General features: G+C 42.1%; 48 protein-coding genes, 1 tRNA gene and 5 pseudogenes (1 of these 54 running past the window's edge). 29 read left to right on the top strand and 25 right to left on the bottom strand.

What is annotated here, in order from left to right:
* The first annotated feature begins 135 nt into the window (after nt 1-135).
* The 4 genes and pseudogenes from HEQ19_31275 to HEQ19_22840 all read left to right on the top strand — a co-directional run bounded on the left by HEQ19_31275 (nt 136) and on the right by HEQ19_22840 (nt 2302).
* A pseudogene (locus HEQ19_31275) lies at nt 136-219 on the top strand (Uma2 family endonuclease).
* Nucleotides 220-809: 590 nt separating this feature from the next.
* The gene (locus HEQ19_22850) at nt 810-1169 is read left to right on the top strand and encodes a Mo-dependent nitrogenase C-terminal domain-containing protein (GenBank protein ID WYM01923.1); all 360 of its coding nucleotides are present in this window, start codon (nt 810-812) and stop codon (nt 1167-1169) included.
* A 22-nt stretch (nt 1170-1191) separates the two neighbouring features.
* Nucleotides 1192-1464 (top strand): cupin domain-containing protein, encoded by a 273-nt coding sequence (locus HEQ19_22845; GenBank protein ID WYM01922.1) that lies wholly within the window; start codon nt 1192-1194, stop codon nt 1462-1464.
* A gap of 91 nt (nt 1465-1555) precedes the next feature.
* Nucleotides 1556-2302: a creatininase family protein gene (locus HEQ19_22840; protein ID WYM01921.1), complete on the top strand. Its 747-nt coding sequence runs from the start codon at nt 1556-1558 to the stop codon at nt 2300-2302.
* A 275-nt stretch (nt 2303-2577) separates the two neighbouring features.
* Here HEQ19_22840 and HEQ19_22835 read toward each other — a convergent pair whose 3' ends face one another.
* The 5 genes from HEQ19_22835 to HEQ19_22815 form a co-directional block, all read right to left on the bottom strand.
* Nucleotides 2578-2934: a chromosome segregation ATPase gene (locus HEQ19_22835; GenBank protein ID WYM03554.2), complete on the bottom strand. Its 357-nt coding sequence runs from the start codon at nt 2932-2934 to the stop codon at nt 2578-2580.
* A 616-nt stretch (nt 2935-3550) separates the two neighbouring features.
* A tRNA-Gly gene (locus tag HEQ19_22830) sits at nt 3551-3621 on the bottom strand.
* A gap of 57 nt (nt 3622-3678) precedes the next feature.
* On the bottom strand, nt 3679-4740 hold the full coding sequence (locus HEQ19_22825) for a cell envelope integrity protein TolA (GenBank protein ID WYM01920.1): 1062 nt from the start codon (nt 4738-4740) through the stop codon (nt 3679-3681).
* Nucleotides 4741-4834: 94 nt separating this feature from the next.
* Nucleotides 4835-8485, bottom strand: coding sequence for a response regulator (locus HEQ19_22820; GenBank protein WYM01919.1), 3651 nt, complete (start codon nt 8483-8485; stop codon nt 4835-4837).
* A 154-nt stretch (nt 8486-8639) separates the two neighbouring features.
* Nucleotides 8640-8879: a hypothetical protein gene (locus HEQ19_22815; GenBank protein WYM01918.1), complete on the bottom strand. Its 240-nt coding sequence runs from the start codon at nt 8877-8879 to the stop codon at nt 8640-8642.
* A 136-nt stretch (nt 8880-9015) separates the two neighbouring features.
* Here HEQ19_22815 and HEQ19_31270 point away from each other — a divergent pair, with 136 nt between their 5' ends.
* The 5 genes and pseudogenes from HEQ19_31270 (at nt 9016) to HEQ19_22790 (ending at nt 12265) form a co-directional block, all read left to right on the top strand.
* Nucleotides 9016-9150: a hypothetical protein gene (locus HEQ19_31270; protein WZI66989.1), complete on the top strand. Its 135-nt coding sequence runs from the start codon at nt 9016-9018 to the stop codon at nt 9148-9150.
* Nucleotides 9151-9384: 234 nt separating this feature from the next.
* Nucleotides 9385-9600, top strand: a pseudogene (locus tag HEQ19_22805) (zinc ribbon domain-containing protein).
* A 168-nt stretch (nt 9601-9768) separates the two neighbouring features.
* The gene (locus tag HEQ19_22800; GenBank protein WYM01916.2) at nt 9769-10404 is read left to right on the top strand and encodes an N-acetyltransferase; all 636 of its coding nucleotides are present in this window, start codon (nt 9769-9771) and stop codon (nt 10402-10404) included.
* Between the two features lie 1014 nt (nt 10405-11418).
* Nucleotides 11419-11949 carry a hypothetical protein gene (locus tag HEQ19_22795; protein ID WYM01915.1) on the top strand — a complete coding sequence of 177 codons (531 nt, stop codon included), beginning with the start codon at nt 11419-11421 and terminating at the stop codon, nt 11947-11949.
* A 4-nt stretch (nt 11950-11953) separates the two neighbouring features.
* On the top strand, nt 11954-12265 hold the full coding sequence (locus HEQ19_22790; GenBank protein ID WZI66988.1) for a transposase: 312 nt from the start codon (nt 11954-11956) through the stop codon (nt 12263-12265).
* 150 nt (nt 12266-12415) lie between these two features.
* Here the strand turns inward: HEQ19_22790 and HEQ19_22785 are convergent, their stop codons facing one another.
* The 5 genes and pseudogenes from HEQ19_22785 to gor all read right to left on the bottom strand — a co-directional run bounded on the left by HEQ19_22785 (nt 12416) and on the right by gor (nt 15990).
* Nucleotides 12416-13564: a histidinol-phosphate transaminase gene (locus tag HEQ19_22785; GenBank protein ID WYM01914.2), complete on the bottom strand. Its 1149-nt coding sequence runs from the start codon at nt 13562-13564 to the stop codon at nt 12416-12418.
* Nucleotides 13565-13699: 135 nt separating this feature from the next.
* On the bottom strand, nt 13700-14011 hold the full coding sequence (locus HEQ19_22780; protein WZI66987.1) for a transposase: 312 nt from the start codon (nt 14009-14011) through the stop codon (nt 13700-13702).
* An 11-nt stretch (nt 14012-14022) separates the two neighbouring features.
* Nucleotides 14023-14151 (bottom strand): annotated as a pseudogene (locus tag HEQ19_22775) (YqiA/YcfP family alpha/beta fold hydrolase).
* 173 nt (nt 14152-14324) lie between these two features.
* A pseudogene (locus tag HEQ19_22770) lies at nt 14325-14549 on the bottom strand (YqiA/YcfP family alpha/beta fold hydrolase).
* Nucleotides 14550-14613: 64 nt separating this feature from the next.
* A complete protein-coding gene (gene gor / locus HEQ19_22765; protein ID WYM01913.1) occupies nt 14614-15990 on the bottom strand; it encodes a glutathione-disulfide reductase in 1377 nt (458 codons plus the stop codon).
* Nucleotides 15991-16341: 351 nt separating this feature from the next.
* On the opposite strand from gor, the gene HEQ19_31265 reads away from it, so the two are divergent.
* Nucleotides 16342-17664, top strand: a complete 1323-nt coding sequence (locus HEQ19_31265) for a hypothetical protein (protein WZI67245.1) — start codon at nt 16342-16344, stop codon at nt 17662-17664.
* 368 nt (nt 17665-18032) lie between these two features.
* Here the strand turns inward: HEQ19_31265 and HEQ19_31260 are convergent.
* A pseudogene (locus HEQ19_31260) lies at nt 18033-18272 on the bottom strand (FecR domain-containing protein).
* Between the two features lie 1152 nt (nt 18273-19424).
* Between HEQ19_31260 and HEQ19_22750 the strand changes: the two are divergent.
* Entirely contained in the window at nt 19425-20768 is a 1344-nt protein-coding gene (locus HEQ19_22750; protein WYM03553.2) for a hypothetical protein, read from the top strand.
* Here the strand turns inward: HEQ19_22750 and HEQ19_22745 are convergent.
* Both HEQ19_22745 and HEQ19_22740 read right to left on the bottom strand, forming a co-directional pair.
* Nucleotides 20754-20948 carry a hypothetical protein gene (locus HEQ19_22745; GenBank protein ID WYM01912.2) on the bottom strand — a complete coding sequence of 65 codons (195 nt, stop codon included), beginning with the start codon at nt 20946-20948 and terminating at the stop codon, nt 20754-20756. The two genes, HEQ19_22750 and HEQ19_22745, sit on opposite strands and share 15 nt — an antisense overlap.
* A gap of 10 nt (nt 20949-20958) precedes the next feature.
* The gene (locus HEQ19_22740; protein ID WYM01911.1) at nt 20959-21777 is read right to left on the bottom strand and encodes a sulfurtransferase; all 819 of its coding nucleotides are present in this window, start codon (nt 21775-21777) and stop codon (nt 20959-20961) included.
* A gap of 47 nt (nt 21778-21824) precedes the next feature.
* On the opposite strand from HEQ19_22740, the gene HEQ19_22735 reads away from it, so the two are divergent.
* The 4 genes from HEQ19_22735 to HEQ19_22720 all read left to right on the top strand — a co-directional run bounded on the left by HEQ19_22735 (nt 21825) and on the right by HEQ19_22720 (nt 26782).
* Nucleotides 21825-22727 (top strand): MnmC family methyltransferase, encoded by a 903-nt coding sequence (locus tag HEQ19_22735; GenBank protein ID WYM03552.1) that lies wholly within the window; start codon nt 21825-21827, stop codon nt 22725-22727.
* Nucleotides 22728-23370: 643 nt separating this feature from the next.
* On the top strand, nt 23371-24612 hold the full coding sequence (locus HEQ19_22730) for a two-component system response regulator (GenBank protein WYM01910.1): 1242 nt from the start codon (nt 23371-23373) through the stop codon (nt 24610-24612).
* Between the two features lie 136 nt (nt 24613-24748).
* A complete protein-coding gene (gene glmU, locus HEQ19_22725; GenBank protein WYM01909.1) occupies nt 24749-26098 on the top strand; it encodes a bifunctional UDP-N-acetylglucosamine diphosphorylase/glucosamine-1-phosphate N-acetyltransferase GlmU in 1350 nt (449 codons plus the stop codon).
* Between the two features lie 261 nt (nt 26099-26359).
* The gene (locus HEQ19_22720) at nt 26360-26782 is read left to right on the top strand and encodes a DUF29 family protein (protein ID WYM01908.1); all 423 of its coding nucleotides are present in this window, start codon (nt 26360-26362) and stop codon (nt 26780-26782) included.
* Here the strand turns inward: HEQ19_22720 and HEQ19_22715 are convergent.
* From HEQ19_22715 to HEQ19_22700, 4 genes are all read right to left on the bottom strand, one after another.
* Nucleotides 26773-27726 (bottom strand): isoaspartyl peptidase/L-asparaginase, encoded by a 954-nt coding sequence (locus tag HEQ19_22715; GenBank protein ID WYM01907.1) that lies wholly within the window; start codon nt 27724-27726, stop codon nt 26773-26775. The two genes, HEQ19_22720 and HEQ19_22715, sit on opposite strands and share 10 nt — an antisense overlap.
* Nucleotides 27727-27758: 32 nt before the next feature.
* A complete protein-coding gene (locus HEQ19_22710; protein ID WYM01906.1) occupies nt 27759-27929 on the bottom strand; it encodes a DUF2256 domain-containing protein in 171 nt (56 codons plus the stop codon).
* A gap of 374 nt (nt 27930-28303) precedes the next feature.
* Complete coding sequence (locus HEQ19_22705) at nt 28304-31156, bottom strand: GAF domain-containing protein (protein WYM01905.1); 2853 nt, start codon at nt 31154-31156, stop codon at nt 28304-28306.
* A 460-nt stretch (nt 31157-31616) separates the two neighbouring features.
* On the bottom strand, nt 31617-32987 hold the full coding sequence (locus HEQ19_22700; protein WYM01904.1) for an AAA family ATPase: 1371 nt from the start codon (nt 32985-32987) through the stop codon (nt 31617-31619).
* Nucleotides 32988-33171: 184 nt separating this feature from the next.
* On the opposite strand from HEQ19_22700, the gene HEQ19_22695 reads away from it, so the two are divergent.
* The 4 genes from HEQ19_22695 to HEQ19_22680 all read left to right on the top strand — a co-directional run bounded on the left by HEQ19_22695 (nt 33172) and on the right by HEQ19_22680 (nt 36614).
* Nucleotides 33172-34041 (top strand): AAA family ATPase, encoded by an 870-nt coding sequence (locus HEQ19_22695; protein WYM01903.1) that lies wholly within the window; start codon nt 33172-33174, stop codon nt 34039-34041.
* A 37-nt stretch (nt 34042-34078) separates the two neighbouring features.
* On the top strand, nt 34079-34426 hold the full coding sequence (locus tag HEQ19_22690; protein ID WYM01902.1) for a hypothetical protein: 348 nt from the start codon (nt 34079-34081) through the stop codon (nt 34424-34426).
* Nucleotides 34427-34439: 13 nt separating this feature from the next.
* Nucleotides 34440-34853, top strand: coding sequence for a hypothetical protein (locus tag HEQ19_22685; protein WYM01901.1), 414 nt, complete (start codon nt 34440-34442; stop codon nt 34851-34853).
* Between the two features lie 609 nt (nt 34854-35462).
* On the top strand, nt 35463-36614 hold the full coding sequence (locus HEQ19_22680; GenBank protein ID WYM01900.1) for a quinone-dependent dihydroorotate dehydrogenase: 1152 nt from the start codon (nt 35463-35465) through the stop codon (nt 36612-36614).
* Nucleotides 36615-36619: 5 nt separating this feature from the next.
* On the opposite strand, the gene HEQ19_22675 is transcribed toward HEQ19_22680, so the two are convergent.
* Nucleotides 36620-37354: a hypothetical protein gene (locus tag HEQ19_22675; protein ID WYM01899.1), complete on the bottom strand. Its 735-nt coding sequence runs from the start codon at nt 37352-37354 to the stop codon at nt 36620-36622.
* Between the two features lie 532 nt (nt 37355-37886).
* Here HEQ19_22675 and eno point away from each other — a divergent pair.
* Both eno and HEQ19_22665 read left to right on the top strand, forming a co-directional pair.
* Nucleotides 37887-39176, top strand: coding sequence for a phosphopyruvate hydratase (gene eno, locus HEQ19_22670; protein ID WYM01898.1), 1290 nt, complete (start codon nt 37887-37889; stop codon nt 39174-39176).
* 33 nt (nt 39177-39209) lie between these two features.
* Nucleotides 39210-39422 (top strand): hypothetical protein, encoded by a 213-nt coding sequence (locus tag HEQ19_22665; protein ID WYM01897.1) that lies wholly within the window; start codon nt 39210-39212, stop codon nt 39420-39422.
* Nucleotides 39423-39516: 94 nt separating this feature from the next.
* On the opposite strand, the gene argC is transcribed toward HEQ19_22665, so the two are convergent.
* Both argC and HEQ19_22655 read right to left on the bottom strand, forming a co-directional pair.
* Complete coding sequence (gene argC / locus HEQ19_22660; protein ID WYM01896.1) at nt 39517-40575, bottom strand: N-acetyl-gamma-glutamyl-phosphate reductase; 1059 nt, start codon at nt 40573-40575, stop codon at nt 39517-39519.
* A gap of 206 nt (nt 40576-40781) precedes the next feature.
* Entirely contained in the window at nt 40782-41549 is a 768-nt protein-coding gene (locus tag HEQ19_22655; GenBank protein WYM01895.2) for a site-specific DNA-methyltransferase, read from the bottom strand.
* A gap of 513 nt (nt 41550-42062) precedes the next feature.
* Here HEQ19_22655 and ribBA point away from each other — a divergent pair.
* Nucleotides 42063-43772, top strand: coding sequence for a bifunctional 3,4-dihydroxy-2-butanone-4-phosphate synthase/GTP cyclohydrolase II (gene ribBA / locus HEQ19_22650; GenBank protein ID WYM03551.1), 1710 nt, complete (start codon nt 42063-42065; stop codon nt 43770-43772).
* Entirely contained in the window at nt 43705-44010 is a 306-nt protein-coding gene (locus tag HEQ19_22645) for a hypothetical protein (GenBank protein ID WYM01894.1), read from the top strand. The genes ribBA and HEQ19_22645 overlap by 68 nt, the downstream gene beginning before the upstream one ends.
* Nucleotides 44011-44615: 605 nt before the next feature.
* Here HEQ19_22645 and HEQ19_22640 read toward each other — a convergent pair.
* From HEQ19_22640 to HEQ19_22620, 5 genes are all read right to left on the bottom strand, one after another.
* Nucleotides 44616-45419, bottom strand: coding sequence for a PEP-CTERM sorting domain-containing protein (locus tag HEQ19_22640; GenBank protein ID WYM03550.2), 804 nt, complete (start codon nt 45417-45419; stop codon nt 44616-44618).
* 612 nt (nt 45420-46031) lie between these two features.
* Complete coding sequence (locus HEQ19_22635) at nt 46032-46244, bottom strand: hypothetical protein (protein ID WYL98126.1); 213 nt, start codon at nt 46242-46244, stop codon at nt 46032-46034.
* Nucleotides 46245-46455: 211 nt separating this feature from the next.
* A complete protein-coding gene (locus tag HEQ19_22630) occupies nt 46456-47328 on the bottom strand; it encodes a peptidoglycan recognition family protein (GenBank protein WYM01893.1) in 873 nt (290 codons plus the stop codon).
* Between the two features lie 438 nt (nt 47329-47766).
* Nucleotides 47767-49122, bottom strand: a complete 1356-nt coding sequence (locus tag HEQ19_22625; GenBank protein WYM01892.1) for a (Fe-S)-binding protein — start codon at nt 49120-49122, stop codon at nt 47767-47769.
* Between the two features lie 59 nt (nt 49123-49181).
* Nucleotides 49182-50468: an FAD-binding oxidoreductase gene (locus tag HEQ19_22620; GenBank protein ID WYM01891.1), complete on the bottom strand. Its 1287-nt coding sequence runs from the start codon at nt 50466-50468 to the stop codon at nt 49182-49184.
* 517 nt (nt 50469-50985) lie between these two features.
* Here HEQ19_22620 and HEQ19_22615 point away from each other — a divergent pair.
* The 6 genes from HEQ19_22615 to HEQ19_22590 form a co-directional block, all read left to right on the top strand.
* A complete protein-coding gene (locus HEQ19_22615) occupies nt 50986-51165 on the top strand; it encodes a hypothetical protein (GenBank protein ID WYM01890.1) in 180 nt (59 codons plus the stop codon).
* A gap of 305 nt (nt 51166-51470) precedes the next feature.
* Complete coding sequence (locus HEQ19_22610; protein ID WYM01889.1) at nt 51471-53825, top strand: histidine kinase dimerization/phosphoacceptor domain -containing protein; 2355 nt, start codon at nt 51471-51473, stop codon at nt 53823-53825.
* A gap of 14 nt (nt 53826-53839) precedes the next feature.
* Nucleotides 53840-54994, top strand: a complete 1155-nt coding sequence (locus HEQ19_22605; GenBank protein ID WYM01888.1) for an ATP-binding protein — start codon at nt 53840-53842, stop codon at nt 54992-54994.
* A gap of 292 nt (nt 54995-55286) precedes the next feature.
* Nucleotides 55287-56504: an acetate kinase gene (locus tag HEQ19_22600; protein WYM01887.1), complete on the top strand. Its 1218-nt coding sequence runs from the start codon at nt 55287-55289 to the stop codon at nt 56502-56504.
* Between the two features lie 104 nt (nt 56505-56608).
* On the top strand, nt 56609-57397 hold the full coding sequence (locus tag HEQ19_22595) for a hypothetical protein (GenBank protein WYM01886.1): 789 nt from the start codon (nt 56609-56611) through the stop codon (nt 57395-57397).
* A 57-nt stretch (nt 57398-57454) separates the two neighbouring features.
* Nucleotides 57455-57671, top strand: partial view of an aminotransferase class IV gene (locus HEQ19_22590; protein WYM01885.1) — the beginning only. Its footprint extends 575 nt past the window's final position; the window shows 217 of its 792 coding nt (coding positions 1-217); it begins with the start codon at nt 57455-57457; its stop codon lies beyond the right edge, outside the window.

Genomic DNA, 57671 nt, shown 5'->3' with positions numbered 1-57671 from the left:
ACATTGTATTTTTTTTATAGCTTGACAGAAACTTCATATGTATAAACACTGTAACTTTACTCCTGGGCTGCCGACAAATCCCTCAGCAGTGGACTGTATTCCCAAAAACTCCAATCACAGGGATGAAATGATATTCAACTAGGTGTACAAGAATACTGGCTATTTGATCCCCAAGGCGAATGGGTGGAACAACAGTTACGCGGTTATCCCTTGCGGGGACATCCATAGCAAGCCTCAATTGCTGATGAATTGGGGTAGTGTAGCTTTTGCGACAGTTCGATAAGTAGCATATACTGGTAGATTAGTTTCTACTTATCAAACGGGGTTTGGCGATTTCTTATATATATATATGTAAGCCTATGTAACCTATAGGACTTTACATTGACTACTCCGTGCCCTAAGATAGAACCTGGTTATCAAATCAACCTAGTGAAATCTGCCTGGTGCAAAGAGAAAACCCTGTTATGTCCGAAAAAACGTCATCTCAACATACTAGATAGTTTTATAACTATAGTTTGATGTTACAGATATGGGATCGCTATTTGAGATATCAGCAATCAATAAGTTAAAGCAATACCATTTTCAGATTTTCTTTGTTATTTTGTATTTAACGGGACAGTTATTCGCCATGTGGCAGGTTTAAATATCAATTAGTTAAACCATTTCTCAGCCAATATCCTGTAAACTAATCTCTTGTGTTTGTATAACTTATATTGTCAAGCACAATACAAAATGCAGATATAGACTGCATAGTAATACTGCAAATCCACAAATAGTTAATCTACCCAGGAAAAATTTTACTTACAATTATGCTTAAAACAACTAATCGGCGTATTGTTCTGCCTGCTTTTGTTACCCTTGTAGGCGCAGAAAATCAAGCAGGTAGTGCCAACCAATTTGCTCGACGTAAATTTGATTTGTTGCAACCATTACGTCAATGGCTTGATGATATCAAGATTCAAAATCGTCAATTAGCCCAATTTATTGCCAAATTGATTCCCGCACAATGTCCATTTGAGCGTGATATCATAGTATTTGGTCGAAAAATAGCCCACATTCCGCCTATGTGCAAACTAAATCCGCTTTACGATGAATTTGTCAGCTTGCGTTTTCGCGCTCTTTGTTATTTAGTAGATGAATGTGGAGAAGATATTCAGTCTTACTGTTGAAGAAAATTACGCAAATCGCAGCATGGAAATTAAAATTGAGCATCAACCAAGTCAAGAACACCTCAATCACTTAGGTATTTCCAAATGGGCAATTTGGCAGAAGGAAGTATCAAAATTTCCTTGGACTTATGATACTCAAGAAACTTGCTACTTTTTGACAGGTGATGTAATTGTGACGCCTGATGGTGGACAGCCAGTACAAATGGGTAAAGGAGATTTAGTAACTTTTCCGGCTGGGATGTCTTGCACATGGGAAATTACAAGCGACGTAAAAAAACATTATTCCTTTGATTAATCAAGCGTCAAAAGTTATTCACCTTGGGTAATGCTGGTTAGCATAAAAATGTTTCTTCCCACAACTATTTTGATAAGGGCATTAATCAAAAATGTTACTACATTTGAGTACCTGGCAGGAAGTCGAAGCTTATCTACACCAGTCTAAGGGGATTATATTTCCCATTGGGTCTACTGAGCAACATGGTCCAACGGGATTAATTGGCACTGATGCAATTTGTGCAGAAGCGATCGCCCGTGGTGTGGGTGAAGCTACCCAGGCGATTGTTGGTCCGACAATCAATGTGGGTATGGCACTCCATCATACCGCCTTTCCCGGTTCTATTAGTCTGCGTCCCAGCACTTTAATTCAGGTGGTGCGAGACTATGTAACTTCTTTAGCCAAAGTAGGTTTTACCAAATTTTATTTTATCAATGGACATGGCGGCAATATCGCCACCCTCAAAGCCGCTTTCTCCGAGACTTACGCCCACTTAGAAGATTTGCAAATTGCTAACGCACAACAGGTACAATGTCAAGTAGCTAACTGGTTTATGTGCAGTTCAGTATACAAACTAGCTAAGGAATTATATGGTGATCAAGAAGGTTCCCATGCAACCCCTAGTGAAGTAGCAGTCACCCAGTATGTTTATCCAGAGGCGATCAAGCAAGCACCCCTCTCACCAGAAGTTGGAACTGGACACAGTATTTATAGTGCGGCTGATTTTCGCCGGCGTTACCCAGATGGACGGATGGGTTCCAATCCTGCTTTAGCTACCCCAGAACATGGTAAGCAATTTTACGATTTGTCCGTGAAAGAACTCACCAATGGGTATTTGGAATTTGTGAACGCAGAGTAAACCTCACGCAAAGGCGTTATATCAAATCCGGTAGCATCTGAATGTTTAAAAAACCGCAGAGGCGCTGAGGGTGCAGAGTTAGAAAGAGGAATAGTTCCGATACAACCGCATTTGATATTACAGCAGTTTTCAGTTGATTGAACCACAGATTTTAGGGGGTTACAAGTTGGAGCTAATAAGTGTAATAATTTGGTATTTGGTCAAAGTAATCGGTACTGCCGGATTTACAGGATGCCGATGATTCCTTAACAATAAGATGATTTTGTCAAAGCACATTATTGTTTTCCTATCATTCGGCTAACTTGTTCCAAGGGTAATGGTTTTCTTTGAAGACCTTGAAAATGCTCAATTTTTTGCAGTTGAGAATTTGCCGTGTTAAAGTTGCTTAAATTCAGCAAAACAATATCTTCGTAAACTGCATCCTGCGGAATTTTTACCTCTAAAATTATTTGTTGTAAATTATTTTGATTAATGGCAAGATTTAGATATTTCAGAAACGAGTCTCTTTTTTTAGAACGAACGCTGAGTAAATACCAATTACCACTAATAGGTTCTGGAAATGATGGTTCAATAGGTTGTACTGGTGACATATTTTGCTGTGATGATGGTTGTGAAGTATCTGGTAATCTCAAAATTTCTCAGAGATTTTTCAGTTTAGCAAGTAAAGAATCTTTATTCAACCATTCTGGAAAATAAAATTTATTATTTTCCAGTGAGGAAGTTTTTGTTTTTAGCTGTTGATCATTAAAATCTAAAAAATCTAAAAAATCTAAAATTTAGTTTGTTAACAGCATCTACCAATGATTCTTTTGTCTCTTTTTTCAAACCCCGACTTGGCTATATTTGTAATATCATTATTCACGGTTGGCAACTTACAGCAATTTTCATTCATTTGAACCACAGATCTTCGTAGGGGCGCAAGGCCTTGCGCCCCTACCCTGTGGTCTATTTACCTGAAAATGGCTGTAATAACAATCAAGAAAAGCAACTTGCGTTACGTTTAATATGATTAATGTGAATCCCAACATTACTGGAACCATTACCATCGCCATACTACCTCAAGACAATGGACAGTATATTTGCCAGTTATCACCGTCTCTGAGCGATTCTCCTAGAGAGGATACAAAATGCTACGGTTTTATCCCAATTCAAAAAATCTTTGCAACACATCGATAATCTGTAGGGGCGCAAGGCCTTGCGCCCCTACCCTATCTGTCCCATTCTTTTTTCAAATTGGTTTTATTTCTAAGCGGGCGGCGGGAATCGAACCCGCATTAATAGCTTGGAAGGCTATAGTTTTACCACTAAACTACGCCCGCAAATTTCCAACTTTCACAGTATAACACAGTGCTATCTGAAAGTCAAGCATCCAATAATTAAGGTTGCGGCTGTATTTTGATACGTACGGTGAGGTTGCTAGGCTTAGGATCTTGAGGATCGATATCGTATGCGGGTTCAAATTCCCAGCCATTAAAGACTTGATTGGTGAGGAAGTCTTCATATTGGCTTTTTTGTTCTGGCGACATGACTGGATCGGCGATCGCCACCTTCTCAAGTTTGCCTTTCTCAGAAATCGTTAATATAACCTTTAATTCTACAGGCTCTCCAGGCTTCTGTTCAATAAATTTTGTATACTCCAGACCCTTGGTAAATGGCTGGTTGCTGGGTTTGATTTTAGCTTGGTTAGTGTGTCTATCCCTTTGTCCCTGTTCCGGTTCTCCAACAATAGTCGCCATGAGGCTTCCACCTGTTGCGTTAGGGTGTCGTGAAAATGGCTCTGATTTATTAGTATTAACTGTGTTGTCAGGTTGCTGTTGTTCAGCTAGTTGACGTTGCTGTTGTTCAGCTAATTGACGTTGCTGTTGTTCAGCTAATTGATGTTGACGCTGTTCAGCTAGTTGACGTTGACGTTGTTCAGCTAATTGACGTTGCTGTTGTTCAGCTAATTGACGTTGACGCTGTTCAGCTAATTGACGTTGACGCTGTTCGGCTAATTGACGTTGACGCTGTTGAGCGATCGCTTTTATATTCTTAGCGATAGAGATTTTATTCTCATCTGGAGTAATACCTACAGGTTTTGCTGTTAACTTATCCCTGGGAACAACTTGCGTTGATAAATTAGCTGTTTGTAACTTTTGAGTTATGGCTAGTGGCTTTGGCGTGACTGGTTTTGGTTGATCCGGAACTGATTTTACCTTAGCTATTGGTTTTGCAGGCGATTTTTTCTTTTGAGAAACCTCGATAACTTCAATTGGAATATTGGCTTGGCTTTCCTGGCGCCACAATAAGCTCAATTTATATGAATTTATCAGCCAGAAAGCCAGTAAGTGTAAGGAAACTGAACCTATGACTACAACTAACCACAAACTAGGTGGGTCTGTATGTCGCCGACAGACCTTAGCGGGAATTGAAGTTTTGTCTGCAAGCGATGATGTCATACGAAATGTAAATATACCTGAAATCGTTACCAATAACCAATAACCAATGACGACCAAAGCCTGTAAGATTTATTTGCTATTTGCGCCCACCTACTTAATTTGAGCGCTTCGCCATTAGCTCTGGTTTCACAGCAAAAGTTAGAACTGTTTCGTCTATTCCTTTAAGTTCTAGAGGGCTACCTTTAGTAATTTCTTCGTCCTGCAAATAATCTGCCACAGCAGCAGAGACTAGGATAGTACCGGGAATAGCAGCAGATTGCAACCTCGCCGCAATATTCACACTAGGACCGATCGCAGTATAATCAGCACGTTCGGCGCTACCAAACATTCCCACAACTGCTGTACCTTGGTGAATACCACAACGAAATTTGACACCTCCATGTCCGCTAGCATCTAAGATACGTTGATCTTGCCAGCGTTGATTCAACTTTTCCAATGAGCGGTGCATTGCTCTGGCTGTATTGATGGCTCGACGTACCTGTTCATTTGGGGTTAGTTCTTCTGGCGCTCCATATAAAGCTAAGATAGCATCTCCCATAAATTTATCCACAGTGCCGCCATTATCAAATACAGTTTTAGTCATAACTTCTAAATACTCATTCAGCAACTCTGCCACTCGTCGAGATCTGAGAGTATTTGCTAGCTGGGTAAAACCAACAATGTCACTGAACAAAACGGTGATTAAGCGCGGTTCTGGTCGCAAATCGAGGGTTAAATCTCCCATAGCGGCTTTTTGCACCAATACAGGCGGTAAAAAGCGCTTTAGCACCGATTCTGTCAGATAAGTATTTAGCTCCACGACCTTGCGTTCATTTTCCTTTAAGGCTAAGAGATTCCTAACTTCTGCAAGAAGTTCCCGGTCATTAAATGGTTTAGCTAAATAAGCATCTGCGCCATGTTCTGTGCTTTCGATGCGAGTCTCCTCATCAACTTTCGCCGTGAGTAAAATGATTGGTGTTCCCTTTAATTTATCAGTGTTGCGGATCAATTGAATCATTTTGAGTCCTGTCACCACAGGCATCATTAAATCAGTGATAATCAAGCTGGGTGAAAAGTCCTGAGCTATTTGGAATCCTTCGGCACCATTACGAGCCGTGTGTACTTGATAGCCGTTTTTGCGGATAATATCAGATACATAGTTTCGCAAATCTGGGTTATCATCGACAACCAAAATTGAGTGACCATTGTTGCCATTATTGGAATAGCCGCTTCCCTGGGAGTCTGGAATAGGAGAACTCAGTGATAAATCCGTGGGAATACTTTCGAGGTTGCTTGATGTTGGCTCTATTAGTTCTAAATCAGCTAATTCCACGCTAGCGCGGCTTGTGTTCAGTTCACAAGGCATTTCGATCACTTGCTCATGAGGTAGGTGACTATTGCCAGTTAGTAGACCTAGGGTAAAAGTAGTACCTTCACCGTAAACGGAATCTACAGTTACTTTACCACCGTGCAGTTCCACTAATTCTTTAACCAAAGCCAAACCCAAACCACTACCTTCATAGGAACGGTTTTCTGAGCCTTCAGCTTGGCGGAAGCGTTCAAATAGTTGGGGAATTTGTTCTTTAACAATGCCAATTCCCGTATCTTGTACTTGTAATATGCAGCGATCGCCTAGATATTCGAGTTTTACCCCAATCGTGCCACCTTCAGGAGTAAATTTCATAGCATTCGACAAAAGATTATAAACTACCTTGTCAAATTTTTCCATATCCAAGTATACTGGCGGGCATTCACCCAACTGCGTCAGCAGATGCAATCCCTTTTTTTCACAGTAAGGGCGAAACGACTCGACAATTTGACTGATAAATTCGATTAAATCACAGGGGCGGAAACTTGGCTGCATCCTCCCAGCGTCCAGACGTTGGAGATCGAGCAGTTGATTTACCAATCGTAGCAAACGGCGGGAGTTACGTAGAGCAATTGTACTTTGAGCGTAAGATAACCCCTCACCCAGCCCCACCGCTGACTCTAAAGGCCCTTGAATCAAGGTAATAGGTGTGCGGAACTCATGGGAGATATTTTGGAAAAATTCGGTTTTTTGTTTGTCTAATTGTAATAAGCGTTCAGCTTGTTCACGAGTTTTTTGGTATAAGCGTGATTGTTGCACAGCGATCGCCGCTTGGGCTGCTACTGCTTTCGCCAAATCGATCTCCGAAGCTAACCACTTACGTGGTTTACCACCTTCCCTCAGCATGATACTACCGATACATTTGCCATCAGCCAGCAAGGGAACAATGATCAGCGATCGTGCTGGCATTTTCAAAGGCAAATCAAACCCCTTGATTTCTATGGGACAATGACTCATATCCGCAATTACTATCGGCTCCTGTGTCCGCAAAATTTCTTGCAGAATCGGATTGTCCTTAATCGGGGCTTGAAAGCGCGGTAATTGCTGATTATGTGAGTGATTATTATTACTAAATAATTTCCCTGCTTCTGGCTTGAGGGCATCCGCTAGCTTTTGAGAACTGTCATACAAGCCCACACACTCGACAAATTCATCTTCCTCTGTCCATAAAGATAGAACGCAGCCATCAACTTGTAAAGCTTGTCCCAGTTGTGCGGTAATAGCCGCAAAAATATCTTGAGGGTCGAGGCTAGAGCGAATCGCAGTCGTAATCGTATTCACCAGCTGCTGGCGCTTGGCTAAGGCACGTACTTGCTCATAAGTATATGCCTGAGATAAAGCCAAAGCAGCCTGATCTGCGACCATTGAGACTAGCTTCACCTCATCTTCCCCCCAGACCCGGGGCTGATAACATTGGTGTAGCGCCAGTACTGCCATTAGTTCCTGTTGGCAAATCAGGGGCACAACTAAGCTGGAGCGAATACTAGCTGCATCAAAAGCTATCTGGCGTTGGCTCAGTTCTGGAGTATCGCCCTGGATGCGCTCATCATCCACGACATTGTGAATTACCTGTACTTCGCGAGTTTCCCAAATCGTCTGCGCCAGTAGGGTGGAGGGGGACAGGGGGAGATTGGGGGCTAGGGTTTCCCCCGTTCCTCGAAGATGTTCCGGTTCGCGAAGTGTACCGTTGACAGAGTGTCCCGGAGGAAAGGGAAGGGTAGTGGGGTTTGGGGGTGAGGGAGAGAAAGAATGATTTTTTCCCCCACTTTCTGACTCTGGGACTTTCCCAGTTTGAGTCTTCTGGTAAATGAATCCTTCATCAACCAACTGTCCATCTTGGAAGGGGCGTAACAGACATACATCCACTGCCAACATCTGACCCACGGTATCAACAATTGCTTGTAAAATTTGTCGATAGTCTAAAGCGCTGCGAATCGTATTGGTGATACTATTCAGCAGTGATTCTTGACGCAGGGTGCGCGTCAGTTCGCGGGTTCTGGCTCTGAGAACATTGTGGGTGTCCAACGCTTGGCGGACTACAGCTTTGAGTTCCTCTGCTTCCCACGGTTTGGTAACATATTTGAATACCTTACCAGCGTTGATGGCTTCCACTAGGTCTTCGACATCAGTGTAGCCAGTTAAGATAATCCGAATAATATCTGGATATTGAGTCGCTGTCAGGCTCAAAAATTCTGTCCCGCTCATGATCGGCATCCGCTGATCAGATATGATCACTGAAATCTCTGCTTCTCGGGCAAGCAGCTCCAGTCCAGCAGGACCAGAAGTTGCTCTGAGCACCTTATAGTCACGATAGAAGGTGCGGTAAAGCAAGTCAAGGTTGTCTGGTTCATCATCGACAACCAAAATTTTCGGCTTACTGTTTACTTGGGATTTCATGCACCGCTTTTCTGCTGCAACGGCAGTTGGATAAAGAATAATCTGATCAGGTAGGGATTTTTCTGAGTCAGGTAAGAACAGAGCATTTCGACCAATAAGGCTATTTGGCTACATGACTGCTGTGTGTAAAAATATGTACTCACAGTAATTTGCCTCAAGGGCTTGTACCAATTGCCATTTGCTCTGGTGCAGGGTAATTCCTTTCATCGTCAGTTTGACTGTTACAGCGTTGATACTTGCTTGCCAAAACTACCCTTTCCTCCGGCGAGAACTGTCCAATACTATATACAGCGCTTAAGGCTGGCTGAAAAACCCATCTGTAGCTGCATATTAAGTTTTCCCGTTGCAACCGTTGCACTAACACTGGTAGGTAAATTTTATTTATGGCATTCATGGTGAAGTTAGCAATATTACAACAATAAGATTTAAGTCAAAAGTATACTATTAGACAAATCTCTCTTTCCAATTTAGCAATCAATCAGAAGCATCACTAAGACAAGTGACTGTATTTAGGGATTGGGGATTGGGGATTGGGCACTGGCGTTAGCTGGGATTGTCTCTATCGTCTGAGAACTACCAGTGGCGATCGCTTCTCTACCCTAAAAAAGATATTCCCTGAACCGCCTGAACTCAGGCTGGTGGATCTATCAGAAAAATGGGTTTAAAACCTCGTCCTTCTGGGACGGCTTTATATTGATTTACCAGAGTTAGATTTACCACTAAATATGTTAAAATGGCCAAATGTTAACCATGAATTACAGCTATCGAATCTACCCGAATATCACTCAACAGCAATCGCTCAAAGAGTGGATGCATATTTATCGCCTTACCTATAACTATGGGTTGAGAGAAATTAAAGACTGGTGCAATAGCCCGAAATGCATGGTTTATAGATGATCGAGAAGAATAAGCAGATTGTATTTATTGATAGGTGGTATCCCAGTAGCAAAACTTGTTCTAGTTGTGGGTACGTTTTAGAAGGTTTAGACTTATCAGTGAGAGAATGGCGTTGTCCATCCTGTCAAATAGTTGGGGCATCAACTATTGGGTTAGGTGGTGTAAGTCGGGCTACGCCTGCAATTGCTGTTAGCAGCCCAGAATCCCCGCTCCTTTAGGACAGGGAGTATGTCAAGACACCTCAAATAATGTTTTGTATTTTCTTGAGTCCACGACCATAAGCTAATTTGCCATCTCAGCGCAAGTTGAAGGCTCTGGACTGCTAAGAGTTTTCATACAGGTTTGTTGGTGTTTGCGGATATTTGAGAACATTTTTCCTGTATTAAATAAATACTAAACTAGCCTTGACATCCTGGTTTTTTCACCCATACCACCAAGATCCTGTCACACCAGCCCCCGATCTAGCCGAACGCCAATTCCAAATCCGTGCGGCTACACCTGCTGATTTGAGTGGTGTTGCCCACATTATTTCTGAAAGCTTCCACTCCCAAAATGGTATATGGGGATGGGCTTTTCCGTTGCTACGTTTGGGTATTTATGAAGACTTAAGGCATCGCCTAGCATCCCCTGCACCCCATAATGTTTGTTTGGTTGCTGTTGATACTACAGCAAATGGTGCTAATCACTTAGTAGGCACTGTGGAACTGGGTGTGCGTTTCAATGATTCGTGGACACACTCAGGCAAGAGTTTTCCTTACCTGTCTAATTTAGCTGTTCGTCCCAAATACCGTAGACATGGAGTAGGATCAGCCTTACTGATGAACTGTGAAAAAGTCTCTCAGGATTGGGGATTTCAAGATTTATACCTCCACGTTTTGGAAAGTAACCACCAGGCACGACAGCTTTATTTCAAGCTGGGATATCGGGTGCATAAAGTCGAATCTAACTGGAATTTTTTTCTGTTGAACACCTCACGGCAGATCTTGTTACACAAACACATTAAAGCTGATTCCATTATCTGATTTTTCTTTTTTTTAAGTGCAAATTTTCATATTCTTCTTAACACCTAGGTAAACATATTAATAGCTCTATAGCTCCTCTTTAAGTTTAAGGATTGCTTTTTTACTCTCAATCATACATCTTTTAACGAAATTCCTCTGAAAAAATTTAATATTATTTATATTTAGTCAAATCAGAAGAACTATCATCCAGAGGCTTTAAACCCATTTCTTTGGTAAGTAGGTCGGCACAAATAAAGTATGGGGGTAAGTCCAGACTCCTCTAATAGTCAGGATCTTCATTTGTGCAGCCCTGCTCGACTAGGGTTCGCCGGCTTAAAGGAAGTGGCTTCATTGGTCAGGGTTTCAGACAGATTTACGTTTGGTAACACACTTTGCTTGATTTTTCCCTACTTTTTCCCTACTAATTTATTTTTTACTCATCATGAGGACACTGGTTTAACCCCTTTAGACCTGTTTAATCCTCAATTTCTAGAGCAGAGAACTTGTCTGAGGACACGCTTATGCGAATGCACTCTCTTTGGTAGGTCTTTAAACTCTTGCCTTAAACGTAGTAATTGGATTACTTAGATTGGTCAGACTAGGAGTTTTTCAACCCCATGCCTTTAGGGATGGGGTTTCTGACAAGCCTTCCAGCGGAAATATCACAAAAAAGTTGAAGCTTTACCAATTATTTACGATTGTTGCATTTTCTAAAATAAACAAAACAAATATAATATACAAATATTCTATATTATTCTGCTTAACAAATATTAAACTCCTCATAATAACTTTGTATTTAAGATGTTCATCTTTATAAAAACTTTAAAAAAAACCGACTCCAGTCGCAGACAAATCCAGTTAAATCCCATAAAATATTATTACTCAATTGCTGAACAATGCCTATTTATTCCTATCTTAGTTAGATTAGCCAAAAAATTTTTGAGAATAATAAAAATCAAAAATTTCATTTGATTTTACACAAGTTCCGGTTTTGAGTGCATACTACTACCTAACTATTCCCAAGTTTGAAAAAACATGGATAGCGAACAGCGCCCACGCTATCAAACTGCTATGGTATCAACTTATTACCCTGACACCAGTTTCGTTGACCATTTTGTCATGCCAAATGGAACTGAGCAATCACATGGCTCGGATATCCTCACACTTTTGCATAGTGGAAAGGTTTTTATCGTCAATAGTCGCAGGCGGAATGGGTTAATTCTGTTTAAACGCTACCATGCAGAGTTTGCCGGACCTGGAGCAGCGGTGGGAGGAGATTATGATTGGGATTGCCAAAGGGTAATACCTATAGGCAACCTGTCTTTATTAACTTCCGAATCTTATGAGGAGCGGCAGAAAGCCTACCTAATTAGGCGGCAATGGATTCGTTTAATCAAACAAATTACAGAAAACCCGGTGGCTGTGCAACGAGTTCAGAAGATTCTCGATCAATTTGAACAGTACTTTCCACTGGAGATGGTAACTAATCTACCCGATGTTGCCTTTGCCCTTTTAGTGGGTGTGCTACCACAAACAGTTGGTATAGTCCGCCGTTCGGGGAGCTAGAGCAATGATGACCTGGGCATTCTATCAGTTCTCTCAAACCCTTGAACATTTGTGTAACCGCTACGGTTCCAAATTGGTAAGAATAACTGAAGAATATACATCGAAGACCTGCACAAAATGCGGTCACGTTCATAGAAAACTTGGTAGTTCTAAGAACTTTAAATGCCCTACCTGTGGTTATGAAATACCACGAGATTTTAATGGAGCCGTGGGGATTTTCCTCAAGGCAATGTGGGATACCACCAACACTTACTCAGTTGGTGATGTTGTACTGGATGTTCACGATATCTCAAATGTCGGAGAATGTCTCGGTTAAAAGTATCAGCGATAGTGATGTCAGGGTGAGGGATTGCCAAATCAAAAAATTAACCTGTAGTTAAGCGTAGTTGACCGTTGATTCCTAACTGTCAACAACTCCAGTTAGCATAATTTATTTATCTAGTTCCCGAAAGTGTGACGATGACAATTAAAATTGTAAATTGCCCAAAGCCGCTTGTAGTCGATTCAGGGTGCGGTAGTTTTCTTCAATCGTTCCTACTGTAATTCGCAATCCTCCGTTAAGCAGCCGTACAAGAGTTCCAGACTTTGCGAGTGTCTGGTGCAAAATTTTTAAAGCAGTGTCTTGTGGGTGAGAAGCATTTGCTTTAAAACGCAGGTAAATAAAATTAGCCGCACTTTCAGCGACTTCTAATGCTGGGTGTTGGGACAAAGCCTCGATGAGTTTGTCTCGTTCAACTAGGGTTTGGCTAATTGACTCCAGCAAGAGTTGGCGATTTTGCAAAGCAATTAATGCTGCGGCGATTGAGAAGCTGGGAAGATTGTAAGGTAAGCGAATTTTTTCTAAAATGGCGATCACTTCCTGTTGAGCAATGCAATAGCCAACGCGAAGAGACGCTAACCGGAAAGCTTTAGAAAAAGTGCGTAGGACTACCCAGTTAGGACGCTGTGCTAATTCGCTGACTAGGGTAGCTTGACTAAATTCAAAGTACGCTTCATCAATGACTACCAAAATCTCCTCACTCAGACTTCTTAACCATGCCAATTCTGCCGTAGTTAAGCGATTAGCCGTAGGGGAATTAGGATTAACGACAAAAATAGCCCGAATTGGAGGATTTTGAGTATTTTCGATAGCTGACTGCGCTGCTTCTAAGTCAATTTCAAAATTGGCTTCACTTCTAGCCACCGCTACGACCGGAATACCCAAACTTTCAGCGACAATCTTGTACATCGAGAAAGTGGGATTGGCAACTAAAATTGAACCTTCTCCTTTGAGACAGGTGGCAATTAATAAAGAGCGGATCAATTCATCTGAACCATTGCCTACAGAGATATTAGCAGCAGTCACAAAGGATGACGAAACAGAAGCTGACTCATTGACATACTCCGCGATCGCTTCCTTAAGTGTTTCATGTCCCCCATCAGGATAACGATTTGTTTCAATTACTTGCTGATAAGTCCAAGCCAGCTTCTCTTTTAATTCAGGTGGCAAATCATAGGGGCTTTCATTTGTATCCAGTCGATCCAATTGCGCTGGCACAGCTTTGCCAGTATCGCTACTAGGGTGGGGTTTATAGGCGGTAAATTGGGCTAAATCTGACCGGATGAATGGAAGCATAGTTTTAGTCAAGAGTCAAGGGTCAAGAGTCAAGGGTCAAGAGTCAAGGGTCAAGGGTTAATCAACAGTAACAGAAAAGCTAACAATTACTACCAATTAATCACTTATGCTCCGACACCAAATCATCTGATACTTTTAACCGAAACATTCTCCGACATTTGAGATATCGTGAACATCCAGTACAACATCACCAACTGAGTAAGTGTTGGTGGTATCCCACATTGCCTTGAGGAAAATCCCCACGGCTCCATTAAAATCTCGTGGTATTTCATAACCACAGGTAGGGCATTTAAAGTTCTTAGAACTACCAAGTTTTCTATGAACGTGACCGCATTTTGTGCAGGTCTTCGATGTATATTCTTCAGTTATTCTTACCAATTTGGAACCGTAGCGGTTACACAAATGTTCAAGGGTTTGAGAGAACTGATAGAATGCCCAGGTCATCATTGCTCTAGCTCTTCACCACAGTGGTAAACCATGAGATATTTTTCCTGTTGCCAATGCTGTACAGCTTCATCCCCTAGCTTGGGCAACCAATGAGATAAAAATCCAAAGGCTGGTGCTAAGAGGACTAGGCGTTGCACTTTTGACATACTCCCTGATCTGAAAGTTCAGGGATTCTGGATTCAAACAGCAATAGCAGGCATAGCCCGTCTTACATCACCTAGCCCGACAGACAATGCCCTGCCTGTTGCCACTATTTTACCAAAAAGCCGTCCTAGAAGAACGGCGGCTCTAGACCCAAGCTTTCGGTAAAAGCGCCCAAACTTGAGCCTATCAGCGTCAAAGGCACAGATTCATCAGGAAATTCCGCAGCGACTTGAGTGATCTGACGAGTAATTGTCAGGTGAGAAAAATCACCAGCATTGAGATCAGGAATTTTCAGCTTTGTGTGAATTTCGGCAAAGCGATCGCGTATATAGCGTGCTTTAGCAGAATTAGGACTAGAAGCAAAGCCATGAAGATAAATGTACTCGGTACGCATGAAACTTTTCTCAGTTGTCAGTTGTCCTTTACCAATGACCAATAACCAATGACCAATAACCAAATTAGCGCATGGTGACAAATTCTTCTGCAGATGAAGGATGGATACCGACGGTGGCGTCAAAGTCTTTTTTGGTCGCGCCCATTTTGACGGCGATCGCTACACCTTGAATGATTTCTGCTGCATTGTCTCCGACCATGTGAGCGCCGAGAACTTTGTCAGTGTTGGCATCAACTACCAACTTCATCATGGTTCTTTCTTGTGTAGTGGTTAAACTATAGTACATCGGACGGAAGCGGGTGCGAAAAATTGTCACTGCATCACCAAGTTTTTCTCGTGCTTGGGCTTCAGTCCAGCCTACTGTTGCGGCTTCGGGGATAGAAAACACTGCTGTGGGGACAGTCTCATGACTAAATTTGCGGCGGTTGTTACCAAATTCGCTATCAGCAAAGGCGCGACCCTCACCAATTGCTACGGGTGTTAGATTTAAGCGATCAGTAACATCGCCCACGGCAAAGATATTTGGTTGACTAGTTTGACTATATTCATTTACAGAGATCGCATTTGTGGTGCTGTATCCCGGCCCTTCCACGGAACTGGGAACGACATTAACCCCAGCATTTTCCAAACCCAGTCCGTCTATATTGGGACTGCGACCGGTCGCCACCAAAAATACATCGGCAATTACGGATTCTTCATGTTCGCCAGTTAACGACAACTTCAAGCCTTCCGGCACTTGCTCAATTGCTGTGACTAAAGTATTCTGGAGGATGCGAACACCGTGATTGATCATTCCTTCTTGAATACCAGTGCGGACATCCTCATCAAACCCCTTCAATATCTTTTCACCCCTGGTAATTTGTGTCACCTGGCAACCAAAACCGCGCAATATGGAAGCAAATTCCGTGCCAATATAACCAGCACCAATAATGGCAATGTGCTTTGGCTGTTCTTTGAGGTGAAAAATTTCGTCGGAGGTAATGGCATATTCCATACCCGGTAAATCTGGTTTGATGGGACGCCCCCCAACCGCAATTAAAATTTTATCGGCTGTAATTTTGCGTCCATCGACTTCTACGGTATGGGGATCTACTAAGGTAGCACGACCAGGTATTAGTTCTACTCCGGCTTTTTCTAAAAAACTGATATGTAGTTGCGACAGTCGCCGGACTTCCTTGTCTATGGATGTGATGAAATGTTCCCAGTCTAACTCTGTCTCACCTACTTTCCAGCCATAGCCTGTAGCCTCTTGGAACAGTGCGGGAAAGCGAGAGCCATAGACCATGAGTTTTTTGGGCACGCAACCGCGAATCACACAAGTACCGCCAACTAAATCATTTTCAGCGATCGCCACTTTCGCCCCGTAGCTAGCAGCTCGTTTGGAAGCCGCCAACCCCCCAGAACCGGCACCAATTACAAACAGATCGTAATCAAACGTCATAATTTATATGTCTCTCTCGCAAGAATGTACCGCCTGAGATATCACGCAAAGAATTTAATTGAACTACAAAAAAATATTTTCAGCCACTCTGCGTAAGTCGTGCCCTTGATTTAATCTAGCGTTAGTAGATGCTCTGGTGTTAGAGGTTTGTCACTTTTTTACTAAGGGACTGACAATTCAAAAAATCTCCAATTTGTAGGGTGCGTCAGGAGCGAGAAAACTTTGGAATCGCAAGAAATTACTGGTACTGACGCACCCTACAGACTCAAATTATTGGGTAATTTATTTTTTTATTAAGTAGTCGATCTGGGAGGGTTAGGGGTAGGGGTAGGGGTAGGAGTCGGCGTGGGAGTGGGTATTGGTGCGGGTGCGGGTGTTGGCTCCGGCGTGGGACTGGGTATTGGTGCGGGTGCGGGTGCGGGTGTTGGCTCCGGCGTGGGACTGGGTATTGGTGCGGGTGCAGGTGCGGGTGTTGGCTCCGGCGTGGGACTGGGTATTGGTGCAGGTGCGGGTGCGGGTGTTGGCTCCGGCGTGGGACTGGGTATTGGTGCGGGTGTAGGTGCGGGTGCGGGTGCAGGTGCGGGTGCGGGTGCGGGTGTTGGCTCCGGCGTGGGACTGGGTATTGGTGCGGGTGCGGGTGTTGGCTCCGGCGTGGGACTGGGTATTGGTGCTGGTGTAGGTGCGGGTGCGGGTGCGGGTGCGGGTGTTGGCTCCGGCGTGGGACTGGGTATTGGTGCGGGTGCGGGTGTTGGCTCCGGCGTGGGACTGGGTATTGGTGCGGGTGCGGGTGTTGGCTCCGGCGTGGGACTGGGTATTGGTGCTGGTGTAGGTGCAGGTGCAGGTGCAGGTGCGGGTGCGGGTGCGGGTGCGGGTGCGGGTGCGGGTGTTGGCGTGGGAGTGGGTATTGGTTCGGGTGCTGGTGCTGGTGCTGGTGCTGGTGCTGGTGCTGGTGCTGGTGCTGGTGCGGGTGCTGGCGTGGGACTGGGTATTGGTGCGGGTGCTGGTGCGGGTGCGGGTGCGGGAGTGGGTATTGGTGCGGGTGCGGGTGCGGGAGTGGGTATTGGTGCGGGTGCGGGTGCGGGTGCTGGTGCGGGTGCGGGTGTTGGCGTGGGAGTGGGTATTGGTGCGGGTGTAGGTGCGGGTGTTGGCGTGGGAGTGGGTATTGGTGCGGGTGTAGGTGCGGGTGTTGGCGTGGGAGTGGGTATTGGTGCGGGTGTAGGTGCGGGTGCTGGTGCTGGTGCTGGTGCTGGTGTTGGCTCCGGCGTCGGACTGGGTATTGGTGCAGGTGCGGGTGCTGGTGTTTGCCCTGGTGTTGGCGCTGGTGCTGGTGCGGGTGCTGGTGCGGGTGCTGGTGCGGGTGTTGGCTCCGGCGTCGGACTGGGTATTGGTGCAGGTGCGGGTGCTGGTGTTGGCCCTGGTGTGGGAGTGGAAGTTGGCTTCGGCGTGGGAGTCAGCGCTGGTGCTGGAGTAGGTGCTGGCCTTGGCGTTGGCGTTGGCTTCGGTGCTGGTGTCGGCCTACTTGAATTAGTAGGGGAATTTTGGTTGCGTCGATTCCCTGAATTTTGGTTGCGTCGATTATTTTGCAGAACACTATTTGGTAGGTCTCTTCCTGATTCCACAACGGAGTCTACTAAGGGTTCCACTTTGATCGTGTCTAGGGTTGAATCTTCTTGATTAATCTCGTTGTTGGGAGATTTTGAGGAATTAGTAGTTAGCTGTAAAAAAGATGGGTTTTCTATGACTCCCTCACCGCGAATTGGCATCTGTCCCGCGACAGATGCTGCGGTTTCAGCTTGAACGCTGGCGATCGCCGGATCTGGCATAGGCGTAAGATTTTGCCTGGTCAAATCAAGTCCCTGAACTAGATCGCTTGTTTCATAAAAAGTTCTCAGATCAAAATCGTATAAGCCCTGAAATTTATCCTTCACTATCACCATCAGCTGGCCTGCTGCTAGCACCTGAGTTTGAGAACCTTTCTTGTTAGAAACTTCAATACCACTATCTGTCAGGGCACCTATAACCGTGGTATCTGTTTTTTCGTCGTAGCGCACAAATAAGGCTGAACCACGAATTGCCGCTGCTGCATTCGGTGTTTGTATACGTGTTTGCCCTCTTCCTGGTGGAATTAGCAGTAGCACAGTCCCATTTGATAATTTAAAGTTTCGAGTCTTGGGCAAAAATTGAAATAGTGCCTGTTCGCCAACCCGTGCCAAAGAGCCATCATTGAAACGTAAGTCTGCAAGGGATGCGCGACCAGTATTTAAGCCATCGCCAGGAATCATGGCATCTGATTTCTTTGCTGGGCGCTTTTGCGAGGTATTTCGGGGTATCAGTTGTACCAAGTTACGCAAGTCCTGAATCTCAGCTCGCGTCAGCGGCGTGTTCGCACTTACCGGATTTGCACAAGGTAATACTATGATTCCCCATGAACCAATTACTAAAAGTGGGAAGAATTTATTAAACATAGTTTGGAAACTCGCCAACCAAATTTAATTGATAGCAAACCACTTGAAAATAGACCCTAATATGCAAGTATAGTTAATGTTATTTTTTTACAAAATATTTTTTATACTAGTAAGCTAAGTAATTTTTTTGATACAAACCATCTATCCAGAAATTAAGTTATGTAATTTTATCTTGGCTATATAGAATAATTTATCACATTTTCTTCCGTCAATATTAAAATTTTATATGTATAATTTTTTGTATAAAAATACAGTATAAACATGATCATAGGAATACGCGGGATGCGGGAAACTCCGCGTCTTCAGACCGCTCGTGGTCAGCGGCACGAGCGACTTCAGTCGCAGTGGTATTTGTGTTAAAATTAGAGCGTGAGTAAGAACAAAAAACATCTACGTGTTGAAGCATCCTAGTATCGGAGAAATCCCGGCTCCTATGAAACAACGGTTAGGTTTAAGTCCTGGCGCAGTATGACAGGAAAGAGCAAATAAAGGCTTGTTGCGGAGCGTACCGCGTCTTGGCTTAGTGATGGATTCACCAAAGCATTGGAAAAAATAAAAGTAGCTAGAAACCTAAGCTTGACTTAGAGTGACTAGGTAGACGGCGTTTGACGGTCGTAGCGAGAGTTTTACTCTGTCTGTAGAATCTCAGTGTCTTTAGACATGAGAGTGTCAAATATAACATCACATCTTGCACCAGTTGCTTACAGCAATTTTCATTCATTTGAACCATAGATGTTCGTAGGGGCGCAAGGCCTTGCGCCCCTACCCTGTGGTCTATTTACCTGAAAATGGCTGTAATTGCAATTTTTGTAGGGTGGTCAGTGCCCTAGGGTGATTGAGAATAGTGCATGATTGTGATTAACGCCATAAACTTCCTGCTCTCGAAATGAGTAGCAAATTCAGGGGTGAGTTGAGCGGAAATTTGACATTACTAGGTGCAATATCCGCAAAAATTCGTGTATCTACAGTTTGCCAAAAGCTATCAACCCCATCTTAAAGATGCAACCCCAGGGCTGGAAAATTTTATTGTTTGCAGTTTTATTAGCTCCTAACGGTGCAAACTTGTTTAGCATCACAGTAGATAGAGCATCGGCTGCAAATTCACAAACATCAGATATTAAAGATAATTCAACATCAAAAATTAAATATTTAGCAACGACAGAAGTAGGTCATCAGCCATACCCACAGATATCCCCAAATCCCATAACCATAACATCATCTAATCCCGAACCTAATCAAGATCCGTCAACACCAAAAACTGATGTAACCGCACCCACAGTCACTGAAAGTGTAAGCAGAAACCAGGAGGGAAATGAATCACCACAATTAGAAACGCAACCCAATATTTTACCCACACCTTCTCGGTTTCCAATAGAGCAACTGATACCCGGTTCTCAAATAGATTACTCCCAAAGACTAGAGAGGCTGAGGTGGAGACTACAAGAGGGAAAACAGCCACTTCCTGAATCTCATAGGAATCTCGAACTTGGATTGCTGGTCAAACCACGCTCATTGTCACAAAAACCTTTAGAACAACAGCCTCCACCACCATTGGAAAAACCTGTGACTGAGTTTAAACCTGTAGGCTACCTGCAGGCTCGTGTAGGCTATTTTAATACCAGTAATATTTTCTCTGCAAAAGTTAATCCAAAAGAGGATGGCTTGATTTTTTCTGGATTAACACTAGCCTCTGCATATTTACCTTTAGGACGTAAAACTTTTTTGAATGCTTCAATTGATGGTAATTTTATTCATTACACAAGTCAATCGCAATACGATTACAATCAAATAAGATTCAACCTGGGTCTCTATCAGCAGCTATCGTCCCGAATGTATGGGCAGATAGCTTGGAGTAATCAACAATTGTTTTACACCAAAAATAGTAATTATTTTGCAGCAGGCGATCGCTTCTTAAACGAAACTTCCCTGCGTCTGTCTTTGGGACGACGAGATCCCCTGAGTTCAAAGTTGACACTAGATAGCTTCTATGAATTGAGTCTGAATATTGCTGAACCGGACAGTCGTAATCGGATAATTAATTCTCTGTGGGTTTCTTTAAACTACTATTTGCAGAAACCACTTCAAGTTGGTCTGAACTACCAATTTAATTTGTCAAACTTTACACAGGGTCAGTCTGAATCACGACGAGACGAATTTCATCGCTTATTTGGTAATTTAACTTACCGAATCAACGACTCCAGCAATATGAATTTGCAGGCTGGTTTGAGCTTTGGTAGTTCTACTGCTCCAGATATTGGTTTTGATGCTTGGTTCTTTAGTCTCAATTATAATTTTGATTTAGGTCAGTTTTAAAATTACGCAACAACCAACGAAGGGGAGACTATAAAAGGAGGATACCAATAACCAATGACAAAGAGTAATGAGTAATGAGTAATGAGTAATGAGTAATGAGTAATGAGTAATGAGTAATGAGTAATGAGTAATGAGTAATGAGTAATGAGTAATGACCAATGACCAATGACCAATGACCAATGACTAATAACTAATAACTAATCCAATCGCTCCAGCTACCAGCATAAAGTTTACCTTTGTGAATACCAGCTAGTTCCAAAGAAAGTAAATTCACGCAAGCGGTAACGCCAGAACCACAATAAACTAAGATTTCCTCTGCTTTTTCGATATTTTCCCAGCGGTGACGTTGTTCGATTTGGGGAAGTAAATAGCCGGAAGAATCTGTGACTTCAAGCCAAGGATAGTTAACAGCACCAGGAATATGACCGGCAATTTTATCAATTGGCTCTCGTTCACCTCGGTAGCGATCGCTCTCTCTTGAATCTACTAAGACTACATCGGGTAAATCTTTGCGATTTTTTACAGATGCTATGTCTACTACCCTTTCTGGTTGTATCTTGGGGACAAAGCTAGCCTTTTGAGGTTCAGGAGTGACATCTGTGACAGGATAACCAGCTTTTTGCCATCCCGCAAACCCTCCGTCTAATACCGCTACTTGTTCATGTCCAAGATAGCGCAATAACCACCACAAACGAGATGCAAACGCAAAGCGGGAATCATCGTAAGCGACAACTAAAGTTTTTTGGAAATTTACTCCGATCTGTGCTAATTTTTGGGCTAAATCATGAGGATCTGGCAAAGGATGTCTTCCGCCATGTTCTCTCACAGGACTGGACAGATCCTGATTTAAATCTAGGTAGTACGATCTCTCTATATGACTGGCTTGGTACTGCTGCTGTCCTAATTTTGGATCGGCTAGAGAAAAGCGACAATCTATGATTACAACTTGCGGATCTTCAAGATGTTCAAATAGCCAGGTTGGCGAAACAATAAATTGAGGATTGGTCATTGGTCAATTGTCGGTTGTCATTAATTATTTATCAGTTTTTTGATATAATGTCGGATTTTGAGCAATTTGTACCACAATCTACAGCAGACGGTTCCTTCACCTTCACATCACCAGAATTTGGCGAAGCATTTCACAGCCATTATGGAGCGAAGCAGGAGAGTTTTCTCAAGTTTGTCGTTCCAACTCAATTAGCTGCGCGTGCCCACAAACCAGTTTTGCGGCTATTGGATGTTTGTTATGGTCTAGGATACAACACAGCGGCTGCTTTGCAAACAATTTGGTCAGTGAATCCCAATTGTCGGGTGGAAGTAATTGGGTTAGAACTAAATCCGTCTGTGCCAAAAGCGGCGATCGCTCATCAATTATTCGACAATTGGGACTATCAATATACGGAAATTTTGTCCCAACTAGCTTTTGAGTATGAAGTACAAACAGAGTGTCTAAACGCAAAGCTACACATTGGTGATGCGAGGAAGATGATTCGATTAGTACATCAGTCCGGTTTCCTCGCCGATGCAATTTTTCTTGATCCATTTTCACCTCCTCAGTGTCCTCACTTATGGACTGTTGAGTTTATTCAACTTTTATCACAGTGTTTACACGATGATGGTTTACTAGCTACTTATTCCTGCGCGGCTGCTGTACGTACAGCACTGTTGACATCTGGGTTAGAGATAGGTTCTACCCCACCAGTTGGAAGGCGAACACCTGGTACAGTAGCTGTCCATAGCCAACGAGGCGCAGAAGGGGAGTTACAATCTCTCTTGTGTTATTTATACCCGCTTTCCCAGGAAGAAAAAGAGCATTTGTTAACTCGTGCTGCTATTCCCTACCGCGATCCTGAATTGAATGCTTCTCCCGATGTCATATTCATGCGGCGCCAACAAGAACAACAAGTTTGTGAACTTGAGCCTACCTCCCGTTGGCGAAAACGATGGCTATTGGAATAGGGAATAGGGAATAGGGAATACTAATTCCAATTGACAAATGACAAATACTTACCCCATTTATCAGCGCTTTTAAGCAATGCCGATAATTGGTTTTTTTGTTTCTCAGCACACACGGATATTTAGTCTTTAAAACTACATAAAATAATATTAAAGACTAGTTAAATGCTTAACCACAAAGATATAGCAAAAATACGTATACTTCTAAACTGGAATCAAAACTTTAAACTTGATTGACCCATAGTTTGAGATAAAAATATAAATTTATCAAGTAGATGATTTTCAGGGGATACCGTGTTAATGAATCTCAGTAAAAAACCTGATTTAACATTTGTAGGAATTGACCATACTGTAAACAGAGCTAAAGAAAATTTGCGCCAAGATTCCTGAGATTCTCAGCACACATTTAAAAAACATGATGGCATGACTCAGAAATTCAGAATGATATAGGACTCCTATTCGATTTGTGAACTGACTGTTGGAGGGAGGGTAAAGCCAACAATCAACAGGTTTTATCACATCTCATTGAGGATGGCGATGACTATGTATTGCTGACAATTTCGAGTAAAGGCGGTCTAGAATCCAGTCAAATAATAAAATTTATTGACAAAAATGACAGTCTTAACTAAAAAAATGGAGTAGCTTTGTGATTCAATGGAAATTCAAGGATACAGGCTCTAGCATAAAAATTGTTAGTGGGTCTAACCCCTCAAGCAAAATGAAGAGTAATGATTCAAATGCCGTGGAATCGCAAAGTGTAGAAGTTTATTCATTGGGTTTATCTAAAGGAGAGTTTATGCTTGAACAGACCCCAGCATTGCCTTCTTGGATGAAACGTAACAGTGTGAATTCTAATTATGATTCATTGGCCTCTAGAACGCTACAACCTCAAGGTTCTAAAGTGAATGGTTCTGATTCAGATCTGGCGAAAATTTTAGTGGTTGACGACCATGCAGCAAGTCGCATGACATCTGTAGCTCTCTTGGCGATGGAAGGATACGAAGTTATTGAAGCAGATAGTGGTTCTATTGCTGTGGAACTGGTGACACAAAAACAACCAGATTTGATTTTACTGGATGTAATGATGCCAGGTATGGATGGGTTTGAAGTGTGTCAGTTGCTGAAGCAAAATGAACAAACTAGGCTAATACCCGTAATTTTTATTACAGCCTTAAATGATAGGCGATCGCGTATCCGAGGGATAGAAGTAGGGGCGGATGATTTTCTCACCAAACCCTTTGACCGTGTGGAACTAGCGGCGCGTGTTAAGTCCTTAGTGCGCCAGAAGCGTTTAAACGAAGATCTAGACCATGCAGAAAAAGTGCTGTTTTCTGTGGCTAGGGCGATAGAAAGTCGCGACCCCAATACTGGAGACCATTGCGAACGACTGGTAAAATTAGGACAAGCCTTTGGTGAATACCTGAATCTCTCACGCAACCAAATCCGCGACTTGATGTGGGGTGGTTATCTCCACGATATTGGCAAAGTAGGCATTCCCGATGCAGTCCTACTGAAAAAAGGCAAACTCACCCCCGAAGAATGGGAGATCATGAGACAGCACGTTTCGATTGGCGAAAAAATCTGCCAGCCACTACGTAGTATGCAGGGTGTAATTCCCATTATTCGCCATCATCATGAGCGCTGGGATGGTTCAGGCTACCCCGATGGACTCAAAGAGAATGATATTCCCTATCTAGCACAGGTATTTCAAATCATTGATATTTATGATGCTTTAACCAGCGAACGACCGTACAAAAGGGCTTTTAGCCCCGCAGAAGCACTTGCGGTGATGGTGGAAGAAACGGATTCGGGTTGGCGTAATCCCAAACTCATGCAGCAGTTTGCAGCGTTTATTCGCCGTCACCAAGATGGAATCACGCCGTGCTAACAAACACATTCTTGTGGACTTTTTGCTGGAATTTTTGTAAGCAATTAACATTTCGGTCTACAATGATTAGCTGGTATTATTTGAGCCTAAATCTCATAAGACCAAGCGCAACAGCGCAATTTACTGATAGCTAATTATGGTAGTTGTAGCAATTCTAGCGGCGGGACGGGGCACACGGATGAAATCACAGCTACCCAAAGTGTTACATTCTTTGGGTGGGCGATCGGTAGTCGAAAGAGTTATCGACAGCGTAGAACCGCTTTCGCCTTCACGGCGGTTAGTGATTGTGGGGTATCAAGCACAGTTCGTGAAAACAGCCTTACAATCAATGCCCAGTTTGGAGTTTGTGGAACAGACTGTGCAACTAGGAACAGGTCATGCGATCCAGCAATTACTTCCCCACCTTCAAGGTTATACCGGAGATTTGCTGATATTAAACGGCGATGTGCCTTTGTTACGCACCGAAACTCTCAAACATCTGTGGGAAACTCACCAACAAAATCAAAATGACGCTACTATCCTCACAGCCCACTTGCCCGAACCTCAAGGTTACGGGCGGGTTTTTTGTAATGGTGAAAATATTGTCCAACAAATGGTGGAACACAAAGATTGTACTGCTGTTCAAAGACAAAATAACCGGATTAACGCCGGAATCTATTGCTTCCGTTGGCCGAATTTAGCAGAAGTGCTGCCCCACCTACAAGCCAATAATGCCCAAAAAGAATACTACCTCACCGATGCCGTCACCCAAGTAGGAAAAGTGATGGCAGTGGATGTGGAAGACTACCAGGAAATTCTCGGCATTAACGATCGCCTACAACTGGCAACAGCATACGAGATTTTGCAACAGCGCGTCAAGAGAAAATGGATGCTTGCTGGTGTCACCCTCATCGACCCTGGCAGTATTACCATTGATGACACCGTAGAATTACAGCCAGATGTAATTATTGAACCCCAAACCCACCTACGCGGCAATACCGTAATTCAGACAGGGAGCCGCATCGGTCCTGGGAGTTTAATTGAAAATAGCCAATTGGGCGAAAACGTCAGGGTTCAATATTCAGTTGTGACAGATAGTACAGTACAAGCGGGAAGCCAGATTGGTCCCTATGCCCATTTACGTGGTCATGCCCAAGTAGGTGCGGGTTGCCGCATCGGTAATTTTGTCGAATTAAAAAATACACAATTAGGTGATCGTACTAACGTTGCACATTTGTCATATTTAGGCGATACCACAGCCGGCACACAGGTGAATATCGGTGCAGGTACAATTACTGCTAACTATGACGGTGTGAAAAAACATCGGACAAAAATAGGCGATCGCACTAAAACTGGTTCTAATAGCGTGTTAGTTGCACCAGTTACCCTAGGTGATGATGTCTACGTGGCTGCAGGTTCCACGGTGACAGAAGATGTCCCAGATGATTCTCTGGTAATTGCGCGTGCGCGTCAGGTAGTCAAACCTGGTTGGCGCAAGCAGAGTTAATTCCCAAACCCCAAAGAGTCAAAGCTGTATTACCCGTAACATCAAGCTTATTGCATCATATCCCCCTCCTCGCTTGCGGGGAGGGTTTTGGAGGTGGGGTTCTGAGTGTATTGCAATCAAGCCGGCTAAATTATATCATGTTCGCGTAAACAGTTATTATAAAAGCTCACGCAAAGGCGCAAAGGCGCAAAGAAGTCTCCCAAGTTTTTATCGTAACTAATTAGACGAACCTGATATTAGTCATAAAGCCCAAATTTCCACATGGAAGAACTGCTAGAACTTAGACAACTTCTAGAACAAGGCAAAATTCCCGAAGCATTGCTGCTAGTCGATGAGTTAGAAGAAATGAGCCTGAGTGACAAAATCAATAAAATTGATAGCTATGGCGTCATTCTGCTCATCCACTTAATTAAACAAAAAGCCGAAAACCGTTTGACTCGCTCTTGGGAGATTTCCATAGAAAATGCAGTCCGGGAAATCAACAAAATTAACAAGCGCCGCAAATCTGGTGGTTTCTACTTGACGCCAGCAGAACTAATGGAAATTCTGCAACAAGCATATCAAGTAGCCCTCAAAAGAGCGGCGCTAGAAGCTTTTGAGGGGCGTTATGAAACGGAAGAATTAGCCGCAATGGTGGACGAGACGGAAATTTTAGCTCAAGCGCTGCAATTGATTCAGCAATAGCCCATCAATTCGTTGTCAGTCCATTCCAATGTATCGCCAATCGTGACGCCGTTGTGGTAGGCTGCAAGTAAGACTTCGCTGGTTTTACCCCATGCGATTGCACCATTTGCATCCAAGGCGATCGCGCCAAAATCTCGCTTGTTGGCGTGGGCTTCTACAAATGATCGCTGGACAGCATCCTGAAGGGATAAACCATCTGTCACACGTACTACAATCTTCGCAGCCAAGCACTCATCAATAATATCTTCGCCAATACCAGTACAACTTACGGCGGCATATTTTGTAGCATAATTACCAGCAGGCATCGCAGAATCACTTACACGACCAATGCGCTCAAAGCCTTTGCCGCCTGTAGAAGTGCCTGCAGACAGATTACCATAGGTATCTAAAGCTACTACACCTATAGTACCACGTCGGGCACTGCTACTTTCCACGAGTTCAGGTTCTGCTACGACCCCAGCCATCGTACTTTTAAAGTTCCCTTGACGCTCCTGAATCCATTCTTGCAAACGCAACTCAGTTAAACCATTGTAGCTGGGAACTTGTAATTCTCGTGCCAGTTCAGCCGAACCGTAATCTGAGAGTACCCGATCTGGCGAGTTTTGTAAAAATTGCGCCAACTCAATGGGATTTTTCACCCGTGAGATATTAATTACACCACTAAAGCGCCCTAATGCGCCATCCATCAGAGAAGCACTCATGCGGATTTGACCATCAGATTGTAATACCGAACCAGTCCCAGCATTGAAGCGGGGTTCATCTTCCAGCATTTGGCAACCTAAGACTACCGCCTCAGAAGCATTTGCACCAGAGGCTAACAGAGAATAGACCGACTCTATGATTGTATGGAGCGATCGCCGCACCGCCTCCAATCCTCCCTTACCTTGGAGAGAACTACCAGCACCGCCATGAATAATTAATTTTGGTTGCACGTGTAAATTCATATAACCTTTGCGCTATTTGCGTGTGTGTAGTGTTACTTATCATTCGCTTGATTTTTCGCTTCAGAACGCCGACGACGACAACGCTCTGAGCAGTATTTCACTTCGTCCCAGCAATCTTGCCATTTCTTGCGCCAAGTGAAGGGAAGTTGACACACCGGACAGATTTTTTCCGGTAGGTCAGATTTAGAACGTGTACGCCCCATATAAATACCGTGCTGATTTTAATCAATATTTTTGAGGCGATGAAAGATAATTATAACCAATTTGCTACAAGGGGAGGACACCTTAAGCGAAGAAATGTGGGGTGAATCCCCCCATAGAGGTATTTCTTAGCTAATTCCCTATAAATACGGCTATATTGGCTACTAGCAAACCCATCGAAAGTCTATATCATCTATATTTAGAAGGATTTTTGCCATATATTCTGGGAAAAAGAGTAAAAATTACGAAATGTAGCAATTAACAGCATAAAACTTGCCATTGTAAGGGTTATACCCCTCACAAGTGAAATTCATTCTTAAAGTAATTACTAGAACTCAGTAACATACGGATGATTGCTGAGGCATACCAGTCAGAACTAATTACTGGCTAACAACAATAGCAAACGACTAACTACCCGATTATCTGGTAGTTGATAGAAATGCAATTCGCCTCTCAATTGCTGCATGAGGTTTTGGCAGATCTGCAGATGCAAACCTGGTGGTTGGTCGAGGATAGAGGGCGCAAGGACATCCTTGGGTGTATGTTGATTTAACTCTTTGAGTAGCTGTGGTTCAATGGCGCCATTATCTGTAATCGATAGATCTAAGGTGCGCTCATCTAAACGACGACACCAGATATCAATTCTGCCGCCACTATGAGAACGCTGACAGGCCGCCAGCAACAATTCATGGAGAACCAATTCAATTTTGGCAATATCGCCGACGATAACCATTGAGGTTTGCACCCCATTGAGGTCTGAAGAGCTTTTTGGTGCTTGCTGATCGACTATCCCCTGTCCCAAACCATGCACACCGATCCACAACTTTTGTTGTTTAAGTAAAGTTTCCACTCGTTCTAGCGATCGCTTGAGCAGAGTGGCTATAGGGATAGTTTCCCAATTGATATCTAACTCCCACTGCTCAAGTTTCAGCAGTCCAGTCATGGAATTATTTGTTTTGTCTAACTGTCGTAACAGCAGATCATAACGAGTCTTGGTTAGTTCGTTAGTCGGAATACCCAAATCGTGTATTTGACCAATCAACAGCGTCGTCGTTCTTTGGATATCTTCTAAACGACGATGTTTGTACCAATTGAGTTGTCGTAATTCCTGGGTTGTGGACTCGATAATTTGGGTAATTTTTTGCTGACGCCCCGACCAAGCTAATTGATAAATCAGAGTGGCGATCGCACTCAGACTTTGTTGCGACCAAGATTGCTCTCGATTATCTGCCAATACTACCACACCTGTGGGTTGCTCATCAGTGTAAGTACGTAATGCCATTACAAAAATTTGACCAATTCCTGTACCATACAACCATTTCCTGGTTCCTGGGGGCAAATCATCGACCTTCAGGACTAGATGACCATCTGTAGCTAGTGCCCACTGAATCAGGGCTTCACTCTGAATGGAAAGGGATGCATCTATAGCAACTCCAAATAGACTATTGGTAATCACCCCAGGGATAATTTCTGCCCGTTGTTGACCGGGAGACCAGGTTAACAGTAGCGCCACGGGACAGCCCAAAATAGATGCTATTTGTTTGATGGCTGTGCGTTCCAGATACATTTCGCCGGCTTCGGGTTGATGCTTCTGTCCTTGTGCCAGAATGCGTAAGTATTGCTGAGAACCACGTAAAATTTTTTCTTGCTGCTCGTTACTAGCTTGCAGTTCCCACTGGTGGATAATAACACCAATCTGTTGACTAACAGCCCAGAGTAGTTCCTTTTCCAGAGTTGTCCAAGAACGCTGACTTTGGTGAGTGACGACCAATAGGGCTGTTGGTTTATGGCCTTGAGTGCAGTTGCAAACTAAGAACGATTTCACGCCATTTTTCACCAAAGAAGGACGCCAGTTAAAAAACCGCAAATCCTCATCTAAATTCTCAATCCCCACTGCTGTACTTGCACGCTGTAAAAGCTGCGAATCCACTTCTTTAAGAGCATTGAGGGCAAATGTCAACGGTTGATAATTTTGAGTCTGACTTTGATCAAGAAATTGATAATTATTTTGCTGAGGGTTATACTGTAAAAGTAAAAAGCGGTTAGCTGCTAGTCGCTCCAAAACTTGTTTGGCAGAGGTTTTTAATGTTTCCTGGAGGTCATCATCACTATATATAGCTTGGGCAACTTGGCTAGTTAACTGGGCGTTCTGTTGAATTTCCTTGATAGTGCTTTCGATGCTGTCGGTGGGAGCCACTAGAGAAATTAACCCTGCAGCAGCTTGGACAAAATTTTTGTCTGTCTCCATCCAAATTCGCGGTTGATTGCTTTCAATCGCCAGAAAACCTAGCAAATCTTTTTGCCACATAATTGGAGCTGCTAACAGCGATCGCACTTGCAGACGTTCGAGCAATTTGACAGTAAAATCGCTTTTCAGAGAACTGCGTGACTCGCCAATCCAAACAATTTGATTAACAGCCAAAGCATAATAAAAATCGCTCAATTCTTGCACCGTTATGCCCAAGGCTGGTTGCTGACGTGTAGAATTGAGACCAATGTTACCCAGTTGATTGCTGACCCGACATCGAAAAGACCGCCCTTGGGGTTCAAACCAGTAAATCTTCGTATCCGTGGGACAGACAAATTGATGGGTCGCTACTACTACTGCTTTTAGCCTGTGATCTAGGTTATTGAGGGTGTTTAAATTTTCCAGCAATTTTAACAACGGCTCATCATAGCGTTTAGTTTGCTGGCGCTGTAAATCCAACTGATGTTGATAAAGTGCTGCTCCCAACTCGCCTAGAACTATCAACAGCCTGGCTCTGGCTTCTCCAGCCAGTAAGTAGCCCCAGTGCTGCGAACCGAGTAATACCAGACCCAAACAGTACTGTTTATAGCGAATTGGTAAAATGATTGTCCCTTGGATTTGGAATTTGATAGCTAATTCTTGCCATCCCTCAACTCGGTGTTCGACTTGTAAATCGGGTATACCTAAGGGACGCTGCTCAATCACCACCTGCTCGAATAAATCCCCAGGACTGAGAACCACCCGCTGTTGTAAAAAATTGGTGTCACTTGCGGGGATTATGCCGCCTTTGCCAGACAATATATGATTGACGCGATCGTAAAGCGCAATCCAAATCAGTTTGTAGTCAAACTCCTCTTGGAGATAGGCAATAGTAGTTTCAATCAGAACGTCAACACTATCGGCTTCCCTGAGCTTCTGGAGGACCCGCCCCAAGGAAAGGATCTGTTGTTCGGCGGCTATAGGTTTTTGTGGCTGCCCCATCTGATTTATTGGTGAACATAGCGTTTAATATTTAGGATGCCCAAAAAACACCGTGAGTAATAACCATATTCAATAGAAAATAAATCAAAAACTCCATCCCCTTGTGGATGCAATACCGCGTAGTAGTCTGTCAATTTTGTTTTGAGGGATTTTTGGTAGTGTGAGCGTCTCGCTCACGCGGGCAAGATGCCCGCACTACAGTCCATCATTTTTATCTTGACAGAGTAGTAGCTTTTGCCCAAAAACCCGCGCTGAACTAAAGTACCCTGCGGGTTCCACTTTGTGGTATAGCGTTTCTCTATCAAGTGAGGTACAGGAACCCCACCCCCAACCCCCTCCTCGCTTACGGGGAGCTTGCTCTGATGTACCTTATGTGATTAGGAAATGCTATATGGCTGTTATGATAGCCCAGCAAGTGTTTAAAGCTGATTTTTTAACGAGGCAAATAAAAAAAATAATATTAACAAATACTTCTTACATATTGCCTAAAAACTGGAGATAATTTAAACAAAATTTTGTCCGCTTTTGTTTTTTGAATTAAATACCTTTGTTGTAGAGATTCTAACCCATTTATAAAATCGCTGGAAGATAACTCTAAAGTTGCTTTTAAATCTTCTCTGGATACAGCTTGAGAAAATTTACTCAATTCTAAAATAATCTGCTGTTCTATAGGTGATATATGGTTAAATGCTTGACCAAGTAAACATTGCATATCCTTAGTAATAACTAATTCATTCTCTGCTAAAAAATTAGCAACTTTACTATCAAAAATCCTTTTAATTGAACTAGTAATACTTTTTAAGTAACGAAAATTTCCCTCATATAAATCAATTAATTTTAACCAGCTATCCTCATCCTCTAATCCTGTATTTTTTAAAATTTGGTCATCATATAAACCTGATAACTCTAAAAATTTCATCGGATATAGATTCTCATCTAAAGATTCCATTTCTGCACATTGTTCTTGACTGATGAGAATGACACTACTTTGATGTTCAATTTTTGCAATCATTGTAAAAAAGTTTTGATAATCTTGATATTCACTTTGATATTTTCCAGCGAATTGACCGCTGACAAATATATGATGAAGATCATCAAGAATGATTAAGCATTTATTCTTGGTGAGAATATTATAGAATTGTTTTAATTTATCACCTAGAGTTGCTTTAGCTTCTTGTTGACAAACATTCAATAAATCATCAATAAGTAAATTTAGCGTTTTAGGATACTTTAAACTTCTCCAGATGATTACTTCAAATTGATCTAAGTGTAAATCAATAAATCTTTTAACCAGACTAGTTTTACCAATTCCAGATAATCCTAAAACCGATATTAAAGAAGTACTTTGATTGAATATCCAATTATAAATATTTTGCAGTTCACATTCTCTATTATAAAAGTTAATTATTTTAGGTGCTAAAGTTAAATCGTAATGAATTGATTTAGATTTAGATTTATGTTTATTATTTTCTTGGGTATTTTTTTTATCTTTATAAGGAGTTGATGAACTAAAATTAAAAGTATGATTATTATTTTCTTGATTGTTGTTTTGAACAATAATTGGTAATGATGCTATCTGCAATCTTTCAACTGTAGAACGAAAATTAGTTTTTTTTATATCTTCCTCTAATATTTGAGATAAAAGTTGCCATAATCCAGCACCTACATCTCCTACATGATTTTTAGTAACATTACATTCTTGTGCAATATCATCATAGGTTTTTCTTTCCCATGTGCCCCCAATTACAGCAGTTTGAACGTCATCTAGATGGTTTCCAGTTTTATCAAAAACTATCTTATCAATAAATTTTACAACTTCGTTTACATTCATAAAAGCCATGTACGGTAATGCTTGTAAGCATTATAGCGGAACATAATTTAATTTTTTCCGATCTTTTCCGATTTTTTTCTTAACATATTGTAATAAAACTCCAGTTTAAATCCGTTTATATCAGATTGTCTACGGTACTGACTTCACTTAAAGTAGTAATTAGCACAGATTAATGAGTATTTATATGCAGTTTGAAATCGTCAAAGAGAGAGATAAATCGAACAAGCAAGAAAAAGCACAGACTTTAGTAGAGCAACCTAAGTGGACTCTGGAAGAAGTAGCACTATCCAAAAGCACGCTTGACCAAATTGACCAGATGGTTGCTTACATACAAAACAGAGATAAACTTTTGACTGATTGGCAATTTAATCGTTTTCTGAAAACCGGAAGTGCTTTGAGCATTAACTTTTTTGGCATACCAGGTACAGGTAAAAGTATAACAGCTGAAGCAATTGCTCATAAACTTGGAATGTCAATTATTAGAGCTAACTATGGTGAGCTTGAATCTTCTTTCGTAGGAGGAACATCTGATAACTTAGCATCAATTTTCAAAACAGCAGAAGAAACAAAAAGCTTACTATTCTTTGATGAAGCTGATGCTGTCCTCAGTAGAAGAATCTCCAATCTATCACAAGCAGCCGATCATGGTGTGAATTCAGCAAAAAGTACCTTGCTCACACTCTTAGATAAATTCAACGGGATTATTGTGTTTGCCACAAATCTTTTTGATAATTATGATGAGGCTTTTTTGAGAAGGATTCTTTTCAATATAGAGTTTTTAGCTCCAGATTTAGCAATGAGAGAACAACTATGGAGATTTCATCTATCTAAAAATGTCCCCAAAGAAGTAAGTTATGAGCTTTTAGCAGATATTAGTGAAGGTCTTTGTGGTGGTGATATCAAAAATATCACTATTAAGTTAGGCTTGAAATTGCTAACTGGAAAGGTAAAAAGCATTGACGAGGCTTTAGTAAAAGAAGAAATTGAAAAGTACACAGAAGTAAAACTAAGGCACAATAGAAACCCAGTATTAGTCGAAACTATTGTGAATTGATCTGAGAAAAATTAAACCATTTTGGAGGAATCTTTTTATGCCATTTCCAATAATTGCCTGGATAGCTGTGGCTTCTATTGCAGGTTTTACTGCTGCTGCTGGTGTTTTTTGGGATGAAATAAAGGAATGGGCTAGTCAAATGCTAGTCTATATCCTTGATGGCATCAACACAGCAATTGAAGTAACTTCAGATGCTGTTGTTTATCTTGTCAAAGAGGGAGGTCGTGTTTATAAGCAGATAGAGGTTTATGTTAGAAATGTTTACACCGGTATTACAGAACTTCGTTACAGACGAGAAGAGATTTCTAGCTCAGAACTTCCTGATGAATATAATTCTCAACTTGAGCAAAAAACGAAATTGAAACTTATGCAAAATCCAACTTAGGAGATAATCAGTTATGGATAAGCAAGAAAGTCATCAAGACAAGTTTGTTAAGCTATTAAATACCATAATAAGAATGATTGCACGCAGTTGTAAGCAACGCGCAGAGGCAGTTGAAAAGGGATTGAAAGAACCTTCTAACTTAGTCTGTATACAAGAAGGATTGTTGAATTTTGAGCGAATTGAAGAAGATGTGAAACGGATACAAGGAGATCTGCGAGCCAGAGGTGATAAAGTTCTTGGAAGTCATCTTATCTTAGATCATCAAGATGATCTCATGGAAATTCGGACGTACACTGAGAGAGGTGATAAGACTTTTGTGATCACAGTTGATGCTGAAGTAAAACTAGTAACTAATATTCCCGCTGACATTGTAGAGGAACTACAACAGAAAGGGCGTGTTGAACTAAATTTGAAATTGTTGAACTAAGTAAATAGATCCGCGCTATGCAGGGTTTAGCAGTGCTAAACCCCTACGACAGATGTGTTTTTTATGGTGCATATTTGGTATCGCGATATGTAGGGGCACGGCATTGCCGTGCCCCTACCTGTGTACCTCACGCTTGGCGGTAAACGGTACTTTGATGGTAAATAGATCCGCGCTATTGAGGGTTTAGCAGTGCTAAACCCCTACGACAGATGTGTTTTTTATGGTGCATATTTGGTATCGCGATATGTAGGGGCACGGCATTGCCGTGCCCCTACCTGTGTACCTCACGCTTGGCGGTAAACGCTATAGGATAGTTTGATTTCTACACTTGATATTTAAATCAATCATTACGCCATCGCTTTAATGATAAACAAGATCCCCGACTTCGTAAAAGTTGTCGGGGATCTGAGCCTGCTATACTAATGTGTCAGTGAGTTTATCCAATAATTCCTAGGTTAAATCTGGGAATGCCGTTGAGAAAACGCATCCAATGTTTTGAATAATCTGGATGGGGAATATCTCTCATCAAACTAGTTTGTAGGTAATTAACCCACCACTATGATGGTGTCGTAGTCTCAGCGATAACGACTGACAACTGACAACTAACAAATGGATATTTATCAAGTCGCAATTAGTCCCCTGTTGTTCACTCTGCTGAAAACCGATCCTGAGTGGTTACACCAGCAGACGATTCGCAGTTTAAGCTGGCTCTCAAAAACAAGCGATCGCCCCCCTGCTATATGGGTCAAGAGCTTGTTAGAGCAGTCTTTGTGCCTGTATGATCAACGTTTAGAACAAACTTTGTTTGGGCTAAACTTCCCGAACCCTGTAGGTTTAGCCGCCGGGTTTGATAAGGATGGAGTTGCTGCTGGTATTTGGTCAAGCTTTGGTTTTGGCTTTGCAGAACTAGGAACTGTGACTTTTTTAGCACAGCCGGGAAATCCTCGCCCCCGCTTGTTTCGCTTACCGTTAGATAAAGCTGCGCTTAACCGTATGGGTTTTAATAATAGCGGAGCTGAAGTCATGGCAGCAAGGCTGGAACAAGCAAAGCACGAGTCAATTTTCTCAATACCCATAGGTATAAATTTGGGAAAATCTAAGGCAACACCCTTAGAAACAGCCGCCCACGATTATCTCAATAGTTTTCGTTTATTGAAGGAATTGGGAGACTATTTTGTAGTTAACGTGTCGTCCCCCAATACCCCAGGGCTGCGATCGCTTCAAGATGCTGCTATGCTCAGTGCCATCTTGGATTTATTACAACAGGAAAACAATACACAAAAGCCAATATTTGTCAAGATAGCCCCTGATTTAGAATGGGAAGCGATCGCCGATATTATTGCACTGGCCAAAACTTACCAACTGGCGGGGATTATCGCCACTAACACCACCATTCGCCGTGATGGACTGCAAACCCAGGTGATTAGCCAAACAGGTAAAACAGTCCAGGAAGAAGCGGGTGGAATTAGTGGTGCGCCAGTCCGCGATCGCTCCACCGAAGTAATTCGTTTTATTTACAAGCATTCCCAAGGACAATTGCCCATTATCGGCGTTGGCGGCATTTTTTCTGGCGCAGATGCTTGGGAAAAAATCACCGCTGGTGCTAGCTTAATCCAGGTTTATACGGGCTGGATTTACGAAGGACCGCTGATGGTAGGCCGGATTCTCACTGATTTGCTGACGCAGTTAGAACAAAGCGGATTAACTTCTATTGCTGAGGCTGTAGGCTTAGACGCAAAAATTCAAAATTCAAAAATTTGAATTGTTTAAGCTTTTTCCTCCAAGGGGAAAAACTCCCTAGTTGATCTGGAAAATGACCAAGCAATACCGTCGGGGTCGCGACTGCGACTCCATTCAGCAAAGTCAGGATCGTTTCGGCGTTTATATACTGTACTGGAATAAACATTTAGCCGTTTGGCAAGTTCCGATTGGATCAGCGAGCCAAACACTAACTGTTGTGCCAGTGGTTTTTTTACTTCTTCATGGGTTGCTGGTGGTAATGATTCGGTATCAGCTTCTTCCGGCTGCAGTTCTGGTGGCGGTGGTGCCAGCAGAACTGCAGCAGTGTAGCTAACTGCTGCTGCTTCTTTTGGAAGTTCTTTAACCGGCTCACTACTATCAAGAATGCCGCCCAGAATAGTGGCATTAATAAAGTAATAAACCGGATTACCATCCTCAGAGTTGATAATACTAGCACCAAATTCGCTGGCTTTAGTATCTAAGTAGCGTTTTGCGGCCGATCCAGGAAAATTGCCCTTCATTGCCAAATCCATTGGCGTAATTCTGCCCTGGTTATCCTCAACCAGTTGATGGAAAATCGGATTAACTTTCTGACACCATTGTTTCCATTGATACAACTGCCAAAGGTTGATACAAATGAATAGCACAATTAGCGCCAGCAGAATTTTCCAGGTGGCAACTAGGAAAATAATTAAAAACGAGAGTGGCAAAAGTATAACGAGAAAAGCCTTGCCGTTACTTTCTGTTGGTTTTTCACTCATGCTGATTGCTGCCAAGTGAATTTTTGCTAAATAATATTTATCTTGGCAAAAATTGTGACATTTTTTTGTATACTTTGGCAAAATTGTGGCAAAAATCTCGGCAAAAACCATACACATTATGCATTGTCAGCCCTAAAACCTCTAAATCACCAGCAATTGGGGGGGGATGACAATACTGCGTAGGATTTGCAGGGGAGGCAGGGGAGGCAGGGGAAGCAGGGGAAGCAGGGGAAGCAGGGGAGGCAGGGGAAGCAGGGGAGGCAAAACTCAACGCCAGCCTCCATTTCTACCCCGGCTCCAAGAGCTTGCCTCAACCAAGAAATTCCAAAACCTACGCAGTATTGGGGGGGATGAGGAAAAAATTTTTTGCAGGGATAGCCGCTACCATGCTCCCGTTGAAACGTCAAGTAATGTCTGGATTTGTCCAGATTTTATGTAGCAGTGGAAATATTCTTTAATGTCAGCGTAGATAGTCCCGTAAACGCCTATGCTAGCGATTGGGTAAAGCCAAAGGAAAAAAGGACAAAACCAGATGAGTAACATTGTAGATACTGCCATTGAGGCGATTGTTGCCCGTGAAATTCTCGATTCTCGCGGCAGACCGACTGTTGAAGCGGAAGTGCATTTGCTCAATGGTGCTGTGGGATTGGCACAGGTTCCCAGTGGAGCCTCTACAGGCTCCTTTGAGGCGCACGAACTGCGGGATGGAGATAAAAGCCGTTATGGGGGTAAAGGTGTCCTCAAGGCGGTGCTAAATGTCAATGAAGTAATTGCGCCGAAGTTATTAGACCTGGATGCTCTCAATCAGGAATTGCTAGACCGCACACTGATTTCGTTGGATGGTTCTGCCAACAAATCCAATTTGGGTGCTAATGCAATTTTAGCGGTTTCTCTAGCAGCAGCCAAAGCTGGTGCTGAGTCTCTGGGAATTCCCCTATATCGCTATTTGGGTAGTCCTTTAGCGAATTTGTTGCCGGTCCCGTTGATGAACGTGATTAATGGCGGTGCCCACGCAGCTAATAATGTCGATTTTCAAGAGTTTATGATTGTCCCTGTCGGCGCAACTTCTTTCCGGGAAGCATTGCGTTGGGGTGCAGAGGTATTTGCCACTCTCAGCCAGGTATTGGATGAAAAGGGTTTGCTGACTGGTGTCGGCGATGAAGGCGGTTTTGCCCCTAACCTAGAGTCGAATCAGGTGGCTTTAGAATTGCTAGTGGCGGCGATTAAGAAGGCTGGATACAAGCCAGGGGAACAAGTCGCTTTAGCTTTGGATGTAGCGGCTAGTGAATTTTACAAGGACGGCCAATACGTCTACGATGGTAAGCCTCACGCCCCTACGGAGTTTATTGATTACCTAGGGCAATTAGTTGACCAATACCCGATTGTGTCAATTGAGGATGGCTTACACGAAGAAGATTGGCAAAGCTGGCAATTGCTCACCGAGAAGCTAGGTTCCAGGGTACAGTTGGTAGGGGATGATTTATTTGTTACTAACTCTACACGCTTGCAAAAAGGCATTGAGCAAAAAGCAGGTAACGCGATTTTGATTAAACTCAATCAAATTGGTTCTTTAACCGAAACCTTAGAAACAATTGACTTAGCGACCCGCAACGGTTTCCGCTCAGTGATTAGTCATCGTTCTGGAGAAACCGAAGACACAACCATCGCCGATTTAGCTGTCGCTACCCGCGCAGGTCAAATCAAGACAGGTTCTCTGTGTCGCAGTGAACGGGTAGCTAAATACAATCGCTTACTGCGAATTGAGGATGAACTAGGTTCACGGGCCCTGTATGCTGGTGCTGTGGGTTTAGGTCCGAAGTAGAGTCTGGGGACTGGGGACACAACGACCGGCTCAGTGCATCGCTGGGGACTGGGGACTGGGGACACAACGACCGGCTCAGTGCATCGCTGGGGACTGGGGACTGGGGACACAACGACCGGCTCAGTGCATCGCTGGGGACTGGGGACACAACGACCGGCTCAGTGCATCGCTGGGGACACTTCGGCAAGCTCAGTGCATCGCTGGGGACTGAGGAAGATGGGGAGAATAATAACTCCTAACTCCTAACTCATTACTCCTAACTCATTACTCATTACTCATTACTCATTACTCCCAATCCCCAATCCCTGGTAACAGAGCGGAGCCGAAGTGCAATCCCCAATTATGGATAAAATCCCAACTTAGGTAAGCCCAAGGTTTCATCCCAGCCCATCATGATGTTTAAACACTGAATTGCTTGACCGGCTTGTCCTTTAATTAGGTCGTCAATTGCTGACATCACAATCACGCGACCAGTACGGGGGTCAACCTCTAAACCGAGGTAACAAATATTGCTACCACTTGCCCATTTAGTTTGGGGGTAAATACCGCTATCACAAACTTTTACCCAAGGAGAGTTGCGGTAGAAGGCTGAGAAAATTGTAATTAAGTCATCGCGCACGAGTCCGGGATCGCGCAGTGTGGCGTATACGGTTGCCAAAATTCCGCGCGCCATTGGGATGAAGTGGGGTGTAAATTGGATTTTGAGTTCGTGTCCAGTTATATCGCTACAAATTTGCTCAATTTCCGGTGTATGGCGGTGTCGTGTGACACTATAAGGTGTGAGGGAGTTGTCTACCTCAGCTAGTAATAAGTTGATTTTACCTTGTCTTGCGCCGCCTGAAGTTCCAGATTTGGCATCGATAATGGCGGTTTCTGGGACGATTAACCCTTGCTTGAGGAGTGGTAATAATGCTAGAAGGCTGGCGGTGGGATAGCATCCAGGACAGCCTACAAGTTGAGTTTCGGCGATGCGATCGCGGTAAAGTTCGGGTAGTCCATATACTGCTGTGGCTGCTGTGGCGCGATCGCTTCTTTCACCCCCATACCAAGTGGTATAAGTTGCGAGATTACTGAACCGATAATCGGCACTCAGATCGAGTATTTTACATCCTTTTTCTAAAAGTTGTGGTGCAATTTTGCAAGCTACACCATTTGCTAGGGAAAGAAACACCGCTTCACAGCGATGAGCAATGATTTCTGGGTCTATCACCTCTATTGGTAGCTTGACCACATCAGCTAGATGGGGATAAAGATCTGCAAAGGTTTTCCCCGCGCTGTTTTCACCGCCTAAATAAACTAGTTCGACTTCTGGATGATCCATCAGCAGTCGTATTAATTGTACTCCGCCATAGCCTGACGCGCCAACAATCCCAACTGGTACGCGTCTAAATTTTCCCATAATATGAAATCCTTATCTACTTTTTGGTTAATTCGTTCTTAGCTATCAAGATATCAGGCTATTAGCTGACTGCTGACGGCTTCTTACTATTTCACTATCGCTGCATTTTATAGTAATCTGTCCGTTTTAGCGTACCGGCAAAGTGAGACTGTAAAATCTTTCATCAATTAATAATACTCATAGTATTGTAAACTTAATTACTAGAGCTAACCTGAAGCGGAAAAAGATAATTCCTCTATACTAAATTGTTGGTCTTTAAGGAATTGATCAATTCGACTAGCTGCTAAATCACAGTAGTCTTGGCGAATTTCAAAACCAATTACCTGGCGTTGTAAAGCTAAAGCTACAATTGCCGTAGTACCTGAACCCATAAATGGGTCAAGCACAATTTCGTTTTGATGTGATGAGGCCTTGATTATCCTCTGGATAACTGCGATGGGAAACTGGGCTGGGTGTGGCGTGCGTTCTTTTGAGGCTCGGTTTTTACCAGAGGTAACTTTGGGAAACTCCCAAACATCGGTAGGATTTTTACCGAGAGCATTAACTTTTATCTTCCCATTTTTTTTCTGATTAGGATACTTAACATTTGGATCACGAATGTCATCAAGATTAAAGGTATATTCCTCAGAATTTTTGACATACCAAAGAAACTTTTCATTTCGAGGCGAAAAAAATTTGCTACCCGCCACACCCGCACCATAGTTCCACACAATTTCTTGAATTAAATAAAAAGGAACTCGATTCCAGAGCAAATAGGAAATAGGTATCGCCTTGGCACGGTTTTTAATTGACAAATATCCTAAGTTCAGCCAAAAAGCTCCGTTGTCTGAGGTAATACGATAAACCTCTGCGATCCATTTTTCACACCAAGCTAAATATTCATCCAGCGGTAATGGATTTTCGTATTCTTTGCCGATATTATACGGTGGACTGGTAACAGTTAAATTTATGCCTGCATCTGGCAACTTTTCCATGGCCGCTAAACAATCAAGGTGATAAATCAAGCAGTTGGGTGATTGGAAATATGGTTTACCTAAAAATGTAACTATATGTGTCAAATCCATAAAATACATCTATCTCCAATTTATTCATGGAGTTTAGCTTACAATGAGGTAATAGGTTCGAGGGCAAGATAAGTTGTTCCACATAAAATTTGCATATTTCATCGTGCTTACCTTGATGTTAACTGTTGACTGTCAACAGTCATCAGTCTTCGACCAGCTCCTTCCCTATTCCCTGGATTGCTCTACAGATTTTCAATGAAATGGATTGACATTTGAATATTTATAAGGTAGTGTCTTTTCACAGTTGAGCAAGAATCTGGATTTTTCGGAAAAATCAAGCAGATAACCAGCAAGTATCAAGCAAATAGGATACGATTAAACAGAAGTTGATAAAAATTTATTTTTGGTAATTGGAAATTCTCTGTGTTAAAGCCTAACAATAGTCAGCAGCTGCATTTTACACCCCCCAACACTGGAGATGAGATGACTGCGTTAGCACCTCAAGTTGAGGAAAATACTAACGGCGCAGGCTCCTCAACCCAAGGCTTTGTCTTTGATTCGATTGATTCTGCTTTAGCAGACTTAAAGGCTGGCCGTGTCATTGTCGTGGTAGATGACGAAAATCGCGAAAATGAAGGCGACTTAATTGGTGCAGCCCAATTTGCGACTCCCGACATGATAAATTTTATGGCGGTGGAAGCCAGAGGGCTGATTTGTTTATCAATGACAGGCGATCGCCTGGATGAGCTAGATTTACCCTTGATGGTGGTCAACATTACAGACCCCAACCAGACTGCTTTCACCGTTAGTATTGACGCAGGTCCTGAATTGGGCGTCAGCACGGGTATCTCAGCAGAAGACCGCGCCCGGACTATCCAAATTACGCTCAACCCAGCAACCAAACCCACAGATTTACGCCGTCCTGGCCATATTTTCCCATTGCGAGCGAAGGCTGGGGGCGTACTCAAACGGGCGGGACATACGGAAGCAGCGGTTGATTTATCGCGACTAGCGGGACTATATCCAGCAGGGGTGATTTGTGAAATTCAAAACTCCGATGGTTCGATGGCACGGTTGTCCCAGTTATTTGAGTATGCTAGACATCACGATCTCAAAATTATTAGTATTGCCGACTTAATCAGTTACCGCCTCCAACATGATCGCCTAGTTTATCGCGAAGTCGTTACTAACCTGCCTAGTGAGTTCGGTCAGTTTCAGATTTACGGATATCGCCACACACTAGATAATACCGAACACGTAGCCATTGTTAAAGGCGACCTAGCCACCTTCAAAGACGAGCCAGTCATGGTGCGGATGCATTCAGAATGCTTGACTGGTGATGGTTTGGGGTCTTTGCGTTGCGATTGTCGAATGCAGCTAGAAGCCGCATTGAAAATGATTGAAAATGCAGGGCAAGGTGTAGTTGTATACCTAAGACAAGAAGGAAGGGGCATTGGCTTAATTAATAAGCTCAAAGCCTACTCGTTGCAGGATATGGGACTGGATACAGTAGAAGCAAATGAGCGCTTGGGATTTCCCGCCGACCTGCGAGATTATGGGATGGGGGCACAAATCCTCATGGACTTGGGGATTAAAAATATCCGCCTGATTACCAATAATCCCCGGAAAATTGCGGGCGTTAAGGGCTATGGTTTGGAAGTAGTCGATCGCGTGCCATTGTTGATTGAGTCCAACGACTACAATTCCTATTATCTAGCGACCAAGGCCAAAAAGCTGGGTCATATGCTGTTACAAACTTATTTGGTAACAGTGGCGATTCATTGGGAAGACGACCCACAATTAATCACAAAACGCTATGAACGCTTAGAGAAACTGCGGCATTTTGCCAAGAGTCATGATTTATTATTACAAGAAGAATCGCGACCGTTAGCGATCGCCCTCTTCGATCAGCCGTCTTTAACCGTACACCTGGGCTTTGATCAACCAAAAGTTGCTGCTTGTGATTGGTATAAACAAGACGGTCATCCTTACTTGCAAGCTGTATTCCAAACACTTGACAAACTGGCAACTTTGCCTTACGTGCAAAAACTAGAATTTCTGATTTCCACTGGTTCCGATCCCTTAAGTAATTTACAAGTACAGTTAGATCGCCAGATGTTTTCTGGTGATATCCTCCCTTCAACAATTAGCGATCGCCTCGAGACTCAGCACATTTATAGCTTTAGCAAGTAGGGACTGGGGACACTTCGACAAGCTCAGTGCATCGCTGGGGATTGGGGATTGGGGATTGGGGATTGGGGATTGGGGATTGGGGACTGGGGACTGGGGATGGATAGAAGTTCAAGTTTTGGCTTCGGAACTGAGAACTTCAGGTTCGGAACTCGAAACTTCGGGTTCGGAACTCGAAACTTCGGGTTTGGAACTGGAAACTTCAGGTTTGGAACTCGAAACTTCACTTTCTGTTGATTAACCCCCAATCCCCTTTCCCCAATCCCTTTCCCCAGGGCTATTTCATTCTAAATCTGTCCATTATAAGGAATTGGGCGAGATGCGGTAATTATTGCTAAGTTTCTAGGACTAATTTTCGACCTGAATCCTTATAATTTTATTAAACAACACGCCTGATAGTTCTAATATTATTAAAGAAAGAAGAATTACCACACTGAGTAAAACTAGTGGAGGTACCAATCACAACCCAACCTGTTGGAATAGGAGATGATGGACAAATACTTAATGAACTATTAAGAGGTAAGCCTTGAGCAAGCGTAATACGTGTAATATTATTAGAGAAAGAAGAACTACCACACTGAGTAAAACTAGTAGAGATACCAGTTACAACAAAACCTGTTGGAATAGCAGATGAAGCACAAATACTTAATGAAGTACTAGGAGGTAAGCCTTGAGCAAGCGTGATAGTTCTAATATTATTAGAGAAAGAAGAACTACCACACTGAGTAAAACTAGTGTTAGTAATGAAGGAATGTCACAAAAATTTAGGAGATAAGAAAGTAGCGAAAAATTATTTAACATCCTCATCCCCCTCATGAGAACCATTTCAAGCGTGCTATTCGAGTCCTAACGCTTTCTTTTCAACACAATTCCAAATCCTGCAGCGGTCAACGAGCCTAAAATCGTCAAAGGTTCAGGCACAGGTTTAGGAGTAAAGTTCTCAGAATTGGGTCTGTATCTGCCGTTTGAGTCTATCTGACCAGGAGGAAGCGCACCTAAAAATCCATTAGTTTGGCCAGATAAAACTTGGAAACCCTTAGGGACAAGAGTTGATGGTGGATCTTGAGCCAAAATCCCCACATTTGCAATAGCCTGCTCTCTAGTGCTTCCTTCTAATATGTAGAATCCACCGTATTCTGGATTATACGGGAAGTAAACGAAGTCAGCGTTTTTTGGAGAATTTAATGTCGGGTCAATATTTGATGTTGAATTATAAGCAATTAAAAAGTCTCCCGATTTGGAAGATGTTCCATTTATGTCGGCAGAGACATTTAGGTTGATAAAAGTTGTACCATCTAGATTATCTCTATATGTAGGAAAGCTGCCAAATGCAATACTTCCATTAGTGATTGTTAAAGTTCCCGCATTAAAAACAGCTGTGGAAAATTGCTCATTATCAATTGTATTTCCAGAAAAAGAAAGTTCATTGTTAAAAGGTGTACGGACAGGTTGACCATAGTTAAACTGCGAAGTTCCTAATCCATTACATACATCAGTATCAGTACAAACAGGATCTGTAGAAGTAAAAATTCCGTTCAAGGAAACAGAGGCTTGAGCGGAAGAGGACGTACTACCAATAATAGATGCAGAAAGAATACTGGTAGTGAACGCCACTAGAGAAAGAGATTTACGAGAAATCATTGATTTCATTGTTTCTTCCTTTAAATATATTGTTTGTGACCAAAAGCCAAAAGCGGCTATGAGCAATTACAACAAATTGCCAATTTGGGTCAGGATACAAGCGCCCAATTAGGTTTTACATTACAAATGCTGCAAAACAGAAACCGCAGGCACCCTTCATTCAATCTCCCGCGTGTTTGTGGGGCATGAATGCTTAATTAAAAACTGTATTGACTAGGGAACAAAGTAAATAAACAATACTAAGTAATAAGTAAGTATTATTACCTTGTCTCTTAAAGAGTAATTTATTTACAGTTAAATAAAATACATTACTTGCGTAAATTCATCAAAACTTTAATTATATGACAAGAGAAAATTACTTGCATAAAACTAGATATTTGCGTTTAAGAATCTCGTGATTTTTTCAAGGATTCCTGTAAATAAATGTAAAGCAAGTAGAGGTTGAATAATTTGTCACTACTCCCCCATCCCCCTCAAATCAAGGAAATTCTACCTTTTTTCTGCTCGCCACCATAGACTTTTTTATCCCAGCTAGATTTTTTACATAATATTACTTATTTTATTGTATTAAATTATTATTGTATACTTAATAATCAATTAGCGATCGCTCTTCCGGTGGGGTCATCCCACAAAATCGCATTGCTCCCGTTTTTGTGCCAGTTTGTAGTACCAGTAAGTACTCCTTTTACCTCGCGCTTGGTAGCGTAAAACACAACATCCTGGCGGGGTGACTTCTCCGTACGCCTTAATTTGCTGAACTTGAAGCTGTAAAGTGGCGATGGCTTGTTGTAACAGTTCGGCTCTTGCCAGGATATCGTCAGTTTTGGTGGGCATGACCATCTATGTGGAACCAGGAGAATCCAAAGAACTAAAGATTTATGTGTTCTCGTAATAATTACGAGAACAACATTTTCTTTCTTTGACCCCCGATTTTCCCTTAACCGAGGAGTATTGCATGGCACAAGCTCAACGTTTATGTTCTTTTGGACTAGACACACTTAAGCAGCTTTTTAGAATGAAATAGCCGTGCCCTTTCCCCCAGTTCCTATGGTTTCTTGATGCTATTAATTCCTCTCACCTCACGAAAGGAATGCAGTAAATTAAAGAACTTATTAAAATCAAAACTTAGGGGATCGACTCTTTGTCCTGAACGGTCTACTGCGCGGTGGGTAGTAATTCGTTGATCTGGAACTTGACTTTGAGCGATTAACCAAGCTAGAGAAGAATATTGAGAACTCGTGTAGCCACTATGGCTTGTTTGGTGGTTATCTCCCCAACCGTCTGGCGGTGTTTCTAAAGAAACGTGATAGGCAAAATTATTCACCGAAGGCGGTAAATTAGGATTAGTTTTGACAGTTTCCTGGCCATAGGCGCCATCAAAAACCGAATTACCCGCACCAAAGGCGCGTTTATCTGGCGGAATGAGATAAACTACTGTACCGTCTTGCTTAATTAAGGTGTGGTAACTTGCTTGAATATTTTCATTATCATGGGGTGTTCTAAAAAAATTAATTGCACTAGAAGCAGAATTACTAGTTTCGTGAAGTACGATAATTGGTTGATTGTTTAGCGGTATACCATTAATATCTGTGGTATAACGTTCACCATAATTACTTGGATCTATGGGAGAAACTTCATATTGAGGTCTGTATTTTGCAAAAGCCGCAGTAGTTTTATATATTCCTACAGGCTGACTCTTCTTGACTGCGGATTTAGCAACATTTTGCGATTTGCTAGCTGGAGTTTTCTCCGATTGGAATTCTAACTTAGGATATTGATTCGAGCTGATCACCGCTGGATTCGATATCTTTATATTACCTTGTACTTGTGTTATTCGTCCGACATACAGCGCTAAAATTAGAGCGGCGAACATCAGAAAAATCAACATTATTCTAGTCGCCCAGTCACTAAATCTCATTTGTTGATACTTGTAAAACGATTAAGATTAATTTTAATCTCTTTATTTTACTGAAAAATAGGCTACTGGTATACGAGATTAAGCTAAGTCATTTTTACGCTTTCTATACACTCACGAGAAAATAGGAAGGTTTTCTCTTTGCAGAAAATTACCAACCAGGAAAGCCGAATGTTCGGGAAGATAAGCTAGTTAGTAGTTAGTAGGGTGCGTCAGTCCTAATACTGCTTAGGTTAAGCCCAATAAGCCCAAAAACCTTAACCCGCGTAGGTTGTGTTGAAGACGGAAACCCAACATTTGGGGGGCTTTGTTGGGTAACGCAAAGCCTCAACCCAAGCTACGATTTTCCTTAACCGAGTAAATTACTGGGTATTTCCAAGCATTCTCGCTTCTGACGCACCATAAAGATGAGATATTGTTTAATTTGTCAGTCCCTAAATATTAAACCTCCAACTTGACACCGCGAATCGAATAATCTAACAACTCCATCGGATGCATCACAGAAATTGTTTTACCATGCAATTGCAAATGTTTAGTAATCTGCAAAGTACAACCAGGATTAGCAGAAGCAATTAACTCAGCGCCAGTATTCAACAAATTCTGCACCTTTTGCTGACCCAATTCCTCAGCAACTTCTGGTTGCAACATATTATAAACACCCGCACTTCCACAACACAAAGCCGCATCGATTGGTTCTTTTAACTTCACACCAGGAATTAGGCGCAACAACTGACGGGGTTGAACACTAATCTTTTGTCCATGCAATAAATGACAAGCATCTTGATAAACTAAATTCAACGGTTTATTAGTCAAAGGTGAGAGTTTAGTGGTTAACCCCACATTTACCAAAAACTCTTGAGCATCTTTAACTTTCGCCGCAAATGCTTTAGCCTTATCGCGATATTCTGGGTCATCTGCTAAAATGTGACCATACTCTTTTAAAGTATGACCACAACCAGCAGCATTGATAATCACGAAATCTACATTAGTATGTTCAAAACTATCAATCATCTGCCTTGCTAAAGCTTTCGCCTGTGCTGTTTGTCCCTGATGTTCAGGAAGCGCCGCACAGCAACCTTGAGATTGAGGAATGACCACCTCACAACCATTCGCCGTTAACACCCGCACCGTCGCCTCATTAATCGGTGAGAAAAATAGGCGTTGTACACATCCCAAAATTACCCCAACTCGGTAACGCTTTTCACCCAATGCAGGAATTACACTAGGCAAATTATCTTTAAAAGATTGGAGGGTAATTTGTGGCAAAATAGATTCCATCGCTGCTAAACGGGGAGATATTTTATTCAGCAATCCCGTAGCGCGAATTAACTTAGGAAACCCCAACTTTTGATAAACCAACAAAGGTACAAGTAACATTCTTAAAAGGTCAGGATTAGGAAACAGAGAAAAAATCAATTTACGAACCAAAGTATCCGGTAAACTACGGGTATAATTGCGTTCAACTTGATGACGAGTCGCCGAAATCAACTTGTCATACTGCACACCAGAAGGACAAGTCGTCACACAAGCCAGACATCCCAAACAAGAATCAAAATGTTCTACACTTGCCGTATTTAGGGCAATTTCCCCCTCATTAATCGCATCCATTAAATAGATACGTCCCCTGGGTGAATCCATCTCCTTACCCAACACCCGATAACTCGGACAAGTCGCAAGACAAAACCCACAATGCACACAAGCATCAATCAACTTCGGGTTAGGTGGATGACTCCCATCAAAGCCCTTCAAATTCTTCAAACTTGCCGTATCATTAACAGAATCTTCAGAAACTTGCATAACTACCTCTTTTCCCCTCTCTATCTCTGAGTCCTCGGCGCCTCTGCGGTTAGTTTAAATTAAATCCCACCCACAAACCGACCAGGACTTAAAATATTCTTACCATCAAACTGTTGCTTAACTAAGCGCATCACCTGCAAAGCATTACCCCTATATCCCCAGACATCAAACTTTTGTTTTACAGCCACAGGCGCTACCAAAATAGATAAAAACCCGCCATTATTTTCACAGATATCGCGCAACTGCAAAACCTGACTTTGATTATCTAAGTGTAACAAACCCAAACCACTACCAATGTGAATTAAACCCATTTCCACCTGATTTAAAACTTCCGCAGCAGCACTTGGTAATATTCCAATTTTGCAAGTAATTGCCGACTCTTTAGGAGAAAAGTGTATTTGTTCTGGTAATCTCTGCCATAGGTTAACTTCATCTCCATCAGCATAGATTGACCCCTTTAAACCCAATTGTTGCCCAATTTGCAAAAGTTGGTGCGACTGTTCTTTAACACTCTCACTAATACTTTGAAACCGGGCAATTAATCCCATTTCTGTACCCAAACCCAAGCTAGACACCAATTTAGTTGATAATAAATCGGCTTGGGTTGGTGTTAACGCCGAACCGCGCAGAGTAGCCGCAGCTTGGGATACACCCGCAACCGCGCCAGTTAGCACCACCGTTGTTGATGCTTCTTGTAGCGGATAAACTCGAAATGTTACTTGACTAATAATACCTAATGTGCCATAGGAACCAGTAAACAACTTCATCAGGTCATATCCAGCAACATTTTTCACCACTCGTCCCCCAGCCTTGGCGATTTGTCCATCAGCACGCACAAAAGTAATCCCTAAAAGTTGGTCACGCACACCGCCATAACGTTGTCGCAGGGAACCTGTATCAGATGTGGCGACGATTCCACCAATGGTGGCTAAATTCGGTGCTGTGGGGTCAAGAGCGAGAAATTGGCGAGATTTGGCCAAAATTCCCAACAGGTCAGAGAACTTCATCCCGGCTTCAACCGTGACAGTCAAATCGCCAACAGCGTGTTCAATCAGTTGATTGATGTGTTCTGTACTAACTACCACATCAACACCTGCTGCTAAACCACCCCAGCTCAGTTTACTCCCACTACCACAGGGGAGGAGACGCCAGTTTTGACGGTGTGCTTCTGCAATTACCCTGGCTAATTGTTCCTGGGTGCGGGGATAGACAATACAGCTAGGAGGATTTGCAGAAGCTATCGCCCGTTGGATAGGCTCTTTGCGACTGAGTTCGGTATTTTCCCATAAGCTGACAGCATTTTCTTCAGCAAGGATAGATGCAAGACAAGAAGCGATCGCTTTCATCAGTTTATTTTTTACGCCCTATATCTAATTTAGTCTCCTTGTCTCCTTCCTTGTCGCCTTGTCCCCTTTACCTTTGCTAGGTAATAATGCGCTATGTAATAAATAGCACTCCTGCTTACGCAGAAAGATTTCAGTAATAACCACGAAGAAATAATATTATTTATGACTTAATCTAGCATCAGGGAAGTGTTATCTTGCAAATTACATCTATCAAAGGGTAGATTTTACAAGATTACAGCCATAAATTCTAGATTAAATTCATCAGGGTATCAATGTTACTAATCTCTCACAATTCTCAATCGTCTCAGTCTATTGTGATACAGTTCCTCTGGTCAAACAATGACAAAATCTTGGGAACAGGGTAATTATGCATGATGTAGCCTAAGTAATTACACTGTTAGAAGTATTTCCTCATCTTTCTAATTTCCCTACTTCCTGGTTCATAGGCTATTTGTAATTGAACTAGGGACTGGCGATTGGGTACTACCAATCCTCGTAGAGTCGGCAATGCCTACCAATGAATGATGTTGACATACTCCCTGATCTGAAAGTTCAGGGATTCTGGATTCAAACAGCAATAGCAGGCATAGCCCGTCTTACATCACCTAGCCCGACAGACAATGCCCTGCCTGTTGCCACTATTTTACCAAAAAGCCGTCCTAGAAGAACGGTGGCTCTAGACCCAAGCTTTCGGTAAAAAAATAAATCAGCTATTTCCCAGCTAGAGATTCACCGAGATAGTTACATTTATTCATGATTTGCCTCATCAGTCAATCCGAGAGAATTCTACATTTGAATTTTGTGATTGAGTCAGTCATTGGGAATAGATAAAAGTCTATTACAAAACGTAAATATGCCCAAACCCCTTACCAAGGATAAAGGAAAAATGACAATCGCCTGCATAAATTTTACATCTAGAAAGAATAATTTTTCAGCCAACGCTTAATGTATCAAAAATAATGATAAGCTACAAAATTAATGTAGCTCTAAGAGATTAATACTATGCCCGTCTTAGACTATGCAATTCAAGATTCTATCCTGATTTGTGCGCCCCATACTCCGTTACGAGAGATTATGATTTATATGGGACAAGCAGGACAGTCTATAGGCGTAGAAGACGTATTATTTCTAGATGCTCACAGTTTGGAGAAATCCTACCGTAGCCTAGGAAAAACAGTTGACGAGAAATTAACGCCTGCATCAAATTGCATGACGATTGCCAGAAAATCTTGCCAAAATAATGAAGCGATTCCGCTGATTGATTGCGTGTATATTGTGGAGGAATCGCATTTATTGGGCATATTCACACTGGCGGATTTAGCATCATTAATTACTTCCGGGATGAATTGTGCAGCAGTAGAAATTTCGGAGGTAATGCAAGAACCAATAATTACCTTAGAACAAGATTTTGATGTGAATACAACATTATCCCTAATGCGTCAGTCTGGCTTACGTCATTTTCCAATTGTCGATGATCAGGGGCAATTTTCAGGAATTGTAACCATAGAAAGTTTGGCACTAAGATTGCAGCAGGAACTCACAGAAACCAGGAAGCAGTTGGAATGTGAAATGGCGAAACGCTGCTCATTGGAATTAGCTTTGCATAAATCTGAACAAGAGTTAGAAAAACGTGTTGCTCAAGCAACGGAGGAATTGCTAAAAACTAATCAAGTTTTGCCAGGAGGAATTGGCAATCTTCATACCACAGAAGCACAGATATTACAAACAAATTCTGAGTTAAAAGCAACTGAATTAAGAAAGACTAACGAGCGGTTGCTGCTAGAAAATATTGAACACCAGCGGATAGAACGCGAACTACGATATCGAGTTGAATTTGAACAACTGATTACTACTATATCAACCCACTTTATTAATCTTGCTCCTGATGAGATTGATAACGGGATCAACCAAGCATTGCAGGTAATTGGTGAAATTGCCAATGTTGAACGCAGTTATGTATATTTATTTGCTAATAACGATATCAAAAAAGAAAACACCTATGAGTGGTGTGCTAAAGGGTTTGAAAGGCAACTTTACTACTTAAAAAACATCTCAGAGGCGGTCTTACCCAAGGTAATGGAAAAACTTGTCCGCCTGGAAACTGTTTATATTCCTTGTGTTAGTGAATTTATCAAAGAAGCTATTTCCGAGCAGAAGGCTGTAGAAAAGCAATATATTCAATCATTAATTATTGTACCTATAGTTTCCAGTGGGGTGTTGATTGGTTATCTTGAATTTGATTCAATCCTCACTCCTAAAATCTGGAATGAAGACTGCGTTCTCTTGCTGAAAATGATCGGAAAAATTTTAGGAAATACTTTAGATCGTAAACGAGCAGAACAAGCACTACGAGTCAGTAAAGAACGATATACACGAGCGATCAGTGCAGGTAAAGTGGGGATATGGGAATGGAACATTCAAACCAATGAAATCTATATAGACCCCAATTTAAAAGCGATGCTTGGGTATAGCGAAAAGGAAAATATTACATACTTTGAAGATTGGCTAAAATTTGTCCATCCTGATGATACTGAATCGTTGAAAAGTTCAATTAATGATTATTTAGAAGGACTGGTTCCTAAATACGAAATTGAACACCGGATGTTGGACAAAAATGGCAATTATATATGGTTCCTCGCCCGTGGTACACTGCTGAGGGATGCAAAGGGTAATCCTTGTTTCATGGCTGGTTCAAATACCGATATTACTGCTCGCATCCAGGTAGAAAATAAACTCAAAGCCTCTCTAAAAGAAAAAGATGTTCTTTTAAAAGAAATTCACCATCGCGTTAAGAATAATTTACAAATTATTTCTAGTTTGTTACGTCTGCAAGCTAAATATATTAATGATAAGCAGGCTCTGGAAATGTTCCAAGATAGCCATAATCGTGTTCGCGCTATGGCGATGCTTCACGAAAATTTATATCAATCTAACGACTTGGCAAGAATTGGCATTTCTGATTATATTCAGAATGTAACCAATAGTTTAATCAGGTCTTATGGAGTCAATCGCGATATCAAAATACATTTAAATATTGATAAAAGTTTATTAAAAATTGATACGGCAATTCCCTGTGGGCTAATTGTCAATGAACTCATTTCTAATTCTATCAAACATGCCTTTACAGATAAAGATGCAGGTGATATTTATGTTGATTTTATTAAATTACCTCTAAATAAATATTTGTTAAATGTTAGTGATAATGGAGTAGGATTACCACAAGATATAGAAGTACATAAACAGCAATCACTTGGGTTGCAACTAGTCTGGAATTTAGTAGAACAACTAGAAGGAACTATTGCATTCAATACAAGCTTAGGCACTGTCTTTACAATTACGTTCGTCGAGCGAAACTAGCGAGGACAAAAAACATGAAAGCAAATATCCTGATTGTAGAAGACGAAAGAATTATCGCTTATGATATCAAAAATTGTCTAGAAAATTCGGGATATAATGTTGTCGGAATGGTTGCTTATGGAGAATTAGCGATTGAAAAAGCAGGAGAATTGCATCCAGATTTAATCTTGATGGATGTGATGCTAAAAGGAAAGATGAACGGTATAGAAGCAACTGCAGAAATTGTGACTCATTTCAATATACCAGTGGTTTATTTAACTGCTTATTCAGACGCAAATAACTTGCAAAGGGCAAAAACGACACAACCATTTGGCTATGTTCTTAAACCCTTTGAAGAAACTCAATTAATTACGACCATTGAAATTGCTTTAAGCAAACATCAAACAGAATTAGTTATGCGTCAAGCTTTAGAAAAAGAACAAGAAGATAGAAAAATTAAATCTCACTTTGTTTCAATGGTTAGCCACGAATTTCGTAATCCCTTAAGCAATATTTTTAATTATACTGAGTTGCTATCAAATTATAGCAGTCAATTAAATGAGGCTACCAAAGATGAATATATCCATAACATTCAAAAATCTGTTAAATATCTCGACCATTTATTGACTGATGTATTGCTAATTGGTAAGGCTGAAATAGGTAAACATCAGTTCAATCCAGCGCCAATGGATTTAGAAGATTTTTGTAAAGATTTAGTATCAGAAATTAAAGTTAGTGCTAGCAAAAATCATAATATTATCTTCACGATCCAAGGAAGCTCTAAAATCTTAGAAGATACTAGCACCTCACAAAATTCCCCTTTGCTAACTAAAACAAATCAACTACCTTGCTTAGATGAGAAACTACTGCGCCATATCCTAACTAATTTGTTAGCCAACGCCATTAAATATTCACCCGATGGTGGTACGGTGCGTTTCGACCTATTTTTTATACAAGAAGAAGTGATTTTTCGTATCCAAGATGAGGGTATTGGGATTCCCGAAGCGGATCAAGAAAACTTGTTCACTTCTTTTCAAAGAGGTGGTAATGTAGGTAAAATACCTGGTAATGGTTTAGGTCTGGCAATTGTCAAACATTATGTAGATTTACATGGTGGAGAAATTAATTTTGCCAGTAAAGTTGGAGTTGGTACAACATTTATTGTTAATTTACCGATTTATAATAATTAGTCAGTGGTCAGTGGTGTGGTAAACAATAGACTTAGGAATTAAACTGCGGCAAAATATTACCTGGAATCTTCTAATAAACATAATACTTTTTTAAGTCTAAAACAAAATTAAGAAATACTTACAATTTATGCAATTTTGCTGCTGCTGAATTTTCCTATGTTTAGAGAAGTTCAATAATTGCTTTAAAATAAATAGAAGCTTTGGCAAAAGTTGATAGCGAACAAAGCCCATTAGACCAAAATCTTTCTAGGTTGGTTGATTTTGCTCCTGAAAATGTGACAATGAAAGTAGCATGAAAATACTTGTACTCAATGCTGGATCTAGTAGCCAAAAAAGTTGTCTGTATGAGATTTCAGACGAGACTATCCCTCAACAAGCACCCCAGCCCCTTTGGGAAGGAAAAGTCAACTGGACTCAAGACCGAGGCGTGGCAGAAATTGAGGTAAAAACCGCTACTGGTGCTGTGTTGCAAGAATCAATTTATGGTGACTCCCGACGCGCCCACGTTACGTATATGCTTTATAGCCTGACTCGCGGTGCTACCAAGGTAATTAGTCAGCTTTCAGAAATCGATGTAGTGGGACATCGGGTGGTACATGGTGGACAAGATTACCGAAGTAGTGTAGTAATTACGGAAGACGTTAAAAAGGCGATCGCCAGACTTTCTACCCTAGCACCAGCACACAATCCAGCCGCTTTAGAAGGCATAGAAGCCATAGAAGAAAGTTTGCCAGATGTACCACAAGTGGCAGTATTTGATACCGGATTTCATGCCACTCTCCCCGATGCAGCAGCAATTTATCCCGGCCCCTACGAGTGGGTAGAAGAAGGTATCCGTCGCTACGGGTTTCATGGGATCAGTCACCAATACTGCGCTCAACGTGCTGCAGACATTCTCGGTCGAGATTTAGCATCCCTGCGGTTAATAACCTGTCATCTCGGTAATGGCTGCTCTTTGGCGGCGATTGAAAACGGTCGCAGTATTGACACCACTATGGGCTTCACACCCCTGGATGGGTTGATGATGGGTAGTCGTAGCGGTTCCATTGATCCAGGGATTTTGATTTACCTGTTGCGCCAATCTAATTACTCTGCCGAAAGACTAGATTATGTGTTAAATAAAGCTTCTGGCTTACGTGGAATTTCAGGTATATCCAGCGATTTACCCAAAGTCATGGAAGCGATCGCCCAAGGTAACTACCGCGCCCAACTCGCTTGGGATATGTACGTCCATCGTTTGCGGTCTGGTATTGGTTCGATGCTTGCTAGTTTACGGGGATTAGATGCTTTAGTCTTCACCGCAGGTGTAGGTGAACACTCTCCAGGAATTCGTCAAGCGGTCTCTGAAGCTTTTGGATTTTTGGGACTGAAAATCGACCCACAGAAAAATCAAGCACATCCCGTGGATCAGGATATCGCTACCGAAAATTCAACAGTACGGGTAGTAGTGATTCATACTCAAGAACCTTGGGCGATCGCTCAACAATGTTGGCAACTTTTACAAAAGTAACAATGTAGAGCGACAAATCATTTAGATTGGGTAGGGGCGCAAGGCCTTGCGCCCCTACAAAGGTATAAATCTGTTGCTGTATTTTAGAAAAAAAGTAAAAAAGTATGTTTTTTTTATCTCATCAAGCTGTTGGTGCGTCTTTGACAATCTGTTTGTGTACCTTAGCAGTTGGTTTAATCCAATATCCCCGACTGCAAAAACTGATAAATACTCAAGAAACTCCCTCCTTAGAAACTTTAGAAAAAGAAATCAAGGTAGAAAATACCAGTCTCAGTTTACTCAAAAAAATGCCCAGTTTTGGGTACGATAACTTGATGGCTGATTTCGTATATCTCAAGTTTTTGCAATACTTTGGCGATGATGATGTTCGGGAGAAAACAGGATATAGTCTCAGTCCAGAATATTTTGAAATTATTCTCGCACGCGACCCACGTTTTTTAGAAGCTTATCTGAGTCTTTCTACCAGCACTTCTTTATATGCTGCTATGCCAGAAAGGGCGATAAAATTGATGGATCAAGGCTTAAAATCATTATCTCCTCAAGTTCCCGAAAAGTCTTATTATGCATGGCGCTATAAAGGAATTGATGAATTATTATTTTTAGGCGATGCTCAATCGTCCAAGCAATCTTTTGAAACAGCAGCGAAATGGGCTAGCACCTATTCAGATGAAGAAAGTAAATATTTTGCTGCTATTTCCCAGAAAACAGTTGATTTTTTAAATCGTAATCCAGATAGTAAACACGCTCGCATTGCTACTTGGGCAATGGTGTTAAATAATAAAGTAGATGAAAGAACTCGTAAAAGGGCAATTAACGCAATTGAGGCTTTAGGCGGTAAAGTAATTACCACTCCTCAAGGTAATAGCCAAATTTTATTTCCCCCCCAAGATTGATCAATTGGTAATTTGTCATTTGTCCTGTGATCTCCCCCTCTCCCCCACCTCCCGATCATGTTCTGGTACGACGGTAAATTAATTGAGTCGCGAACCCTGGAATTAGACATTGACGATCCAGGGTTACTCTATGGTGCAACAGTTTTTACAACGTTGCGGGTTTATGACCACTCCCTCGATAGCACTTTAACCAACTGGCGCTCACACTGCGATCGCCTACAATCTAGTTTGCAGTATTTCGGTTGGCAGCAACCAAACTGGAATAGAGTGCGTC

Source organism: Gloeotrichia echinulata CP02, assembly GCA_038087035.1.
GTDB classification, from domain to species: domain Bacteria; phylum Cyanobacteriota; class Cyanobacteriia; order Cyanobacteriales; family Nostocaceae; genus Gloeotrichia; species Gloeotrichia echinulata.
Note: the sequence above shows the minus strand (reverse complement) of the source record. Positions and strands in the feature narration are given on the sequence as shown.

What these genes read in the sequence shown, in the direction of transcription:
- HEQ19_22850 (WYM01923.1), top strand. Translation starts at nt 810, where the DNA reads ATGCTTAAAACAACTAATCGGCGTATTGTTCTGCCTGCTTTTGTTACC.
- HEQ19_22845 (WYM01922.1), top strand. Translation starts at nt 1,192, where the DNA reads ATGGAAATTAAAATTGAGCATCAACCAAGTCAAGAACACCTCAATCAC.
- HEQ19_22840 (WYM01921.1), top strand. Translation starts at nt 1,556, where the DNA reads ATGTTACTACATTTGAGTACCTGGCAGGAAGTCGAAGCTTATCTACAC.
- HEQ19_22825 (WYM01920.1), bottom strand. Translation starts at nt 4,740, where the DNA reads ATGACATCATCGCTTGCAGACAAAACTTCAATTCCCGCTAAGGTCTGT.
- HEQ19_22820 (WYM01919.1), bottom strand. Translation starts at nt 8,485, where the DNA reads ATGAAATCCCAAGTAAACAGTAAGCCGAAAATTTTGGTTGTCGATGAT.
- HEQ19_22815 (WYM01918.1), bottom strand. Translation starts at nt 8,879, where the DNA reads ATGAATGCCATAAATAAAATTTACCTACCAGTGTTAGTGCAACGGTTG.
- HEQ19_22795 (WYM01915.1), top strand. Translation starts at nt 11,419, where the DNA reads ATGGATAGCGAACAGCGCCCACGCTATCAAACTGCTATGGTATCAACT.
- HEQ19_22790 (WZI66988.1), top strand. Translation starts at nt 11,954, where the DNA reads ATGATGACCTGGGCATTCTATCAGTTCTCTCAAACCCTTGAACATTTG.
- HEQ19_22785 (WYM01914.2), bottom strand. Translation starts at nt 13,564, where the DNA reads ATGCTTCCATTCATCCGGTCAGATTTAGCCCAATTTACCGCCTATAAA.
- HEQ19_22780 (WZI66987.1), bottom strand. Translation starts at nt 14,011, where the DNA reads ATGATGACCTGGGCATTCTATCAGTTCTCTCAAACCCTTGAACATTTG.
- gor (WYM01913.1), bottom strand. Translation starts at nt 15,990, where the DNA reads ATGACGTTTGATTACGATCTGTTTGTAATTGGTGCCGGTTCTGGGGGG.
- HEQ19_22740 (WYM01911.1), bottom strand. Translation starts at nt 21,777, where the DNA reads ATGACCAATCCTCAATTTATTGTTTCGCCAACCTGGCTATTTGAACAT.
- HEQ19_22735 (WYM03552.1), top strand. Translation starts at nt 21,825, where the DNA reads ATGTCGGATTTTGAGCAATTTGTACCACAATCTACAGCAGACGGTTCC.
- glmU (WYM01909.1), top strand. Translation starts at nt 24,749, where the DNA reads ATGGTAGTTGTAGCAATTCTAGCGGCGGGACGGGGCACACGGATGAAA.
- HEQ19_22720 (WYM01908.1), top strand. Translation starts at nt 26,360, where the DNA reads ATGGAAGAACTGCTAGAACTTAGACAACTTCTAGAACAAGGCAAAATT.
- HEQ19_22715 (WYM01907.1), bottom strand. Translation starts at nt 27,726, where the DNA reads ATGAATTTACACGTGCAACCAAAATTAATTATTCATGGCGGTGCTGGT.
- HEQ19_22710 (WYM01906.1), bottom strand. Translation starts at nt 27,929, where the DNA reads ATGGGGCGTACACGTTCTAAATCTGACCTACCGGAAAAAATCTGTCCG.
- HEQ19_22705 (WYM01905.1), bottom strand. Translation starts at nt 31,156, where the DNA reads ATGGGGCAGCCACAAAAACCTATAGCCGCCGAACAACAGATCCTTTCC.
- HEQ19_22700 (WYM01904.1), bottom strand. Translation starts at nt 32,987, where the DNA reads ATGAATGTAAACGAAGTTGTAAAATTTATTGATAAGATAGTTTTTGAT.
- HEQ19_22695 (WYM01903.1), top strand. Translation starts at nt 33,172, where the DNA reads ATGCAGTTTGAAATCGTCAAAGAGAGAGATAAATCGAACAAGCAAGAA.
- HEQ19_22690 (WYM01902.1), top strand. Translation starts at nt 34,079, where the DNA reads ATGCCATTTCCAATAATTGCCTGGATAGCTGTGGCTTCTATTGCAGGT.
- HEQ19_22685 (WYM01901.1), top strand. Translation starts at nt 34,440, where the DNA reads ATGGATAAGCAAGAAAGTCATCAAGACAAGTTTGTTAAGCTATTAAAT.
- HEQ19_22680 (WYM01900.1), top strand. Translation starts at nt 35,463, where the DNA reads ATGGATATTTATCAAGTCGCAATTAGTCCCCTGTTGTTCACTCTGCTG.
- HEQ19_22675 (WYM01899.1), bottom strand. Translation starts at nt 37,354, where the DNA reads ATGAGTGAAAAACCAACAGAAAGTAACGGCAAGGCTTTTCTCGTTATA.
- eno (WYM01898.1), top strand. Translation starts at nt 37,887, where the DNA reads ATGAGTAACATTGTAGATACTGCCATTGAGGCGATTGTTGCCCGTGAA.
- argC (WYM01896.1), bottom strand. Translation starts at nt 40,575, where the DNA reads ATGGGAAAATTTAGACGCGTACCAGTTGGGATTGTTGGCGCGTCAGGC.
- HEQ19_22655 (WYM01895.2), bottom strand. Translation starts at nt 41,549, where the DNA reads ATGGAAAAGTTGCCAGATGCAGGCATAAATTTAACTGTTACCAGTCCA.
- ribBA (WYM03551.1), top strand. Translation starts at nt 42,063, where the DNA reads ATGACTGCGTTAGCACCTCAAGTTGAGGAAAATACTAACGGCGCAGGC.
- HEQ19_22640 (WYM03550.2), bottom strand. Translation starts at nt 45,419, where the DNA reads ATGAAATCAATGATTTCTCGTAAATCTCTTTCTCTAGTGGCGTTCACT.
- HEQ19_22635 (WYL98126.1), bottom strand. Translation starts at nt 46,244, where the DNA reads ATGCCCACCAAAACTGACGATATCCTGGCAAGAGCCGAACTGTTACAA.
- HEQ19_22630 (WYM01893.1), bottom strand. Translation starts at nt 47,328, where the DNA reads ATGAGATTTAGTGACTGGGCGACTAGAATAATGTTGATTTTTCTGATG.
- HEQ19_22625 (WYM01892.1), bottom strand. Translation starts at nt 49,122, where the DNA reads ATGCAAGTTTCTGAAGATTCTGTTAATGATACGGCAAGTTTGAAGAAT.
- HEQ19_22620 (WYM01891.1), bottom strand. Translation starts at nt 50,468, where the DNA reads ATGAAAGCGATCGCTTCTTGTCTTGCATCTATCCTTGCTGAAGAAAAT.
- HEQ19_22615 (WYM01890.1), top strand. Translation starts at nt 50,986, where the DNA reads ATGAATGATGTTGACATACTCCCTGATCTGAAAGTTCAGGGATTCTGG.
- HEQ19_22610 (WYM01889.1), top strand. Translation starts at nt 51,471, where the DNA reads ATGCCCGTCTTAGACTATGCAATTCAAGATTCTATCCTGATTTGTGCG.
- HEQ19_22605 (WYM01888.1), top strand. Translation starts at nt 53,840, where the DNA reads ATGAAAGCAAATATCCTGATTGTAGAAGACGAAAGAATTATCGCTTAT.
- HEQ19_22600 (WYM01887.1), top strand. Translation starts at nt 55,287, where the DNA reads ATGAAAATACTTGTACTCAATGCTGGATCTAGTAGCCAAAAAAGTTGT.
- HEQ19_22595 (WYM01886.1), top strand. Translation starts at nt 56,609, where the DNA reads ATGTTTTTTTTATCTCATCAAGCTGTTGGTGCGTCTTTGACAATCTGT.